Source organism: Klebsiella spallanzanii (genome assembly GCF_902158555.1).
Classification (GTDB): Bacteria; Pseudomonadota; Gammaproteobacteria; order Enterobacterales; family Enterobacteriaceae; genus Klebsiella; species Klebsiella spallanzanii.
The window spans coordinates 1-57,671 of sequence record NZ_CABGGS010000046.1; the positions used below are offsets into that span (position 1 = coordinate 1).

Here is a 57,671-nt window from a genome sequence, read left to right on the forward strand (position 1 = left end):
GTGGAGCGGCGGACAGTGTTCGGTGGATTTAAGTCAGGCAAAAACAAAGGAAACGCTATGTCGCTAAGTAAAAAACTGACGCTTTTTATTGGCTTAATGGCGCTGGGGACAACGTCGGCATGGGCTGCCTGTACGCGCGGCCCCGCACCAACCGTGCAATTGGATATGGCAATGGGCAGGGTGGTTGTAAACCCCGACTTACCCGTAGGAGCGGTCATTGCCACACAAAACTGGACCATGCCCGCAGGTTCCGGCATTAACTATCGATGCACCGGTACCACCGTTTTTAAAGCTAGCATTGTGGCTTCAGGCGTCACCGACCTGGGAAATAAAGTTTATTCTACCAATGTGCCGGGTATTGGTATGCGTTTTAGCCGCGGCGGTTCAACGGTCAATATTATCTATCCGGGGTCGTTTACGACAGGAGGCGGTAATTTTTCGCTTGAAGGGTCGCGTTTTACGCTGGAAATCATAAAGACCGCAGCGGTAACCGGCAGCGGCACCCTGGCGGCGGGTAAATATACCTCTTATGACTGGGAGAACGGTAATAACCCGATCCTGGTGACGCTCCTGAGCGCCAATGCGATAACCGTGGTTTCACCCTCGTGTACCATCCTGAGCGGCAAAAATATGAACGTTGATGTCGGTACCATCAAGCGCAGCGATCTCAACGGCGTGGGAACCACCGCCGGGGGTAAGGATTTTAATATTGAGCTACAGTGCAGCGGCGGGTTAAGCGAGTCGGGGTACGCCAATATTCAGACTTCTTTCTCCGGCACGTTGGCGACGGGGACGGCCTTGACTCGCGGGGCGTTGCTGAACGAAAAAGCAGGAACCTCGCTGGCGAAAGGCATTGGTATTCAGGTTTTGAGAGAAGGCACGCCGCTGGAATTTAACAAAAAATACAGCATCGGGAGCTTGCGCACGCAGGAAACCCGCTTTATCACCCTGCCTCTCCATGCGCGCTTCTATCAATATGCGCCGACTACCAGTACCGGTGAAGTGGAGTCGCACATGATCTTTAACCTGACGTACGATTAATGCGGGAGGCGGGTATGAGTGATTCAGCAAAGTATAAAAATAGCACACGACTCATTCAGTTGGCCTTGATGAGCGGGACGCTTATTGCCTCCTCGGCGTGGGGATTCGAGACGAATTACGATCGTGGGCGGGTTGATTTTGCCGGACGAGTGACCGACATCTCCTGTAGCGTGGCGCTTAACGGCGGCAATAATGCAGGGAGTGGAAGCGTCTGGCTGGCGCCGGTCAGCCTGGCAGAAGTACACGATCGCGGGGCGGGGGCATTTATGAAACCACAACCTTTCACGCTGGAACTCTCAAACTGCCAGCTTCGCCATGATGGCGGCGCGGCGGATAAAGATGAAGTTCGGATGGTGAGCGTACGCTGGATTGATGGGTTTATGGTCAATTCCGTCAGTAATGAAAACGCCGGTTATCTGGCTAATACGCGCGCGGACGGGGCCAGCCATATTTTCCTGGCCCTGTCGACTAACGACAATAATACGCTGGACAAGAGCAATAAAATTGTCCCGGCTGACCCGCAGCAAAACCGGGTGCCTCTGGTCGAAAAGGCGGTGGATGGCGGGATATTTACTTATTACATTGGCTACGTTACGCCAGCGCCGGAAAAAGCGACCAGCGGTCCGTTGACCAGCTGGGCGACCTGGGAGTTAGTTTATAATTGAGTGATTGATTGACTTTATTGCGCGAATGTTAATATTGATGCCGGAATGCTCCGGCATTTTTTTAAACCTTGATATCTTCTTTGACCAGTTGTTCAATACTGACTTCCTTCCAGTAGTGTCCCTGAATAGCAAACCATTCCATGCCCTGTAACCATTTCTTGTGCGCTTCACTTTCTACGCCTTCAATAATCACATTATGGTGGTTACGGGAAAGAAAGGTGATCAGCGCGTCCATCAATGGTCGGCCAGAATCTTTTTGCATTAAATGCCAGAAGAAGTCTTTATCGATTTTGACATAATCAAAATGGTAGCCTCGAATCGCGCTAATACCCGCATTACCTGAGCCAAAATCATCGAGCCAGAGCGTCGTACTTTGCGGATCGCTCCAGGTTGCAAGAGCATTGTTCAATAATTTATTCGAGTTTTCTGTTACCTCAAAGTGAACGCAGCCAATGTGATCAACGAGGTTTTTAATCTCTGGTCTTAGCAATATGTTGAGTATATGGTCATCAACATTGATTGTTGCAGAGATGCCGTTTTTATTAAACCACTGTTTATGTTTTTCAATAAGCGCCAGCTGCTCCATGAATATGCTCTCGCGCAATCCCGTATTGGCATAGCGGAAGAAGTTTTCTGGAGAGATAGACAGGCTATCGAAACGACTCAGGCACTCAACGGCGACGAGCGTACCTTTTGGGGAAAACATCTTTTGAAAGACATAACGAACGGATATATCGCTACGTGATAAATTATGGTTGGAAAACAGAGTCGCGTTCATTATCTCTCGTCAAAAATAAGGTCAGAGGTAAGGAGAGGATGATATTATTATAGGTGACCTTTCTGCCGATGGGAATGATTATTAAAGGCAGATTACCAATGAATTATCGACTTTTGATTGGTCACCCACATATTTTTGGCTTTAGCACCGATACATATTGACTATCCTTTTATTCATTATCCGTGAGTTATTCATCCCCAGTTTCTTCATAATATGTACCTTATGACTGTGTACCGTTTTGTGATCAATATCGAGGAGTAATGCGATTCTTTTATTGTTGTTACAGGCAATGATTAGCTCCAGAACCTGAAGTTCCCTGGCGGTTAGCTTACGCCGGGTACATAACCCCTGGCAGCCATCGGCGGTCAAAGGTCTGTTGATGATGGCTGAGAAATCTGATAAAGAAGATTTTTCAGTCAAAATCAATAAATTATCAATATCAAGCAGTTCCCGGAACAGTCTGGAGAGGTCACTTTTTACAATTAAAACCAGCAAAGCGCAGTGCGTAAGACGCTTGCGCAGGGTGTTAAGCAATGCGACCGTTGTGGCTGCTGAGATATCCTTATGGATGATATTGATAACAATGGTCGCGGTTGATGGCGCGCTGGTCCCCTTAACAATATCCTGAAAGTTAAGGGCGGTGATGTTTTTTTTGTTATCAATCATATAATCATGGATTGATTGCCCAATGATATTGTCATCGGTGTAAAGTAATATACTGTCCAATGTCTTCAGACTCTCTTTTTTCTCTTGGCTTCCATAATCAAGTCGAGCAGCACTTTCTCGATTCTCTTCTTGTTATCAAGATGGCGAAATTTAAATTGACAGGAAATCTGGTAGTAGCTATCTGATTTTTCGTTATCATCTAAAGTCACCATGACAACATTTTTTATAACTAAATCTACGGTGATTTCACCATATTCAGCGAGGGCCAGAATGGCATTCTTGAGGGTTGCGTTATGACTGAGGAATTTCAGATTGGGGCTTTTGGTCATCAGAGCACAACCGCCGTCCGAAATGTCTTTGATTTCGAATAGATAGTTTTCTCCGTTCTTATGCCGGCCGTGGCAGAAAAATTCGTGCTCGTGGCGTAGACGGAATCGCGGATCGCGCCGTCGTTGTACCACCTGGATACATTCAGGCAAGGTAAATGCGACCTTATTGCATTTGCCTTCACCATGAGCATAGTTTTTCTTTAGCGTTGAGCAAAACTCGATTTTCCCTGAATCGCTATGCAGAATAAATTTAACTTTATGCCCAGCGGGGATTTTGCTGGTAGTGGAGATATGGAATTCAGCAAAATCTACACGCGTGAGCTGGGTAATGGTGCCTTTGTTATTAACAAAAACTTCTATCTCCGCCTGCTTTCGCAGTTCCTCCCTGAAAATAGCAATAATTTCATACTTACTGGTCTTTATCGTTCCCTCTGTCATGTGAAATCCTTGTGAATTGTTATTGTGTATGGTTAATTTTTTATATAGCAATACAAACATTCTGATTGTGTTAATCAGATGTTTTTATGAGCATTTGATGTTGTTAGCTATCTTTGCAGCTAAATTGATTTGTATAAACTTTGAATGAGATATTGTTTTTCCTGTAATCAAGAGTTCAAAAAAATTTGGCGAGACAAAAACGACAGAAGCCTCCAATAAGGAGGCCAGTCGAAAGAGTATAAAACTATGCTTTGTATAGGGTTATCCGTCAGAGAATTATGCGGAAAGAGCCTAATTTGTAGGATGTATAGTGCCAGCGGCTTTGAGGTAATTCCAGGCAAATATTAAGGAGCAGGCTCCTGCAACATTTCATTTGCAGAAGCCCGGAAATCAGGATTGAGGCTGGAGGTTATCCAGAATGGCTAATGCGTCAGCCGGTAGGGTTAATTCTGCAGCGGCAAGGTTTTCGTGCAGATGCTGCAGCGAAGAGGTGCCTGGAATGAGCAGGATATTTGGTGAGCGCTGTAGCAGCCAGGCCAGCGCCACTTGCATTGGCGTAGCGTCTAGCGACGCGGCAACATCGTTAAGTTCCTGGGCCTGAAGCGGTGTAAAGCCGCCAAGCGGGAAAAACGGAACCCAGGCGATGTTCTGCGCCGCCAGGTCGTCAATCAGCGGGTCATCCTGACGATTCGCCACATTATATTGGTTCTGCACGCAGACGATGGGCGTGAGTTTTTGTGCATCCGCCACCTGTTTGGCGGTGACGTTACTTAGCCCGATATGGCGAATTAACCCGCGCTCTTTAAGCTCCAGCAGCGTGGTTAATGGCCCTTCCAGCGAACCTTCAACCGGGCCATGAGCGCTGAGCATACTGCGCAGATTCACCACCTCCAGAACGTCAAGGCCCAGATTGCGCAGGTTATCTTCTACCGCCTGGGTCAGTTCTGCGGGTGACATCGCAGGCAGCCAGTTACCCTTTTCATCACGCCGGGCGCTGACTTTCGTCACGATGCACAGTTCGTCGGAATAGGGATGCAGGGCTTTGCGGATGAGCTGGTTGGTGATGTGCGGGCCGTAAAAATCGGAGGTGTCGATATGATTAACTCCCGACTCGACGGCTTCTTGCAGTACGCGGATAGCCGTCTCAGGATCTTTTGGCGGGCCGAAGACGCCGGGCCCTGCAAGCTGCATCGCCCCGTATCCCAAACGATAAACCTGACGATCGCCTAACGTGGCGGTACCGGATAATTTTACGCTGGACATAGAAACTCCCCCTGATGGTGTGCAGGCTCTAAGTGTATGCCCGTCAGAAGGATTGGGGGGATAAGAATATTGGCAGAAAGTGCGGCGAAAGAGAGCCTTCGCCGCACGGGGGATCAACTGAAGAACATCACCGAAACGCACAGCAAACCGATGACCAGGGTAATAAAGTTGCCCACTGAGCGGTAAGGCTTTAGCGCTGGGATAAGGTAGGTCGACAGGGTCGGCATGATAAACAGAATCATCGCAATAAGCGGACCGCTGATGGCGTAAATCATTGAGATAGCGTTGGGATTGATAAAGCAGACCACAAAGGTCAGCGTCGACACCAGCAGAATCGACATCGCCCGGTTAAACGCGCGACTCTTGCGAATACCTGCCTGGGCGAGGGACGTTTTGACGATTTCGCTGGCCCCTTCAATCACCCCAAAATAAGTGCCAAGGAACGATTTTGACATCGCCACTACCGCCACAATAATCCCGGTAACCGATAGCCACGCCGGTGAACCCGGCATCATCGACAGTGCGGAAAGAATGGTAACCCCTTCGTTACGTGCGGTTTCAATATAGGTTGTCGGTATCGATAGCAGGCAGCTAAAAACGAAAAACAGTACGCTGGCGCAGATGAGGGTGTAGGCCACCTTCATGATTTTTTTGCATTTACCCATGGCCTGCTCGCCGTATTTCTCCTGCTGATCGATAGCAAAAGTCGAAATGATCGGCGTATGGCTAAAAGCGAAAACCATCACGGGAATGGAGATCCAGATTTGGTGGAACGTGTGCGAGGTCAGCTGCATTTGGCTGGTCAGATGCTCCGGCTGCCAACTGCCCATTAAATAGATGGAGAGGAACAGGAAGCAGGCGATCAGCGGGAAGACTAAAAAGCCCATCACTTTAATGGTGATGTGGCGACCCATTAAAAAGATCAGGTTTAGTACCAGTACTACGCCCAGGCTAAGCAGTGCCCGCACGCCAGCAGTGATGGGCACATGCCTGGATAACTGCTCGGCAAGTGAATTGGTAATGGCGACGGCATAAATCAGCACCACCACGAAAAAAGCGAGGAAATAGAGGCCGGTAATCAGATTACCAATCTTTTTACCATAATAGTGATTAACGGCGCCGGTGATCCCCGCGCTCGGGGCGATTTTGGCGGAAAGGATAAACTGGCTCAGCGCTTTATGCGGCCAGTAGGTGAGCGGCCAGGCGACCAGCGCGGTGATGAACAGGACGATGGCGCCAGCGGATCCCAGTTGGATCGGCAAAAATAACGTGCCAGCGCCTACAGCAGTGCCATATAAGGCGAAACTCCAAAGAGTCTCTTCTTTAGACCAAATTTTAGACATTTTGCGACTTTATCAACCAAAAAACTAACAAAAAGGAGTGCAATTTATCACATTAATGAATTTGCTGCGGCGATAGTTTCTGGCGGATAAATGAAGCGATAGATCGCCCGTTATTGGTCGGGCGATCCGCGAAAGCCTACTGGCGGGCGGCGATTCGCCGCTGGCGAACTTTGATCGCGCGCTCGCGCAGCGTATCCCACGCCCAGTTAAAGGCCATGGTGTAGGGCAGGAAGAACAGCATAAAGCCGATTTCCAGCATAAACGCCTGCATCAGTGAAACGCCAAGCACCAGCGCGACCATCGTCACGCCGATAACGATAAAGCCTGTTTCAAAGCCGATAGCGTGCAGCGCGCGGACCCGCAGGTTTCGTACGACCCGGGACACCGGCCACAGGCGGTCAAAGATCGCGTTATAGATAATGTTCCAGACCATCGCCAGCGTCGCGAGCAGAATGCTGAGTCCACCCATTTCGACCACCGACCGCTGCATCAACCATGCGGCGGTCGGGGCGAGGATCAGCGTGGCGAGACCTTCAAAGCTGATGGCGTGAATGATGCGTTCCGTCAGCGTTTTGCGCTGCGCGTTAAGCTGTTGCATGGCTTGTTACCTCCGGCCTTCAAAAGAAATTACCCGGCATTTTATGGATAAATATGATAAACAAAAGATAGTATCCATCGATAAAGTAGATAGTTTATGCGCTATTCTCCCGAAGCTCTCACTGCATTTGTCGAAACCGTGGCCTGCGGTTCTTTTTCTGCCGCGGCGCGGCGGCTGCGCAAAAGTCAGTCCACCATCAGCACCGCGATCGCCAACCTGGAAGCCGATCTTGGCGTGACGCTCTTCGATCGCAGCTCCCGGCAACCGACGCTCACGCCGCAGGGCGAACAGGTTCTGAGCTATGTGAAAGCGATTCTGGCAGCCAGCGACAGGCTGGATGAGCTGGCTATTTCGTTATCCGGCAAGACGGAAGCGCGGCTGACTTTTGTGCTCTCCGATACGCTGCATCCCGATGTGCTTGAAGATTTGCTGGCGCAGTTTGACCGCCGTTTTCCGCATACCGAATTTGAGTGCCTGATTGGCGAAGATGATGACGTTATCGACCTGTTGCAAAAGGAGCGGGCGCAGGTCGGGCTGATAGAAGCCAGGGATAGCTACCCGACGGACATCGGCAGTATCCGGCTGCCGATGCAAACCGAAATGGCCATCTTTGTTGCTCCCCGACACCCGCTGGCGACTCAGGGCAGGGTGACCCGGGATGAGCTACTCAGCTGGCGCGAGCTGCGCCTGAGCACCTATCTGGAAAATAGCGCAGAACCGGCGCGCGGACTGGTATGGTCAGCGCCTAACTATCTGCTGCTGTTCAGCATGGCGGCTCAGGGACTGGGATGGTGTATTTTGCCCAGCGCGCTGGTGCAGGAGTTTGCCGGTAGCGGCAGCCTGGTGGCGCTGGATATTGCCGGTTGGCCGCGGGTGATTTCCACTGATTTACTGTGGAATAAAAAAGCGCCGCCGGGAGAAGCGGGAAGCTGGCTACGCCAGCATCTACAAGGTCACGGGCGCTAAAATCGCCCATAATCTTTGTGATTTCCCTCACTTTTTTTAAACAATTGCGAAAATTTTTGATAACAATTCACTACTATGATGCTGTTTCTTTGCGCAGAGGCAGAGCAGGGGTAGAGGATGAAAGATGTCGTAATCGTCGGCGCGTTGCGAACGCCAATAGGCTGTTTTCAGGGTACGTTGTCGCGTCATTCGGCGGTGGAACTGGGCAGCGTAGTGGTGAAGGCTTTAATCGAGCGTAGCGGCGTTGACCCCCAAAGTATTGATGAGGTGATCCTCGGCCAGGTCCTGACCGCAGGAACCGGACAAAATCCGGCGCGTCAGTCGGCGATCCGCGGCGGGCTGCCCAATACCGTTTCTGCGATTACCATTAATGACGTCTGCGGCTCCGGGTTGAAAGCGCTGCACCTGGCGACTCAGGCTATCCAGTGCGGCGAAGCGGACGTGGTGATCGCCGGAGGTCAGGAGAATATGAGCCGCGCCCCGCACGTGCTTACCGATAGCCGGACCGGCGCGCAGTTGGGCAACAGTCAGCTTATTGATAGCCTGGTTCACGATGGTCTGTGGGATGCGTTCAATGATTATCATATGGGCGTGACGGCGGAGAACCTGGCCCGAGAGTATGGTATCAGCCGCGAGCTGCAGGATGCCTGGGCGCTCAGTTCGCAGCATAAAGCGCGGCGGGCGATTGATTCCGGCCGTTTTCGCGATGAGATAGTTCCGGTGAGCACTGAGCTTAACGGAATTCCTCGGCTGGTGGATACCGATGAACAGCCGCGAGTTGACGCCAGTGCTGAAGCGCTGGCCAGCTTGCTTCCGACCTTCGACCGACTGGGTTCGGTTACCGCAGGTAATGCCTCAAGCATTAATGATGGCGCAGCGGCGGTGATGATGATGAGCGAATCTAAGGCTCAAGAGTTGGGGCTGCCGGTTCTGGCGCGGATCCGCGCGTTTGCAAGCGTAGGCGTCGATCCGGCGCTGATGGGTATCGCACCGGTACACGCCACCCGTCGCTGTCTGGAAAGGGCGGGCTGGAGGCTGGACGAAGTCGATCTTATCGAAGCCAACGAAGCTTTTGCGGCCCAGGCCATTTCGGTGGGAAGGGTGCTGGAGTGGGATGAACGGCGGGTGAACGTGAATGGTGGTGCGATTGCGCTGGGCCACCCGATAGGTGCTTCCGGCTGTCGTATATTGGTTTCCCTGGTTCATGAGATGATTAAGCGCGATTCCCGTAAGGGACTGGCTACCTTATGTATCGGCGGCGGTCAGGGGGTGGCATTGGCGGTTGAACGCGAATAAGCCCTTTCTGATGTGATTTTTCTGAGCCTCCTTATGGAGGCTTTTTTGTTTTTTATCAGCAAGCTTTTTTCCTTCGCAAAATCCCTTCATAACGCTCTATTTTGTTGAGCTTTGTCACGTCTTTATGTGCCACCTTTTTTGAAACAAATAATTACGATCTCGATCACTAAAACATCATTGCCTAAAAAATAAAATGCAGTTTCATAAAAACGAAACGATATTTTAATTATAAGGGGTATTTTATGTTTGCAAGATCTCTGGCCCTTGCTGCACTCTGTGGCATGTCTTTCGCGGCTTCAGCAGTCACGGTGGATTTACGTCACGAATTCATTGATGGTGGGAAATCGGACAAGAGCAACGCTGACCGCGTTTCCGTCTCCCATCGTTTCGCTAACGGCTTTGGCTTCTCCGTTGAGGCTAAGTGGAAGTCGGGCGGTGAAAACACCAGCCAGCCTTATTCTGATTTCGTCGGTAATGGTCATGAAGAGACCATTAGCTGGCAGTGGAAGGCGGATAAAAACTTCTCAGTAACGCCCGGGTTTGCGATTGAAAGTAACGATAGCCGCTCAATCTATAAACCGAACCTGCGCGTACAGTACAGCTTCGATAACGGCTTCTACGTTGCTGCCCGCTATCGTTATGACTACACCCGTTATCCGGCGAATGCAGGCAAAGACGATGATAAGGTAAACCGTGGCGATGCGTGGGCCGGTTACGTCCTGGGCGACTGGCGTGCTGAGCTGAACTACGTTTATGCGCGCAGTACCGAAGGGGTTAAACGTAACGACAATAAACCGTACTCTCAGGAATACAACCTCAAGGTCGCGTATAAGCTGGATAAAAACTGGGCGCCGTACGGCGAACTCGGCAACGTCGGCGTCAACGACCGTAGCGACCGTCAGACCCGCTTCCGCGTGGGTGTTGCTTACTCATTCTAAAATAAAAAACGTCCTCATCGTTTTCCCCGGAGCAGTCAGCCGGGGTTTTCTGTTTGTATTAACCCATCTTCCCGGAGGCGGTGCTGCGCACCTGTCCGGGCTACATTACGTGCTAATGGGGTAGTCCGGGTAAGGCGTTTACGCCGCGACCCGGGGGAAAACGCCGGGCATAAAAAAGCCCTCCGAAAGGAGGGCAAGGCCAGTTACAGAAACACTAACTCAAACAGTGGCTAACGCTATGCCTTCAGCATCTCAGGATGCGATGGCAGCTTCGCAATATAAACGGCAGGTTTGCCGTCTTTATCGGAACTGAACAAAATGGCGCTATCGTCCGGCGTAAAGGACGGATGCGGGTGGGTCACCTGGCGACTATTGGCCACCGTTGCCCATGAGGTATCGTGACGCGCGATACGGAAATATGCCTGCTTCGCGACGTCAAAAGCGTACAGATACGGATCGTTATCAATGGTATAGCCACTGGTGTCTTTTACATCCACCGGGGTACCGGAACCATCGCCCACCAACATGGTGCCGTCGAAGTTACTCATCAGATGCGAACAGGCTGGCATCTGCATCACCGCTTCATTGACGCCGGTATCCGGATTGAAGCTATAAATTGTGCGGCCCTGCTGCCCCTTCAGATAAGAGACGTATACCAGCGCGGAGCCGTTTGGTACCCAGAATTCGTGGGTGCAGCTCTCGCCTTCGGCATGCTCTTTGACTTTGCGCACGTTGCTGCCGTCTTCATTCACCATCCACATCCGCGCATCCACCAGGTCGTGCGGACCTTCATGACAGAAAGCGACCGTGTTGTCATCGAAAGGACGATAAATCGGGTGGCCCAGCCATTTTTTCTCTTCGTGGATCACGCTGCTTTCGCCGGTTTGCAGATCGACGCGCAGCAGGCGGCAGTGAGGGCCTTTATGGAAGAAATCGTGGAAAATCTGCCAGTCATTGAGGGGCGTCCAGTCGCTTTTGGCGATCTCGATACCAACCAGTTTGGTGCAATCGCTGTTAGCGACCCAGGTACCGTAACCAACCCACTCATCGGCAACGCGATAAACTTCACGCTCTTGCAGGGTGGTGAGATTAACTTCCAGCAGCGTACGGTCATTCTTCACGTAATAGAGGGATTTATCATCCGGGGAAAGGAAACCGCCAAAAGTATTATCACCGGCACCTTCCGTTAGCTGAACCGCCTCGGCTTTCGCCAGATCCAGCAGATAGTAGTTCCAGTTGCCGTCGAACTCGCCGGCAAACAGCAAATGGCTGCCATCATTGAAAAAACACTTCTGATAGAAATAGTTACGATGACAGGTCACTTCCGGTGGGGTTAAGCGGGTGATCTCCGCGCCGGTGTCCGGATCGCGGCTGACTTCATAATTCAATTTAACCCGCATGCCTTTAGCCATGATGTACTCCTTTTCCTTCCCGATATGTCGCCAGCCTGCGTCGGCCAGCCTGTGGAAGTTGATTTAAAAGATAGGTGTTAATTTATCAAAACATCGTTTCATTATTTGTGATGGCGGGCGCAATTCGCAACAACTCCTTGCTCTGGATCGCATTTTTTTGTCGCCAGCCCGACAGTCGTGAAGGCGAGCTTTGTTTTTCTGCTGGCTTTTTCCAATTCATTGTCTTTTTTCAAAGACGGATTAACTTATTGTATTTAATTGTATTGTTGGCGTTTTTAGCGATCGTTTACGCAGAGCTTCGTGATCTGTTTTGCATTTTTAACATTTACTTATCTTAAAATTGAAACAACGTTTTAATAATAATTGAAAATGACTTTAGGTGGGGCTAATATGTGCTCACTGCAAAACGGAACTCTGTTTTATTTTTATGATGGGTAAATCCCAGCGAGTTCTTCAAACCATAAGGGTCTGCGCAAGCAGCAGGCTGAACTATCAGAACCTTGCCTGTGCCTGCACAGGCTCTGAAAGATTAAGGAACCAAGTATGATTCTCGATGCATTCTCCCTGCAGGGCAAAGTGGCCGTAGTGAGCGGTTGTGACACCGGTCTGGGCCAGGGTATGGCCGTTGGCCTGGCGGAAGCTGGTTGCGACATCGTGGGTATCAATATTGTTGAACCGTCGGAAACCATCGAGCGCGTAACGGCGCTGGGCCGTCGTTTTCTTAGCCTGACCGCCGATCTGCGCCAGATTGACGGCATTCCGCAGCTGCTGGAGCGTGCGGTGGCTGAATTCGGCCATATCGACATTCTGGTGAACAACGCTGGCCTGATTCGTCGTGAAGACGCGATTGAATTTAGCGAGAAAAACTGGGACGACGTGATGAACCTGAACATTAAGAGCGTGTTCTTTATGTCTCAGGCGGCGGCGAAGCACTTTATCGCTCAGGGCAACGGCGGCAAGATCATTAACATCGCGTCCATGCTCTCCTTCCAGGGCGGGATCCGCGTGCCGTCTTACACCGCGTCCAAAAGCGCGGTGATGGGCGTAACCCGTCTGCTGGCCAACGAGTGGGCGAAGCATGGTATCAACGTGAATGCGCTTGCGCCGGGCTATATGGCAACCAACAATACCCAGCAGCTGCGCGCCGACGAACAGCGCAGCAGCGAAATCCTCGACCGTATCCCGGCGGGACGTTGGGGTCTGCCGAGCGACCTGATGGGGCCGGTGGTATTCCTGGCTTCCAGCGCTTCTGACTACATCAATGGCTACACCGTGGCGGTTGATGGCGGCTGGCTGGCGCGCTAATTTTCGCCGCGTTATCAAAGAGTATGGACGATCCCCTCTCCCCTGTGTGGAGAGGGTGAGGGAAAAAAACGAACCCTCTTCACTTTCAAGCGCGTCTGTCAGCAATCTCACCCTGCTTCGGCAGGTTTTTTTATGCCTTAACAATAATTGTCCATATCATGAAATTAGAATAGTCCATATGGTTTATTTATTTTTCCGCTGAGTAGCTATGTGTGATGGGATATTTCGATAATGAGATGATTATTTTCTGTACTTTTGAAAGTTGAATGTCCATCACAAAATGATTGTTCGTAGCAAATTAATCCATATCTTTGGCTTGTCCTGCCTGACACCTTAGCCCGTCGATCCCGTACTTTCATCGTATGTCTTACTCTGTCTGGCAGGAAAAAAATGACTTCAATTAGTAACGACGCTGCAACAATGCCGCGTACGCAGCGCGATACCCGGCGCATGAATCAGTTTGTCTCGATTGCCGCAGCGGTGGCGGGATTATTATTTGGCCTCGATATTGGGGTGATTGCCGGGGCGCTGCCCTTTATTACCGATCATTTTGTGTTATCCAGCCGCCTGCAGGAGTGGGTGGTGAGCAGCATGATGCTGGGTGCCGCGATCGGCGCGTTATTTAACGGTTGGCTCTCGTTCCGTCTCGGGCGTAAATACAGTCTGATGGTTGGCGCCGTACTGTTTGTTGCTGGTTCTATCGGTTCCGCTTTTGCCGCCAGCGTTGAAATGCTGCTGGTGGCAAGGGTTATTCTCGGCGTTGCCGTGGGCATCGCCTCCTATACCGCACCGCTGTATCTGTCTGAAATGGCGAGTGAAAACGTGCGCGGCAAGATGATCAGTATGTATCAACTGATGGTGACGCTGGGGATCGTGATGGCGTTCCTCTCCGATACCGCGTTTAGCTACAGCGGCAACTGGCGGGCGATGCTGGGCGTGCTGGCATTACCGGCAGTGGTGCTGATTGTGCTGGTGGTCTTCCTGCCTAACAGCCCACGTTGGCTGGCGGAAAAAGGGCGTCACGTCGAGGCGGAAGAGGTACTGCGGATGCTGCGCGATACGTCAGAGAAAGCCCGCGATGAACTCAATGAGATCCGCGAAAGCCTGAAGCTGAAGCAGGGCGGCTGGGCGCTGTTTAAGGTCAACCGCAACGTGCGTAGGGCGGTATTCCTCGGCATGCTATTGCAGGCGATGCAGCAGTTTACCGGCATGAACATCATCATGTACTACGCGCCGCGCATTTTCAAAATGGCCGGTTTCACCACCACCGAGCAGCAGATGGTGGCAACCCTGGTGGTCGGCCTGACCTTTATGTTCGCCACCTTTATCGCCGTCTTTACCGTCGATAAGGCCGGGCGTAAACCGGCGCTGAAAATCGGTTTTAGCGTTATGGCTATCGGCACGCTGGTGCTGGGTTACTGCCTGATGCAGTTTGATAACGGCACCGCATCCAGCGGACTTTCCTGGCTGTCGGTGGGGATGACCATGATGTGCATCGCAGGCTATGCGATGAGCGCCGCGCCGGTGGTGTGGATCCTGTGTTCGGAAATTCAGCCGCTGAAATGCCGCGACTTCGGCATTACCTGTTCAACCACCACCAACTGGGTATCGAACATGATTATCGGCGCGACCTTCCTGACCCTGCTGGATGCGATTGGCGCGGCGGGAACCTTCTGGCTTTACACCGCGCTGAATGTCGCCTTTATCGGCGTGACGTTCTGGCTGATACCGGAAACCAAAAACGTCACCCTGGAGCATATCGAACGTAAGCTGATGTCCGGCGAGAAGCTGCGCAACATCGGTAATTAACTATAACGACTCGCGCGGCAGCCACGGGCTGGAAACCCGTACCGTCTCCCGATGGCTGTCGCCGTTAATAATATGCAGGGCGCTCAGGCGCCCGATTTCATAGTGCGGCAACTGTACCGTTGAAAGCGGCGGTAAAAACAGATCGCCAATCCCCACCATATTGTCGTAACCCACTACCGCCACATCCTGTGGGATGCGCAGCCCCTGCGCCAGCAACGTCTGGTAAACCATAAACGCGATGCGGTCATTGCCGCAAATGACTGAGTCAAACAGCGGTTTCTGCTGCCGGATATGCGCCAGCACGACAGCGGGAATATCGCGATAGTGCTCATCGCCGTACGCCATATAGCAGTGATCGAGCGTGTCAGGATCGATATTCGCCTCCCGACAGGCGCGCTCCAGCCCCTGACGGCGGCGAACGGTCGCCAGATGATTGGCCGGGAGGTGCAGACAAAGTGGGCGACGATAGCCAGCGGTCAGCAGTGCCTGTACCGCAGCGTACTGACCTTGCTCATCATCCGGGATATAGCTGGCGACCGGATCGTGCAGACTTTCACAGTTGGCCAGTACGCAGGGAAGGGTTAACAGCTTGGCCGGAAGCGGTACCTGCCGCAGGCCCATGGTGGTGTAGATAATCCCGTCCGGGCGGTGGGAAAGCAGCAAATCGACAATGGTTTCCGGGCTATCATCGGAAAACATGTTAACCACAAAGCTGTTCCAGCCGTGTGCCCGAGCGGTTTCTTCGATAGACAGCGTGATCTCCACCGAGAAGGGCGTAGTGACGGTATCCAGCGCCAGCACCCCAATGGTATTTGGCGTGGCGTGAGCGCCGCGGATTTTTTTCGCTGACAGGTCGGGGACATAATTGGTCTGTTCAATCGCGGCCTGAACGCGAACCAGGGTCTCCGGTTTCAGCCTTTCCGGGTTATTCAGCGCCCGCGATACCGTCATCAACGACACATTCGCTAGCTTTGCCACATCTTTCAGGGATGCCATATTGAGTGCTCCACCCTCGCCGTCGGCAACGGGTTTTTACTAAGTTACTGATGTAAAAGGATCATACGATATTCTATCGTACACGTAGCGCGTGCGCAGGCGATGAATATTTGATCGCGATCGCACTCCTGTTATGTTAACGTTAACTTTTGTGATTAACATCATGAATCTCAGCAAAACGACATGAGTTCTGTTTTTTGTTAACGTTACCATATCAGCATTACTCCAACATGAGAATGTCATGATGAAAGCGCATCACTCTCACAGCTATCCGTTACTCAGTGCATTACTGTTTTTCTTTTTCGTAACCTGGTCCTCTTCCGGTTCGCTGCTTTCTATTTGGCTGCACCAGGAAGTAGGTTTGAAAGCGGGGGACACCGGCATTATTTACGCGGTGCTTTCCGTCTCCGCGCTGTTTGCCCAGGTTTGCTATGGCTTTATCCAGGACAAACTAGGGCTGCGTAAAAATTTGCTCTGGTACATCACCGTACTGCTGATCCTCTCCGGCCCGGCCTATATGCTGTTTGGCTACTTGCTGAAAATTAACGTATTACTCGGCAGTATTTTCGGTGGAATTTATATCGGCTTAACCTTCAACGGCGGTATCGGCGTACTGGAGTCCTACACCGAGCGCGTGGCGCGCCAGAGCCAGTTTGAATTCGGCAGGGCGCGGATGTGGGGATCGCTGGGTTGGGCTGTGGCGACGTTCTTCGCCGGTTTGTTGTTTAACATTAACCCGCACTTAAACTTCGCGGTGGCCAGCTGCTCCGGACTGGTCTTTTTTATGCTACTGGCGCGGCTGCGGGTCTCTTCCGCGCCGCATGCCATGCAGGAAGCGGTATCGGGCGGTAAAGTCACGCTGGAGGATGCTCTGCGTCTGCTGACCCTGCCGCGCTTTTGGGCGCTGGTTTTCTTCGTCATCGGCACCTGTATCTATGGCGTTTACGACCAGCAATTCCCGGTCTACTTCTCTTCCCAGTTCCCGACCTTGCAGGAAGGCAACGAGATGTACGGCTACCTGAACTCGTTCCAGGTGTTTCTTGAAGCCGCCGGTATGTTCTGCGCGCCGTGGCTGGTTAACCGCGTCGGCGCGAAAAACGGCCTGATCTTCGCCGGGATGGTGATGGCGATGCGTATGGTCGCTTCCGGGCTGGTGGAAGGGCCGCTGCTCATCTCTATTACCAAACTGCTGCATGCGGTTGAACTGCCGGTATTGCTGGTCTCTATCTTTAAATACAACAGCTTAAACTTCGACAAGCGTCTTTCGTCCACGCTGTACCTGGTTGGCTTTGCCTGCACCAGCTCGGTTATCGCTACGGTGCTGTCGCCGCTGGCGGGCTACAGCTATGAGAAGTATGGCTTCGCCCAGTCCTATCTGATTATGGGGCTACTGGTTTTCTGTACCACCTTTATCTCTATCTTCTTGTTGCGTTCCAGTAAGTCCTCTTCGGACCCGCTGGTGCCGCAAACTTCCGCTATCTGAATCAAAAGAGTAATGAATATGACGTATTCAATTTCCCGGGCTGAGCAAGAACTGCAAGCTAAACATGAAGAGCTGAACCTGCGCTGGTATCCACGCTATCACCTGGCCGCTCGCGCGGGCTGGATCAACGACCCGAATGGTCTGGTGTGGTTTGACGGCTGGTATCACGCGTTTTATCAACATCACCCGTACTCAACCCAGTGGGGGCCGATGCACTGGGGGCATGCGCGCAGTAAAGATCTGGTGCATTGGGAACACCTGCCGGTAGCGCTGGCCCCAGAAGGGCCCGAGGATAAAGACGGCTGCTTCTCCGGTTCCGCGGTGGTGGATGGTGATACGCTGGCGCTGATTTACACCGGGCATAAATTCCACGGCGATCCCAGCGACGAAGCCAACCTTTACCAGGTGCAGTGTCTGGCAACCAGCCGCGACGGCATTCATTTTGAGCGCCAGGGGATCGTCGTGGACACTCCGCCGGGTATGCACCATTTCCGCGACCCGAAAGTGTGGCGAGAAGGGGATTGCTGGTACATGATCGTCGGCGCTCGCGATGGCGATACCGGTCAGGTTCGGCTGTATCGTTCAAGCGACCTGCGCCAGTGGCAGGATGCGGGCGTTCTTGATGAGGCGGAAAAAGAGATGGGCTACATGTGGGAATGCCCGGACTTCTTCGCCCTCAACGGTAAGCATGTTCTGATGTTCTCTCCGCAGGGGCTGGCGGCAAAAGGCTATCAGAATCGTAACCTGTTCCAGAGTGGCTATCTGCTCGGCGACTGGCGACCGGGGCAGGCGTTTGTGCGCGAGGGGGCGTTTGTTGAAATGGATCACGGGCACGATTTTTATGCCCCGCAGAGCTTTCTCACCCCTGATGGCCGCCGCATCGTCATTGGCTGGCTGGATATGTGGGAATCGCCACAGCCGGAGCAGCGGGATGGCTGGTCAGGTATGCTTTCGCTACCGCGCGAGTTGAGCCTGAGCGAGGATAACCGCCTGCAGATGCGTCCGGCTAAAGAGGTGGAGAGCATGCGCGGCGCCTGGTTCCCGTGGCCGGTGACGACCCTGAAAAACCAGCAGACCACGATGGTGGAAAACTGCGAGGCGATGGAAGTGATCCTGCACTGGGATTGCGCCAGCAGCAGCGCCGAGCAGTATGGTATGAGCTTTGGCGATGGTCTGCGTGTATACGTGGATGCGCAGATGCAGCGCCTGGTGCTGGAGCGTCATTATCCGCAGTATGGCCTGTGCGGCACCCGCAGCGTTCCGTTGACTACCGAGGCAGACCTGAAACTAAGGGTATTCTTCGATAGCTCTTCCGTAGAAGTGTTTGTTAATGATGGCGAGGCTTGCCTCAGCAGCCGTATATATCCGGATGCAGACAATCGTGAATTATCTTTATTTGCCTGGAGCGGTTCGGCGTTTTTAACTGAAGCAGGAGCCTGGCAGCTAGAATAATCATTCTTTTATTGTTGTTAATAACCCGTCCTTGACGATGGGCGGGTTATTATTGTCATCATCGTCGCGTTTTGCCTATAAATAAAAACTTAATTTAATAAAAGGGTTTGCCGATGAATAAAATCTGGGTCGGGTGTTTTCTGACGTCTTTATTTACCCCTCTGGCTAATGCGCAGTCGTCGTTATCCCTTGAGGAACGGCTGGCGCAAATGGAACAACGGCTAAAGGCGACCGAACAGCGGGCGGCCAGCGCGGAGGCGGAAATCCGTGCGCTGAAAGGCCAGGAGGCGCCAGCGGCGATGGTCAATGCCGCACCAGCCAAACCCACTTTGCAGCTTAATGATTATGGCGAATTAAAATTCTATGGCGACGTTGAGTTTAATATGGATGGAGCCAGCCGAACCGGTAGCTTAACGTCAGTGAAAACCAGCGCCAATAAAAACTGGGCGCCGGGAGATAAAGAACGCTGGGATATTAACGGGCGTATTCTTTTGGGTTTTGATGGCATGCGTAAAGGCGCTAACGGTAAGTATGCTGGGTTTAGCGTCCAGCCGCTGGCAGATATGAATGGTAAAATGAATCTTGATGACGCGGCATTTTTCTTCGGTCAGGAGGATGACTGGAAAATTAAAATTGGCCGCTTTGAAGCTTACGATATGTTCCCGCTTAATCAGGATACCTTTATTGAGTATTCCGGCAACACCGCCAACGATCTGTATAGCGACGGCTACGGCTATATTTACATGATGAAAGAAGGGCGCGGGCGCAGCAGCAGCGGCGGCAACTTCCTGCTCAGTAAAAACCTTGATAACTGGTATTTTGAGGTCAATACGCTGGTGGAGGACGGCAGTTCGCTGTTTGTGGATCAGAGCTATCACGGCAACGCGCTGGATAACCGTAAAAACGTGGTTTACGTGCGCCCTGTCGCGGCCTGGCAATCTGGTCCATGGTCGGTGGCTGCGGCGATGGAGAGCAACCTTGTGAATAACGCCTACGGTTATCAGAACCAGTATGGTCGCTGGGTCGATCAGTCCAGTCGTACCGGATATGGTATGACGATGAGCTGGAATACGCTGAAAACCGATGCCGAAAACGGGGCGGTGGTGAATGTGAGTACTGCGTATCTGGATGCGGCGGATGAAAAAGATTTCAGCGCCGGGATCAATGCGTTATGGCACCGCGTAGAGCTGGGCTATATCTATGCACATAATAAAATCGACCAGTTTAATATGTCCGGTGTGAGCGCAGAGTGTGATGGCGATTGCGCGATTCTGGCTCCAGGACGCTACGACATCCATACCATTCATACTTCGTGGCAACTGCCGAATATTATGGATATGCCGAACTTTAATATTTATCTCGGAGCCTATGCGTCGTGGCTGGATTCGTCAGCAGCGAAAACCGGCAATACCGACGAGCGCTACGGCGCGCGGGTGCGGTTTAAATATTTCTTCTGACCGGTTTTCCCGGGTTGCGGCGTAACGCCTTACCGGGCTACCCCATCACCAGCTTGCGGTGGACCCGTAGCCCGGGCAGGCGCTTTGCGCCGCCCCCGGATCAGAATGCAGAGTAGCTGAATGTCACGGAGGCGATGCTGCGCATCTGTCCGGGCTACCGGCCCACCGCCGGGGGCGTTACCGAGCGACTACACCTCCGCCAGATACAGCGCGGGCATGCCTTCTTTATCGGAGGTAAACAGCACCCAACGGTTATCCGGTGAAAAAGATGGATGCGGATGCGTGACCTGGCGATCGCCATCGATCACTTTCCACGTCGAGTCGTGGCGGCACACGGCGGTCTGTTTATCGGCGGCAATATCAAACACCCAGATAAACGGATCGTTCAGGCTAATGTCGCCGGTGTTATGCGGCGCGCCGTCGCCGACGACCAGAGAACCGTCGTGGTTGCTCATCAGGTGTGAACACGGGGGAATTGCCATCAGCTGGCGATTTTTCAGCGTTGCCGGGTCGGCGCTATACAGATAACGATGCGGATCGTTTTCCTGATGCGCGACATAATAAAGCGCGGAGCCGTCCGGCACCCAGAACTCGTGCGTAAAGCTCTCTCCCGGCTGGTGCTGGCGAACCTTGCGCATATGGCTGCCGTCTGCGTTGATAAGCCACATTCTGGCATCGATAGCATCGCGCGGGCCTTCGTGGCAAAACGCAACGGTGTTGTTATCAAACGGGCGGTAAATCGGATGCCCAAGCCAGCGTTTTTCCTGCAATACCACCCGCTGTTCACCGCTGCGCAGGTCGATATTAATTAGCCGACATTCCGGCTCGGTGAAGTAAAAGGCGCGGAACTTGCCCCAGTCGGTCAGCGGCTGCCAGTCGCTTTTTTTAATTTCAATTCCCACCAGTTGGCTGCAATCGCTATTGGCAACCCAGGTACCGTAAGCCACCCATTGGTCATCGACCTGATAAACGACCTGTTCCTCCAGCGTCGCCAAATCTACGCGGCGCAGCTGCTGGTTGTTTTTCACATACCACAGCGTCTGGTCATCGTCAGAAAGGAAACCGCCAAAGGTATTATCGCCCGGCCCGTCGGTGAGCTGGGTGGCCTGCTGCGCGGCGATATCGAGCAAATAGTAGTTCCAGTGGCCCTCAAACGCGCCGCCGAAAATAAGTTTGCTGCCATCCCGGGTAAAGCATTTTTGATAGAAGTAGTTACGGTGGCAGATAACATGCGGTGGCGTCATCCGGATCACCTGGTGACCGGTTTCGCTGTCTTGCGTATGCAGAAAGCTCAGCGGGATGATTTTGCCTTTCATTCTTCACTCCTTGCTAAAAAAATACCCCGCAGCCGGAGCTGCGGGGTAGGTATTGATAACGAGCAGTTAGCGCATCGCGCGGCGCAGGATACGGTCAGACTGACGCTGGAAGTCAATTGCCGTCTCTTCTACGGTTTTCTGTCCGTAATCGATGTACTGCAGAGAAGTGCCGAACTGGGCGACGATCTGCGGGTCATCAAAGTATGGCGACACGGAGAGTTTTGCCGGCAGGGACTGGGCCAGACGCAGGCCGGATACCGCCGGATCGTCTTCTTTGATCGCGCCGTTTTCGGTCAGATATTGCACCGCCACTTTGCTCAGCGGCACGCCGCGCTCCAGGCCCAGCGTCTCAACCCCTTCTTTGCTGTTCAGCAGGAAGTTGATGACCTTCGCCGCCGCTTCCGGGTTTTTAGTGGATTTACCAATGGAGAGCATCTGCGCAGGTTTAAAGAACAGACCCGCATCGGTAGCGCCCGGCAGCATCGGATAGCTGCCCAGATCCAGCTTCGCTGGCGGCTTCAGGTTGTCGGAGTATTTGTTAATGGTAGAGTTCCACATATAGGTCCCCGCCCACTCGCCCTGAATCCACGGCTTCATTTCGTACATGTTGCTCTTACCAAATGATGCATAGTATTTGGTGTCCGGCATTACGTGGCTGTCGATCAGCTTTTTATACATCTGGAAGAACTCAACCCACTGCTCTTTGCTGTAGGAGAACTTCTTGGTTTTTTCGTCGATAGCCGGCTGGTTGTACTTCTGAATCATATATGAATTCAGCAGCGCCAGGGTGTCCTGGTGCTCCAGCACCACCGGGTAATACTGTTTACCCAGCTTGCTCTCGAAGGTTTTACCCGCCGCCATCAGCTCGTCCCAGGTTTTCGGGTACTCAACGCCTGCTTTTTTCCAGGTTTCATCGTTGAAGTAGAACACGCGCGCGGTGACGGAAATGGGAATACCGTTAAGCTTGCCGTCCACCGTGGTGGTTTGCAGCTCTTTGGCATCAAACTGGCTCAGGTCGATAACGTCCTTCATTTTGTTCAGATCGTAGAAGCCTTCGCCATTTTTCGAGAAGATCGGCAGCCAGTTCCAGTTGGTCTGCATCACGTCCGGCTCGGTGCCGCCTGCGATTTGTGTGGTCAGGCGTGAAAGGTGACCGTCCCAGCCGGTATATTCCGCTTTCACGTTAATATCCGGGTTTTGCTTATGGAACTCTTCCAGCGCCTTCAGGGTTACCTGGTGGCGGCCGTTGCCGCCCCACCATGACATACGCAGGTCGACATCCTTCGCCATTGACGGTAACGCGGTAAGGCCCAGAGTTGCGGAGATTGCGGCGCTTAAAAGCACTTTTTTCATTTTAATACTCCAGTGTTCACAGAGAGATGTTCTGTTCAGTTTTGGCGTCAAAGATATGACACTTGTTGAGATCGAATTTGAAATGCACCTTGCGATGAAGCCCTTTCTCAATCATGGGTTTCGCTTCATCTGACGGAACGCGGGCAGTCAGTTCATAATCGGCGACCTTCAGGTAGACGAAGAATTCATGTCCCATGTTTTCCACGCGTACCATTTCGCCGGTACATGAACCTTCAGCAAAAGGTTCATCGGAGATAGAGACGAACTCCGGACGCACGCCAAAGAACACCTGCTGGTTCTTATGGGTATCGACCTTACTTTGCAGCTTATCGTTGAGCGGTAGCAGCCCATCGCCAACGGTCAGGTGCAGGCGGCCCGCTTGCTCAACCAGCTGGCTGGGACGAATATTCATCTCCGGTGCGCCGATAAAGCCGGCCACAAACATATTTTTCGGCTTGTGATAGAGGTTGTCCGGAGTATCAACCTGCATGATATGGCCCAGCTTCATCACGCAAATGCGGTCGCCCATGGTCATCGCTTCGGTCTGATCGTGGGTAACGTAAACGGTGGTCGCCGGTTTGCCGGATTTCTTCAGCTGCTTGTGCAGATCCGAAATACGGATACGCATTGAGGCGCGCAGCTTGGCGTCAAGGTTAGAGAGCGGTTCATCGAACAGGAACACGTCCGGTTTCTTCACAATCGCGCGGCCAACCGCCACGCGCTGCGCCTGGCCGCCGGAAAGCTGGCGCGGCAGACGGTCCAGCAGCTCTTCCAGTTCGAGGATTTTTGCCGCTTCGTTCACCTGGGCTTCAATCTGATCTTTTGGCAGCTTGCTCAGCTTGAGACCGAAGGCGAGGTTTTCGCGCACCGTCATATGCGGATAGAGCGCGTAGTTCTGGAATACCATCGCGATACCGCGCGCTTTTGGCGCGAGATTATTCACGATTTTCTCCCCGATACGCACTTCGCCGCCGCTGATGGTTTCCAGACCGGCCAGCATACGCAGGGTAGTGGATTTAGCGCAGCCCGATGGTCCAACGATGACCATAAACTCGCCGTCAGCGATTTTCAGATCGATACCATGTACCGCTTTGAAGCCGTTGGAGTAGACCTTTTCCAGTTTGTTGAAAATAACTTCAGCCATGATATTTCCCTCTTAACCTTTAATTCCGCTGCTGGTAACGCCCTGTACAAAGTAGCGTTGTGCCAGGAAGAACACGATGATGGACGGCAGAATGGAGATGCTCGCCATTGCCAGAATTTCGTTCCACGGAGCGCCTTCCGTGACGTCGATGGACATTTTCAGCGCCAGCGCGATCGGATACTTATCAACGCTGTAGACGTAAATCAGCGGGCCGATAAAGTCGTTCATGGACCACATAAACTGGAACAGCGCCACCGAGATAATCGCCGGTTTCAGAATCGGTACGACGACGTACCACAGCACCTGAATGGAGTTACAGCCGTCAATCTGCGCCGCTTCTTCCATATCGCGCGGAACGCCGCGCAGGAACTGAATCAGCATAAAGACGAAGAACCCTTGAGTGGCGAAGGCCAGCGGCAGGTACAGCGGCAGATAGCTGTTCAGCATGCCCATTTCACGGAACATCAGGTACTGCGGTATCAGCAGTACGGTGCTCGGCAGGAGCATGGTGGTGATAAGCGTGGCGAACCAGAACTTCTTCCACGGGATCTCGAAGCGGGCAAAGCCGTACGCTACGATGGTGGAGGAGATAATGGTCAGCAGCACTTTCGGGATCACATACTTGAAGGTATTCAGCATGTAGTGACCGAAGTTGTACTCGGTACCGGTTTTCCAGCCGTTGATAAAGCCGTCCCAGGTCGCGTGGGCAGGCCACAGGCTCAGGGTGGTGAAGATCTCGTGGTTCGGTTTGAACGACGCCGAGAACATCCAGACCAGCGGGTAGAGCATCAGCAGGCCGACGAACAGCAGGATCACATAGCGAATCGAGCGGCTAATTTTTTCACGACGCAGAGTCCGCGCGACTTCACGTTCGGCGATGTCCCTTGCTTCAGAGATTTGTTGGATATCAGCCATTTTTGCCTCCCTTATCGGCGGAGTAGAACACCCAATATTTCGAAGACTTAAACGCAATAGCGGCAAAGACCGCGACGACCAGGAACAGCACCCACGCCAGCGCCGCGCCGTAACCCATATCGAAGTACTTAAATGCGGTGTCGTAGATGTAGAGTGAGAACAGATAGGTGGAGTAGGTTGGGCCGCCGCCGGTAATAACGTACGGGCCGGTAAACTCCTGGAATGCCTGGGTGGTCTGCATGATGAAGTTGAAGAAAATCACCGGTGTGATCAGCGGCACCGTGACCTTCATAAACATCTGCCATTTTGAAGCGCCATCGATCATCGCCGCTTCATATTGTGATTGTGGAACGTTCTGCAGCGCCGCGAGGAAGATAACCATCGCTGAACCGAACTGCCAGACGCGCAGCAGAGTGACGGACATCAGCGCCAGAGAAGGCTCGCCGAGCCAGTTGACCGGGTCAAAGCCGAGCACGCCGATAAAGCTGTTCAGCAGGCCATCGATAGCAAACAGCGCACGCCATAGAACGGCAATCGCCACGGAGCTACCGAGAATGGACGGGATATAGTAGGCGGTACGGAAAAAACCGATGCCGCGCAGTTTAAAGTTGAGGACGAAAGCAATCCCCAGCGCGAAAGCCAGTTTTAATGGGATGGTTAAAAAGACATACGCGAACGTCACGCCCATGGATTTCCAGAAGAGGCCATCTTCGGTCAGCATGTAGCGATAGTTTTCGATGCCGTTAAACACCGGTGGACTCATCAAATCGTACTCAGTGAAACTGAGGAAGAAAGATGAAACAAAGGGAAAGGCGGTAAAGACTATCAACCCAATGATATAGGGTGATATCCATGCCAATCCCAGCATTTTGTTTTCATTCATACATACCTACCTGGCTTACGAGTTTGTAATACGGATTCGGGGTTACTGCCTTTCCCGCGGCCAGCGCTGCCGGAAAGTTAATGCGTTCCTGGTATGTCAGTGGTGAAACCTTCCTTGTTAATTTTTTGTTTATTTAGATCTTTTTGCTCTAATCATCCCTGTAGAGCATGTGTTTTTTGATTTTGTCTTACCCGACGTCCTGATTTTGTAAAACGCCGTTTTAATTTTATTTTATTGCGATTTATTACGGAGTCATTCAGTTGATCGCGGAAATGTGATCAAAGTCGAAACGATGTTTCAAAAAGGTGCTGGAGCGCGCATTTTGCAGTATTGATGGGCCAGGAAAAAAGGATGAGAGGCCAGCGTAATGAGGCTAATCAGGCGGGATTAATTGCTCTGCTAATCATTGCGACAAGACATACTTTATGACAATTATTTTTAGCGGAGAAGTTCAGAAAATGGTGGGCATGCACGGCATGCCCTGAGATGAGAAATTACTTTTGCAGAAAATCCTGGCGGATGGGAGTAAAGGTATCAAGCAGCGTTCCCGGCTTCAGACAGATGCAACCGTGCATAATTTCCGGCTTCTTGTAGAGCGTATCGCCTGCGCTGACGACGTGCTTTTCATCGCCGATGGTGAACTCAAATTCACCGGATAGCACATAGGTGAGCTGCTCGTGAGGATGGTTATGCATTGGCCCGATGGCACCTGCTTCGAAGTTCACTTCGACCGCCATCATTTTGCCATCGTGCGCAAGGATGCGACGGGTTACGCCATTGCCCAAATCTTCAAGGGTGGTCTCTTTATGAAAAATAAACATCCGGTCGTCCTGTGGTTAAATGAAACAATGTTTCACTTAATTTATCCCACAATCTTATAAAAGGAAACGATCGTCAGGAGAAGGTGGAAAGTTGATCACAAGTTTGGTTCACTGAAGGACTTCACATAAGGAGCGAATGATGAAAACGATTGGCCTGTTGGGTGGGATGAGCTGGGAATCGACGATTCCCTACTATCGCCTGATTAACGAAGGTATCAAAGCGCGCTTGGGCGGTCTGCACTCCGCCAGCCTGCTGCTGCACAGCGTGGATTTTCATGAAATCGAGGCCTGCCAGTCCTTGGGGGATTGGGACCGTGCGGGCGAGATCCTGGCACAGGCGGCTTTCGGGCTACAGCAAGCAGGGGCCGAAGGCATCGTGCTGTGTACTAACACCATGCATAAGGTCGCCGAAGCCATTGAAACGCGCTGCGAGGTGCCGTTTCTGCATATTGCCGATGCCACCGGGCGGGCGATTACCGCAAAAGGCCAACGCCGTGTCGCCCTGCTGGGAACGCGCTATACCATGGAGCAGGATTTTTATCGCGGCCGCTTACAGCAGCAGTTCGCCATCGACACGCTGATTCCTGAAGCTGAAGACCGTGAACGTATCAACCAGATTATCTTTGATGAACTGTGCCTGGGCACCTTCAGCGCAGAATCACGTGACTACTATCTGCAGGTCATTGACGCGCTGGCGGAGCAGGGGGCTGAAGGCGTGATTTTCGGTTGTACCGAAATCGGTCTGCTGGTACCCGCAGAAAGCAGCCCGCTGCCAGTGTTTGATACCGCGGCGATTCACGCGGCGGACGCGGTTGAGTTTATGCTTTCGTAAGTACCGCTTCGAGCGGAGTCAGGATGCGCGGCAGGCTGTTTTGCAGATGCAGAGCGAAAGCATCGACCAGCGCGGAACCGGGGCGGTGGAGGGGGCGAACCAGGCTAATGGTAAACGGCACCTCAACGCTAAAGCGCCGAACCACCACGCCATTTCCGGCGTAATCGAGCGCGGTAAGCGGGTTAACTACCGAGATACCGACCCCGGCGCGCACCATGGCGCAAATTGAGGAGGCGCTGTGCGTCTCCACCACCATCCGCCGTTTGACCTGATGTTCGAGAAACAGGGCGTCGAGCAGCTGGCGATAGCTGTCGGTGCGCGACAGGCTAATGTAGTTTTCCCCGTGAAAATCCGCAGGCGTTAGCGCTTGTTTAGCGGCTAACGGGTGGCCCTGCGGCAGCACGCACACTTCATTCAGGGTCAGCAGCGGCGTACGCTCGGTTCCGGCGGGAGCGTGTAGTGTTTCGGTTAACCCCAGATCGTGACGCTGAGCCGAAAGCCACTCTTCCAGTAGCGGTGATTCCTGAGGGACGATTTGCAGGCTAACGTCCGGGTAGCGCGTTAAAAACGGCTCCAGCAGCAGCGGCAAAAAAGATTGCGAGAATACCGGCAGACAGGCGACCGACAGCTCGCCCTGGCGAAATTCGCGCAGGCTTTCGGCGGCGCTAACGATTCTGTCGAGGCCGTACCACGAGCGCTGAACCTCTTCAAACAGGCGTAATCCCTGAACCGTTGGCTGTAGACGACCGCGAGCGCGGGCAAATAGCTTTAATCCCAGTACTTTTTCAAAACGCGCCAGCTCGCGACTGACGGTGGGCTGCGAAGTATGTAGCATTTGCGCAGCCTCGGTCAGATTGCCGGTGGTCATCACAGCATGGAAAATTTCAATATGGCGCAGGTTGACGGCGGGCATGGGCGATCCTCACATGGTTCGGGCTATATCATTTTTGCATAGACTGGCAATAAAACGATATTTTTTATTCCCTACGGGCTGTGGCGTAATCGTAAAAAAACACAAATAACGCACACACAGCACCGGAGTTCTTTATGCCGCACTCGCTTTACGCTACTGATACCGATCTGAGCGCAGAAAATCTGCTGCGCTTGCCTGCCGAATTCGGCTGCCCGGTTTGGGTTTATGACGCGCAGATAATCCGCCGCCAGATTGCCCAACTGAGTCAGTTCGACGTGGTACGTTTTGCCCAGAAGGCCTGCTCCAATATCCATATTCTGCGCCTGATGCGCGAGCAGGGGGTAAAGGTGGACTCGGTGTCGTTGGGCGAGATCGAGCGTGCGCTGGCCGCCGGGTACGATCCGCATCAGCACCCGGAAGATATCGTGTTTACCGCTGACCTGATCGATGACGCGACGCTGGCGCGGGTGAAAGAATTGCAGATCCCGGTCAACGCCGGTTCTATCGATATGCTAAGCCAACTGGGTGAAGTTTCACCGGGCCACCGCGTCTGGCTGCGCGTCAATCCGGGCTTCGGTCATGGCCATAGTCAAAAAACCAATACCGGCGGTGAAAACAGCAAGCACGGTATCTGGCACAGCCACTTAACGGCGGCGCTGGAAGTGATGCGCCGCTACCAGCTACAGCTGGTGGGCATTCATATGCATATTGGTTCCGGGGTCGACTATGGCCACCTGGAACAGGTTTGCGGCGCGATGGTGCGTCAGGTTATTGAGTTTGGTCAGGATCTGCAGGCGATCTCCGCTGGCGGCGGCCTGTCGATCCCTTACCACGAGGATGAAGAGGCGATCGATACCGATCACTATTTTGGTCTGTGGAATGCGGCGCGCGAGCAGGTCGCCAAACATCTGGGCCATCCGGTCGCGCTTGAAATCGAGCCGGGTCGCTTTCTGGTGGCGGAATCCGGGGTGCTGGTTTCTCAGGTGCGCAGCGTGAAAGAGATGGGCAGCCGTCACTTTGTGCTGATTGATGCCGGTTTTAATGATTTGATGCGTCCGGCGATGTACGGCAGCTATCACCATATTACTGCCCTCGCGGCAGATGGTCGCAACCTGAGCGCGGCGGCTGAAATTGAAACCGTGGTGGCCGGGCCGCTGTGCGAATCGGGCGATGTCTTTACTCAGCAGGAAGGGGGGAAGGTAGAAACTCGCCTGCTGCCTGCGGTGGTGCCGGGCGATTATCTGGTGCTGCACGATACCGGCGCTTACGGCGCGTCGATGTCTTCAAACTACAACAGCCGTCCGCTGTTGCCGGAAGTATTGTTCGATAACGGTAAAGCGCGTTTGATCCGCCGTCGCCAGACGATTGAAGAGCTGCTGGCGCTTGAGCTGCTGTGAGTTGATGTGAAGGCGTTTTGCCGATAGTGTCCGCGTTTCTGTCGGGTGGCGGCTAGCGCCTTACCCGACCTACGCGAAGTTTTGAACATTGTGCCTGCGTTTCTGCCGCCACCGGGCGATTCCAGCTAATTATTTGTAATACGGCCCCGTTGTCACCGATTCGCGCAGCACCAGCGTACCGGTAAACGGCGGGATCGTCTCAATTGGCTGATCGTTTGCCAGCTTGATGGCCTGATCGATAGCGGTGGTAATCATGTTATCGATCGGCAGATAGACCGTGGATAGCCCCGGTTCCAGCCATTTAGCGCTCGGCGCGTCATCAAAGCCAAACAGCGAAATATCCTGCGGGATCCGCAGCCCCGCCTGATGCAGCGCTTTCGAAGCGCCCAGCGCCATATCATCGTTACAGGAAAACAGCGCGCTAAAGGTCGTTTTCTCTTCCAGCAGTTCACGGCACAGCTCATAGCCGCGGGTCATGGTGGAGTCACCGTACTTCACTTTGGCCGGATCCCATTTGATACCGTGTTTTTTCAGCGCATTACGATAACCTTCCAGGCGAGCCTTACCCGTCGGCGTGTGCATCGGCACGGTAATACAGGCGATATCGCGGTGACCCTGGGTAATCAGATATTCTACCGCCTGAAACGCCGCATCCTGCTGTTCGAAGAACACGCAGATCTCTCGCGCCTGGCTAACGTCACGGTTAATCACCACCAGCGGCATGTCGATGGACTCAATCAGCGACATGATTTTCTTTTCGCTCATATGGCGGGTGTAGAGCACGATGGCGTCGCACTGGCGGTCAGCTAACATTTGCACCGCCTCTTCTTCACGCTCCGGCGCATCGTGACCGTCGGTAACGATCAGCTGTTTACCCCAGGCTTCCGTTTGTCGGGAGGCCTGCTGTAACAAACGGCCAAAATAGAAGCCATCAAAGGTGGAGACCACCAGACCGATGCTGTTGCTCGTGCGGTTCGCCAGCGAGCGGGCGAGAAAGTTAGGCCGATAGCCCAGCTCTTCCATCGCCTTAAAAACCTGTTGGCGGGTGCTCTCTTTCACCTGACCCGTGCCGTTCAACACGCGGGAAACCGTCGCTTTAGAGACGCCTGCGCGAATTGAGACATCCAGCATTGTAGCCATTCATCCGATTCCTGATATCACGTGGTAACGCGTAGTTTATCACAGACATTCAGGGGGATATGGCTTCATGGCGGCGCAAAAAACTATCGCGATCACGCTTTTACAGGAATTGATCCTCTGAAAAATGAAATGGCAAATGCGGTATGCCAATTTAAATCTGTCTGGAATGCCAATAAGCGGGTTGCGAGCTTAATCACAGAACTTTTTCTCATCAGTGATTATTTTTTGGTATGCCAATAGGTGTTTGGCTGTACACCTGGTGCGCTATAAGCCCTTAAACCTGAGGTATCCTCTATGGCATTGCAGGACAAACTGATCGACTCACTGGGGAGTTTCGCCACGAAATTCAACAGCTACCGCTACATCATGGCGATAAAATCCGCTTTTATTACCCTGATGCCGGTGATCATCGTTGGCGCCTTTTCGGTGCTGATCTCCAATATGGTGCTGGATCCTAAAAACGGACTCGCCAGCTTTCAGTCACTCTCTTTTCTGGCGGCGCTTAAACCTATTACCAGCGCGATCAACTACGCGACGCTTAACTTTCTCAATATTGGCGCCGTCTTTCTTATCGGCATCGAGCTTGGGCGAATTAACGGCATCAAGAGCCTGTTCCCCGGCCTGCTGGCGGTGATCTGTTTTATCTGCGTGACGCCGACCACCGTCGAGATGATGGTCGACGGGCAAATGCATGAAGTGAAAGATGTGCTGCTGCGCCAGTTCTCCGATACCCGCAGCCTGTTCCTCGGCATGTTTATCGCCATTCTGTCGGTGGAGATCTACTGCTGGCTGGAAGGGCGAAAAGGACTGAAGATCAAGATGCCGGACACCGTACCGCCCAACGTATCGGCATCATTTTCCGCGCTGATCCCGTCAATTATCACCACCACGGTGATTGCCACCTTTGGCTTTATTTTTCATCAGGCCACCGGTATGTACCTCTATGATGCGGTCTATCAGGTGGTGCAGCAGCCGCTGGAGCGCGTCGTACAAAGCCTGCCTGGGATCTTGCTGCTGATGTTTGTCGCGCAGCTGTTCTGGGTTATCGGCATTCACGGCAACCAGATGATCAAACCGATCCGCGAGCCGCTGCTGCTGGGGGCGATCACCGTCAATATGAGCGCCTTTGAGCAGGGCAAAGAGGTGCCAAATATCATCACCATGCCGTTCTGGGATGTCTATATGAGCATTGGTGGATCGGGGCTGACGATTGGCCTGCTGATTGCGGTGATGATCGCCACCAAACGCAAAGAGATGAAAGAGATCGCCAAACTGTCGATTGGACCAGGGCTGTTTAACATCAACGAGCCGGTCATTTTCGGTATGCCGATCATGCTCAACCCGATCCTGGCGATCCCCTTTATTATCACTCCGCTGGTGACCGGCAGCATCGGCTACTTTGCGACGGCCGCCGGTTTTGCTGGTAAAGCGGTGGTGATGGTGCCGTGGACCACGCCGCCGTTGATAAACGCCTGGCTCTCTACGGCGGGCTCGATGGGCGCGGTGATTACTCAGCTTATTTGCATCGTAACCGCAGTGCTTATCTACCTGCCGTTCGTCAAAATTGCTTCGCGCCGTGCAGAGAATGCTCAGCGTCAGGCGGAAAACGCGCAAGCCAGCCAAAACGCATGAGGGCATAATGAGCACAGTAAAGATGACGATTCCCCACGACTTTATCCTTGGCGCTGCCGCTTCGGCGTGGCAAACCGAAGGCTGGAGCGGCAAGAAAGAGGGGCAGGATTCCTGGCCCGATCTCTGGTACAAGAACGACCGTCACGTCTGGCATAACGGCTACGGCCCGGCGGTGGCGACTGATTTTATCAACCGCTTTCGTGAAGATGTGCAGTTGATGAAGCTGGCGGGCCTCACCCACTATCGTACGTCGATCAACTGGTCGCGTTTTCTCACCGACTATGAAAATGTCACCGTTGATGAAGCGTATGCGGCGTACTACGACCAGTTGTTTGATGAGCTGCTGGCGAACGGCATTGAGCCGATGATCTGCCTTGAGCACTATGAACTCCCGGGCTATTTGCTGGAGCAGTACGGCGGCTGGGCGTCGAAAAAGGTGGTTGAGCTGTTTGTGCAGTATGCGGAGAAGGTTTTTGCCCGTTACCACCACAAGGTGACGCGCTGGTTTACCTTCAATGAGCCGATTGTGGTGCAGACCCGGGTTTACCTGGACGCGCTGCGCTGGCCCTACGAACAGAACACCGGCACCTGGATGCAGTGGAATCACCACAAAGTGCTGGCGACGGCGAAAGTGGTCAGGCTATTTCGCGAGAAGGGCTATCGCGGCACGGTAGGTTGTATTCTCAACCCGGAGGTCACTTATCCGCGTTCCAGTGCGCCCCATGACGTGCGCGCCGCCGAAATCTACGATCTGTTTTATAACCGGGTATTCCTTGATCCGCTGGTTCACGGCGAATACCCGCCGGAGCTGTTTACCCTGCTCGAACAGCATGATGTTGCCTGGGGTTATTGCGCGGAAGAATTAGCGATTATCCGTGAAAACACCGTCGATGAGTTGGGGATTAACCTCTACTACCCGCATCGTGTTAAGGCCCCATCGCGCGCCTGGCACCCGCAGACGCCGTTCCATCCTGCTTACTATTATGAACCTTTTGAGCTACCGGGACGGCGGATGAATAACTCTCGCGGCTGGGAGATTTATCCGCAAATCGTTTTTGATATGGCGATGCGCATCAAACAGGATTATCGCAACATCCCGTGGTTTGTGGCGGAAAGTGGTATGGGCGTGGAGAACGAAGGGCAGTTTCGCAATAGTGAAGGCACTATCGTTGACGACTACCGTATTCGTTTTATTCGCGAGCATCTGTGGCAAACCCTGCGCGCGCGGGAAGCAGGGGCTAACTGCCACGGCTATATGCTGTGGGCGTTTACCGACAACGTTTCGCCAATGAACGCCTTTAAAAATCGCTACGGGTTGATTGAAATCGATCTGCAAAACAACCGTGCGCGGCGGCCTAAGGCTTCCGCCAGCTGGTTCCGTAAGCTTGGCGAAAGTCGCGAACTGACGCTGGATATTGACGATGAGTGGCGCTAGCCGGGCGGAAATTTTGCTAAGATAGCGGCCGATATTGACTCGCAGGCTCATAACGCACAGGTGATATTGTGGAGAAGGCTATCATTCCGCCGGAAAAGAAACCCTACCAGGAAATTGGTGATGATTTACGCGCACAGATTGCGCAGGGGCGCTATCCCATCGGGTCGCGCCTGCCGCCGGAACGCAATATCGCCGAGACCTACGGTGTGAGCCGGACCATCGTGCGTGAAGCGCTGCTGATGCTGGAGCTGCAGGGGACTGTCGATATTCGCCAGGGATCCGGGGTGTACGTTATGCGCATCCCGCACGAGGACGATAGTGAGGAAGAGCAGATGCTGAGCAGCGACGTTGGGCCGTTCGAAATTCTGCAGGCCCGCCAGTTGCTGGAGAGCAATATCGCCGCCTTTGCCGCAAAAATGGCTACCCGCGCCGATATTGATAATCTGAAGCGTATTATTGAACAGGAGCAGCGGGCTATTGCCGCCAACGATACCAGCCAGGATAACGCCCGGTTGTTTCACCTGGTGCTGGCCGGGGCAACGCAAAATCAGATGCTGCTGGCGACGGTCGAGCGCATCTGGCTGCAGATGGACAGCAGCCCGCTGTGGCAGCAGTTCAACGTGCATATTGCCAGTCGGGCGTATCGTCTGAAGTGGCTCGGCGACCGGCAAACGCTCCTCGCCGCCCTGCGCCGCCGCGACGTAATGGGGGCCTGGCAGGCGATGTGGCAGCATCTCGAAAATGTGAAAAACAGCCTGCTGGAGCTGTCCGATGAAGACGCGCCGGACTTTGACGGCTATCTATTTGAATCAGTTCCTATTTTTCAGGGGAAGCTGGTGTGATTATTCAGCCGCTCTACGCCGCGCCGCAGCACGCTTCAAAGGTGACAGAATGGCTATGGCAGGCGTTTGGCGGCGACGCGTTACCGCAGGCGTTCTTCGCCAGTATTGTTGAACATAGCCAGACGGCGGGGGCGCTTCCGGTGACCTTCATTGCCGTTGAGAATGAAACGCTGCTGGGAACCGTTGGCCTGTGGCGCTGCGATTTAATCAGCCGTCAGGACTTGTATCCGTGGATGGCGGCGCTCTACGTTGCGCCAGAAGCGCGGGGGAAGGGGTTGGCAGGAAAACTACAGCAGCACGTTATCGAATATGCCCGGACGCTAGGTTATTGCGAGCTGTTTCTCTACTCCGCTTGTCGCGATTTTTATGAGCGTTACGGCTGGCAGTATATCGGCGAAGGCCTGGATTACCCGGCCACCGCCGTCAGTTTATACCGCTACGATTTATCGCCATCGAGGGGGGCGATCACCGAGTGACGGCGGACCAGCGTCGGGCTGAAAAGGTGGGTTATTTCGGGCGCAGGGCGGTGTTCCGCCAGCGCTAACGCCAGCTCGGCGGCCTGAGTCGCCATGGTCACAATCGGATAGCGTACGGTGGTCAGGCGCGGGCGCACGTAGCGTGAAATCAGCACATCATCAAAGCCGATCAGCGAAATCTCGCGCGGCACATCAATACCGTTATCGTTTAGTACGCCCATCGCACCGGCGGCCATTGAGTCGTTATAGCAGGCAACAGCGGTAAAGTTTCTTCCGCGCCCGAGTAGCTCGGTCATCGCCTGTTCCCCGCCGCTCTCATCGGGCTCGGCAAAGGTTACCAGCCGATCGTTGCATGGCAGATTGCTCTCTTTTAACGCTGCGTAATAACCCTGCAGGCGGTCTTCGGCATCGGAAATAACGTGGTTTGAGCAGAGATAGCCAATACGCGTGTGCCCTTGCTGAATCAGATGGCGAGTCGCCAGCCATGCGCCGTAGCGGTCATCCAGCGCCACGCAGCGCTGCTCGAAGCCCGGCAGGATGCGGTTAATCAATACCATGCCGGGGATTTGCTTCATCAGCGAGGCCAGTTCGTCATCGGGGATGATTTTTGCGTGGACCACCAGAGCGGCGCAGCGGTGGCGAATCAGCTGTTCAATCGCCTGACGCTCTTTATGAATGCTGTGATAACCGTTGCCGATCAGCAAAAAATTGCCAGTATTGTAGGCTACCTGCTCGACGGCTTTGACCATTGCACCGAAGAACGGGTCAGAGACATCGCCCACCACCAGGCCGACGGTTTCCGTTGATTGTTGCGCCAGCGCGCGGGCGTTGGCGTTGGGATGATAATTTAGCGCTTCCATCGCCTCACCCACCGACTGGCGCGAGGCTTCGCTGGCTTTCGGGGAATTGTTAATAACGCGAGAAACGGTAGCGACGGAAACTCCTGCGAGTCGGGCTACATCCTTAATTGTCGCCATACCATGCCTTTTTTAGGGTAAGCGTTTACATACTGTTTATGTTACGGGAAAGTGCGGCAGATTCAAGGTCGGGCGACCTTGGGTTGACGCAATTGTGATACAGATTAGCCTTGTGGGTGAAATAGTTACCCACAGGCAACCCGTGAATGATTCCGGGAATGGATAATTCACACCTTTGCTTACACTTTGCGATTAGCTGTTGCGAATGTTCGCTGGTTTACCCATTCAATGCATTGATATTCTGGCTATCCCAGAGGTATTGATAGGTGGAGTCGACTTCAGGTTGACCACTCTAATTACACCAGCCTGCGCAGATGCGCAGGTTTTTTTTTGCCCATCGTTAGCCATTGTTACAGTTACCGAAAATAGCAATAACTGGTTGCACTTAGGCTCATTCCCTTGCGTTTTATGGCTGGTAGCGGCGGGTGAAAAAACGAGACAATCAGGATCCCAGAGGTATTGATTGGTGAGTTTCTTAAGTACGCTCTTCGTACTGATTATCTTGCACCGACCTGCGCGGATGCGCAGGTTTTTTTTGCTCTGAATTCCGCCCTCCATACTGCATTTCCCGCGCCTTCTCGTGTAACCTGCTTTGACTGATTAACCGGTCAAACGGAGTTGTTATGCTTTTGGGATTTTTTAGACTGCTTTTCAAAGGATTGTACCGGGTAAAGCTAACCGGTGACACGCAGGCACTGTACCAGCAAAAGGTACTGATTACGCCAAACCATGTCTCATTTATTGATGGCGTACTGCTGGCGCTCTTCTTGCCGGTGCGTCCTGTCTTTGCGGTGTACTCCTCGATTACCGATCGCTGGTTTATGCGCGCGCTAAAGCCGATTATTGATTTTGTCCCGCTGGATCCAACCAAACCGATGTCGATTAAGCATCTGGTACGCCTGATTGAGCAGGGGCGTCCGGTAGTGATTTTCCCGGAAGGGCGAATTACGGTGAGCGGTTCGCTGATGAAAATTTATGACGGCGCGGCCTTTGTGGCGGCGAAGTCGCAGGCGACCATTGTACCGCTGCGAATCGAAGGCGCAGAACTCACGCCCTTTAGCCGCCTGAAGGGGCTGGTCAAGCGCCGCCTGTTCCCGCGTATTCAGCTGCATGTGCTGCCGCCGACGCTTCTGGCGATGCCGGATGCGCCGCGCGCCCGCGACCGGCGTAAAATTGCCGGTGAAATGCTGCATCAAATTATGATGGAAGCGCGGATGGCGGTACGTCCCCGTGAAACGCTGTATGAGGCGCTGCTGGCGGCCCAGAACCGCTTCGGCGCGGGCAAAAACTGCGTGGAAGATATCAATTTTCAGCCGGATACCTACCGTAAGCTGCTGACCAAAACCCTGTTTGTGGCGCGTATTCTGGAAAAATACAGCGCCCAGGGCGAGAAAATCGGCCTGATGCTGCCGAATGCCGGGATCAGCGCGGCGGTGATTTTTGGCGCGATTGCCCGCGGGCGGATCCCGGCGATGATGAACTATACCGCCGGGGTCAAAGGTCTGAGCAGCGCCATTACCGCCGCAGAAATCAAAACCATATTTACCTCTCGTACCTTCCTGGATAAAGGTAAACTCTGGCATCTGCCGGAGCAATTGACCCAGGTGCGCTGGGTGTTTCTCGAAGATTTAAAAGGCGACGTCACCGCTGCCGATAAGCTGTGGATCTTTGGTCATTTGCTGATGCCGAAGCTGGCGCAGGTTAAACAACAGCCGGAAGATGCGGCGATGATCCTGTTTACCTCTGGCTCGGAAGGCAACCCGAAAGGCGTAGTACATAGCCATAAAAGCCTGTTGGCTAACGTCGAGCAGATTAAAACCATCGCTGACTTTACCGCCAATGACCGCTTTATGTCGGCGCTGCCGCTGTTTCACTCCTTTGGTCTGACGGTCGGCCTGCTGACGCCATTGTTTACCGGTGCAGAAGTCTTTCTCTATCCCAGCCCGCTGCATTATCGCGTGGTGCCGGAGCTGGTGTATGACCGTAACTGTACCGTGCTGTTCGGTACTTCAACCTTCCTTGCCAACTACGCTCGCTTCGCCAATCCGTATGACTTTTATCGCTTGCGTTACGTTGTCGCCGGGGCGGAGAAGCTGCAGGAGAGTACAAAGCAAATCTGGCAGGACAAGTTTGGTCTGCGCATTCTTGAAGGCTACGGCGTCACCGAATGCGCGCCGGTGGTCTCCATTAACGTCCCCATGGCGGCGAAAGTGGGCACCGTTGGCCGCATTCTGCCGGGGATGGACGCTCGTCTGCTGGCAATGCCCGGAATTGAAGAAGGGGGCCGCTTGCAGCTGAAAGGGCCGAATATCATGAACGGCTATCTGCGAGTGGAAAATCCCGGCGTACTGGAAGCGCCATCGGCTGAAAATCAGCACGGTGAAGTGGGAATCGGCTGGTATGACACCGGGGATATTGTCACCTTTGACGAGCAGGGCTATGTGCGGATTCAGGGCCGCGCGAAGCGTTTTGCCAAAATCGCCGGTGAGATGGTGTCACTGGAGATGGTTGAGCAGGTGGCGCTGGCGGTTTCCCCGGACAAAATGCACGCCACGGCCATTAAACAGGATGCCAGCAAAGGTGAGGCGCTGGTGCTGTTTACTACCGATAATGAACTGAATCGTGAAAAACTGCTGCGCTATGCCCGTGAGCATGGCGTACCGGAGCTGGCGGTACCGCGCGACATTCGCTGGCTGAAGCAGCTCCCTCTGCTGGGCAGCGGCAAGCCGGATTTTGTCACCCTTAAAGGCATGGTTGAACAGACGGAATATTCGCATGAGTGAGTCAGTACACACTAACAATTCGCTGTACTCGAAAGGGATGATGGCGGTTATTTGCGCCCAATTTCTTTCGGCATTTGGCGATAACGCGCTGCTGTTCGCCACTCTGGCGCTGATGAAGCAGCTGTTTTACCCGGAGTGGAGTCAGCCGGTATTGCAGATGCTGTTTGTGGGCGCTTACATTCTTTTCGCGCCATTTGTCGGGCAGTTTGCCGATAGCTTCGCTAAAGGGCGGGTGATGATGGTCGCTAATGGGCTGAAGCTTATCGGCGCAGGCTGCATCTGCTTCGGCGTGAACCCGTTTATTGGCTACACGTTAGTGGGCATTGGCGCAGCCGCCTATTCTCCAGCCAAATACGGTATCCTCGGCGAGCTGACGACCGGTGATAAGTTAGTGAAAGCTAACGGCTTGATGGAGTCTTCAACCATTGCGGCGATACTGCTTGGCTCAATGGCTGGCGGTGTTCTGGCTGATTGGCATGTTGTTGCGGCGCTCAGCGTCTGCGCGGTGGTGTATGCCGGAGCGGTGGTAGCCAACCTGTGGATCCCGAAGCTGCCCGCGGCGCGTCCGGGGCAGTCATGGCGCTTTAAGCCGATGACTCACAGTTTCTTTAGCGCCTGCACCACGCTCTGGCGTAACGGTGAGACCCGCTTTTCGTTAGTCGGTACGAGCCTGTTCTGGGGAGCGGGCGTGACGCTGCGTTTTCTGTTGGTGCTGTGGGTGCCGGTGGCGCTGGGCATTACCAGTAACGCCATGCCGACCTATCTTAACGCCATGGTGGCGGTGGGGATTGTGTTGGGAGCCGGCGCGGCGGCGAAGCTGGTCACGCTGGAAACGGTGTCCCGCTGTATGCCAGCCGGGATATTGATTGGCGTGGCGGTTATCTTTTTCGCCATCCAGCAGGCGCTGCTGCCGGCGTTTGCTCTGCTGCTGCTGCTCGGCGCGTTCGGTGGTTTCTTTATCGTACCGTTGAATGCGCTGCTCCAGGAGCGAGGGAAGCATACGGTTGGCGCGGGTAACGCTATCGCGGTGCAGAATCTCGGCGAGAACGTGGCGATGCTGCTGATGCTGGGCCTCTATTCGCTAGCGGTGAGCATCGGTATTCCGGTGGTTGGTGTAGGGATTGGCTTTGGCGCGGTGTTTGCTCTGGCGATCGCCGCCCTGTGGATTTGGGGACGGCGCAAATAATCTCCCGGAGGCGGCGCGTTGCGCCTGTCCGGGCTACAAAACCGCACGAACGTGTAGCCCGGGTAAGGCGTTTACGCCGCGACCCGGGCTTTCCTGTCTTACGGTGCCGGGTAGGTATAAACCTGATGCACCGCTTCAATCTCCGCTAATACCTCTTCGCTCAGCTCCAGGTGCAGGCTCTCAACGTTAGTCTTGAGTTGCTCCATGGTCGTTGCCCCGAGAAGGGTGCTGGCGACAAACGGCTGACGGCGCACGAAGGCCAGCGCCATCTGAGCCGGGTCAATATTGTGACGCTTAGCGATATCGACATAGGCTGCCACCGCTTTCTGCGTCTGCTCTCCGCTATAGCGAGTAAAGCGGCTGAACAGCGTATTGCGCGCCCCTGCTGGCTTCGCGCCGTTGAGGTATTTCCCGGTCAGCGTACCGAACGCCAGACAGGAATAGGCCAGCAGCTCCACGCCCTCGTATTGGCTCACTTCCGCCAGACCCACTTCATAGCTGCGGTTTACCAGACTGTATGGGTTCTGGATAGTGACAATGCGCGGCAGATCGTGCTTGTCCGCCAGATGGAGATAGCGCATCACGCCAAACGCCGTTTCGTTAGAAACGCCGATATAGCGAATCTTCCCGGCGCGCTGGAACTCAGCGAGTGCTTCCAGGGTATCCAACAGCGTAACAACCGGCGCGGAATCGGCCCAGGCGTAGCCCAGCTTACCGAAACAGTTGGTTGGCCGCTGCGGCCAGTGGACCTGATAGAGGTCGAGATAATCGGTCTGCAGGCGCTTCAGGCTGTCATGCAGCGCCTCGCGGATATTTTTACGATCCAGCTTGTGGTTGGGACGGATGCTACTGTCGTTGTTGCGGGCAGGGCCGCTCACTTTGGAGGCGATAACTAGCTTCTCGCGATTGCCGCGCTTAGCCAGCCAGTTACCGACGTAGGTTTCCGTCAGGCCTTGGGTTTCCGGGCGCGGCGGGACAGGATACATTTCAGCGACATCAATCAGGTTAATGCCCTGACTCACAGCGTAATCGAGCTGCTCGTGCGCGTCTGCCTCGCTATTCTGCTCACCAAACGTCATTGTGCCCAGCCCCAGCGTGCTGATTTCAAGAGAACTGTGTGGGATACGGTGATACTGCATAGCCGGCTTCCTTTTTTTATCAACAAGGTCAGGCTTTCCCCGACAAAGGAATATAAAAATGGCAGAGGGGGAGAAAAAGGGGAAGTAAAAAGATCAAAAAAGCCGGGCCGGCGGAATCTGGCCTGATTTATCCTGGCGGATATATCGGGTTTATCCCGACTCTTTTCTTAATGCTGAAGAATGATGAAAAGCGGCCTGACTATGCGATAAATGACTAATCGCCACCAGGCGCAAAGACTTAACGCTTAATAATCTGGGAAACGTCGTCACGGTTAATCTGCATTTTATTACCCTGCTGATCTTCGTAACTGATAAGACCGGTGTCGTCGTCTATTGCAGGTTTGCCATCGGTCAGAATCATGCGACCGTCTTTAGTTGCCATAACGTAATCGCTGCTGCAACCGGAAACCGAGAACGCCAGTCCTACGGCGGAAATTAATACTGCCCATTTTTTCATCGTTATCACCCCTATTATGGCCGCACCTCGTACCAGTATATTAATAGCCTGATTTGTGAGACATAAAAAGCAGTTAAGTCTTAAAAAAGGATTGCAGCCCGTTTCAGGGCTGCATTTTAGCGGGCTACAGCGGATTTTTTTTATTTCGCAGCAGGTTGAGGCTCTCAACCGCAATGGAAAAGAACATGGCGAAATAGATGTAGCCTTTCGGTACGTGCACGTCGAAACTTTCAAGCATCAGCGTGAAGCCGACGAGGATCAAAAACGACAGCGCCAGCATTTTCACCGAAGGATGGCGATCAACAAAATCGCCTATCGAACGGGCGGCAACCATCATCACCAGCACAGCGATAACCACTGCCGCCATCATAATGAACAGATGATCTGATAGCCCGACGGCGGTGATCACCGAATCGAGGCTGAAAATGATATCCAGCAGCATAATCTGCACGATAGCGCCCATAAATGAATGAACGTTAGTTTTCAGCCCTTCTTCTTCCCCTTCAATGGATTCGTGAATCTCTTTACTTGCTTTCCAGATCAGAAACAGTCCGCCGAGCAGTAAGATCAGATCGCGAAAAGAGATCTCCTGACCAAGCACGGTAAACAATGGATTGGTGAGTTTAACGACCCACGCAATTGACGCCAGCAGCGCCAGACGCATGATCATCGCACCCATTAGCCCGATGCGGCGGGCGTGCGCCCGTTGCGCAGTGGGCAGTTTCGCCACAACCAGAGAGAGGAAAATAATATTATCGATCCCGAGCACTATCTCCAGCAGCGTCAGCGTACCAAGCGCCAGCCAGGCGTTAGGATCGGTTACCCATGCAAATAACATCGTTCAAAGTCCTGCAAAATAGAAAGAAGCAATTATATGCAAGCGTCATGGCAGAACAAAAAATTAATCATCTCCAGGCCGTTATTTCGAGGAGAGAAGGAAATGGCGGGCCAGCAGGGCGGCGGTAAAGTTTTTCTTCAGATAGAAACCACGCGGTAAGGTGAGAATCGGTTCGCCGTGGGCGCCTACGGCTTCGGTTAGCGCTTTACTGTTTGCCGCTTTCGGACGCAGTTGCAGCACCTCGCCGTGGCGGGCTGTGATGCGCTCAACTTGCCCAAGAACGATCAGGTCCATTAGCTCTTCCCAATCCATGCGTAGCTGGCGATCTTCTTCTTCGCTGGGGCTCCATAGCAGCGGCGCGCCCACGCGGCGATCGGCAAGTGGAATCGTTCGCTCTCCTTCTACCGGTACCCACAGCACGCGCTTGAGCTTATGGCGCACATGGCTGCTCTCCCAGGTGACGCCACTGTTACCGGTCAGAGGCGCGACGCAGACGAAAGTGGTCTCCAGCGGGCGACCTGAAGAATCAACAGGGATAGTTTTTAGCTCGACGCCAAGGGCGGCGAAATCCTGTTCGGGCTTGCTGCCTGCGCTGGCGCCGAGCCAGATTTCCAGCAGGATGCCGATCCAGCCTTTATCACGTTTTAAATCACGTGGAATTGGGATTCCAGCAAGCGCGGCCAATTCACCCAGCGAATAGCCCGCCAGCTGCTGCGCCTGAGCCAGAAGTTGCTCCTGACTTTGCGGTGGCGATAAGAGCGGCGCGACGGTCGACATAGTGTAAAACCTCTGGCTAAAAAATGAGCGGTAATTTCATCCGTTGTGGATAGAGTTTACCTTTTCTTGGGTAAGTATGACAATTTGATGATTCGTATGGGTTTTTTTGCAGTTTTTTGCCGCCGTAAAAAGAGTCATCCCGGGTTTTCCAGAACTGGTCACCGACAATGAACAGGATCTTACACCATGTTATCCACAGAAAAATGGGATAACTGGGGAAAAGCCCCACTACTGTTTTCATTTACAGCCTTGACGTGAGAGGAAAATCGAGTTTTTAGACAAAATATGCCCAGTGCGCTTGCGTAATCTGTGGATAAAACCAACATTGCTCGATCTTTCATCAGTTCCAGGATCGCATATGTGACGATCGTCACGTTACGCTGTGAATTATGAAATTTTAACATGCTAACTTAATGAAAATTAGGTCATTATTATCGTGTGTCATTACTACGTTGTTCGGATTACTCCGGGTTTTCCCTGGTTAATTCCGTACTTCTTCACAACTCTATCCACAGAAAAAGTGAATAAAATCGTCCGGAGAGGGCTTTCGCTGTTTATAACTCCGGGTATTACTGTGAGTTATTCAAATGTTATTCGATCTCATCGCGCTCACAGAGTGGTTTACCGTTTCCAGCGAGTGTGAAACAATCATTCACATTGAAGCTTATTTTGAGGTAGTCCGGTGATTGATGACGATGGCTACCGCCCAAATGTCGGTATTGTAATCTGTAATCGCCAGGGCCAGGTTATGTGGGCCAGGCGCTATGGTCAGCACTCGTGGCAGTTCCCGCAAGGGGGCATTAACCCAGGAGAATCAGCAGAGCAGGCGATGTATCGGGAATTGTTCGAAGAAGTTGGGTTAAGCCGCAAAGATGTGCGGATCCTGGCTTCAACCCGTAACTGGTTGCGTTACAAATTGCCTAAACGTTTGGTGCGTTGGGACACAAAGCCGGTATGTATCGGCCAGAAACAGAAGTGGTTTCTCCTGCAATTGATCGGCAGTGATGCGGACGTCAATATGCAAACCAGCAGTACACCTGAGTTTGATGGCTGGCGATGGGTAAGCTATTGGTACCCGGTGCGTCAGGTGGTGTCGTTTAAGCGCGACGTATACCGCAGGGTGATGAAAGAGTTTGCCAGCGTCACTATGGCTCTGACAGAAAGCACACCTAAGCCGCAAAGCGCGCCTGCATATCGACGTAAAAGAGGTTAAGCCACGCACATTATGCTCACTCGGTTGCGAGAAATAGTCGAGAAGGTCGCGAGTGCGCCGCGTTTAAACGAGGCGCTGGATATCCTGGTAACCGATGTCTGCGCCGCGATGGAGACGGAAGTCTGTTCGGTTTATCTGGCTGACAATGACCGACGCTGTTATTACCTGATGGCGACTCGCGGGTTGAAAAAGCCCCGCGGGCGTATCGTTGCGCTCGCTTTTGATGAAGGACTGGTCGGCCTGGTTGGTCGCCTGGCGGAGCCCATTAACCTCGCCGATGCGCAAAAGCACCCCAGTTTTAAATATATTCCCGCAGTAAAAGAGGGTCGCTTTCGCGCCTTCCTCGGTGTACCGATTATCCAGCGGCGTCAGCTGCTCGGTGTGCTGGTGGTGCAGCAGCGTGAGCTGCGTCAGTTTGATGAAAGCGAGGAGTCTTTCCTTGTCACCCTGGCCACGCAAATCGCCGGCATTCTTTCTCAATCCCAACTAAATGCGCTGTTTGGTCAATACCGCCAGACCCGCATCCGCGCGCTGCCCGCTTCATCAGGCGTCGCGATAGCCGAAGGCTGGATGGACGTCAGCCTGCCGCTGATGGAGCAGGTTTATGAAGCTTCCACGCTTGATACTGCTTCTGAGCGGGAAAGGTTGACCGGCGCGCTGGAAGAGGCGGCCAACGAGTTTCGTCGCTACAGCAAGCGCTACTCTGCCGGAGCGCAGAAAGAGACGGCGGCAATCTTTGACCTCTATTCACACCTGCTTTCCGACGCGCGCCTGCGCCGCGAGCTGTTTGCCGAAGTGGATAAAGGCGCGGTGGCTGAATGGGCGGTGAAGAAGATCATCGAGAAGTTTGCTGAGCAGTTTGCCGCGCTTAGCGACGGCTATCTGAAAGAGCGCGCGGGCGATTTGCGCACGCTGGGTCAGCGGCTGCTTTTCCATCTCGATGACAGTATTCAGGGTCCAAATACCTGGCCGGAGCGCATCGTGCTGGTAGCGGACGAGCTGTCGGCCACGACTCTGGCTGAGGTCCCTCAGGATCGTTTAGCGGGCGTGGTGGTCCGCGATGGTGCGGCTAACTCGCACGCTGCGATTATGGTCCGTGCGCTGGGTATTCCGACGGTAATGGGGGCGGATATTCAGCCTTCTCTGCTGCACGGTCATACCCTGATCGTCGACGGCTATCGCGGCGAGCTGCTGGTGGACCCTGAGCCGGTACTGTTGCAAGAGTATCAGCGCCTGATCAGCGAAGAAAACGAGCTTAGCCGCCTGGCGGAGGACGATCTTGAACGCGCTTCCGAGCTGAAAAGCGGTGAGCGGGTAAAAGTGATGCTCAACGCGGGGCTAAGCCCTGAGCACGAAGAAAAACTGGGCAATTTTGTCGACGGCATTGGCCTGTACCGTACCGAAATCCCCTTTATGCTGCAAAGCGGCTTCCCCTCTGAAGAGGAGCAGGTCGCCCAGTATCAGGGCATGCTGCAGATGTTCAACGACAAATCGGTGACCCTGCGTACGCTGGATATCGGTGCGGATAAACAGCTGCCGTATATGCCAATCAGCGAAGAGAACCCGTGTCTTGGCTGGCGCGGTATTCGGATCACGCTCGATCAGCCGGAGATCTTCCTGGTGCAGGTCCGCGCGATGCTGCGTGCCAACGCGGCGACCGGAAACCTCAGTATCCTGCTGCCGATGGTGACCAGTCTGGATGAAGTAGATGAAGCCCGACGCCTTATCGACCGTGCCAGCCGTGAAGTGGAAGAGATGATCGGTTATGCCATCCCACGCCCGCGTCTTGGCGTGATGCTGGAAGTGCCGTCGATGGTCTTTATGCTGCCGCAGCTGGCTAACCGCGTCGATTTTATCTCCGTTGGCACCAACGACCTGACGCAATACATTTTAGCCGTGGATCGGAACAATACCCGCGTCGCCAGTATGTATGACAGTCTGCATCCGGGTGTCCTCAGGGCGCTGGCAATGATTGCCCGCGACGCCGAGCGTTTTGGTATCGACCTGCGCCTTTGCGGGGAGATGGCGGGCGATCCGATGTGTGTCACGATCCTGATAGGCCTGGGTTATCGCCATCTGTCGATGAACGGCCGCTCGGTGGCGAGGGTGAAATATCTGCTGCGCCGCATTGATATCAATGAAGCTCAGGAGCTTTCCCACCGCAGTCTGGAAGCGCAGATGACCGCCGAAGTACGCCATCAGGTTGCGGCTTTCATGGAGCGACGCGGCCTCGGCGGCCTGATCCGCGGCGGCCGTTAGCGGTTGTTATTGAACGGGCTACAAGTTTGGTAGCCCGGACAGGCGCAACGCGCCGCCTCCGGGAAATGCATCAACGCTCATTCGCATTCGTATACATATCTTTTACATGTCCGACGCGGATCGCTCCTGGCGCTTATGCTATCATTCGCAGCCTTTGGAGCGTCCGTTTCTGGCGGACGCGAACGATCCCCGCTGTCCACTTTCGGCGGAATAACAAGTCTTTATGGTGACAGATGAATAGTGGCTACCTGCATTTTCCGGAGTTTGATCCGGTAATATTTTCCATTGGACCGGTCTCCCTCCACTGGTACGGCCTGATGTACCTGGTCGGGTTTGTTTTTGCGATGTGGTTGGCCACCCGTCGGGCCAATCGTCCAGGCAGCGGCTGGACAAAAAACGAAGTTGAAAACCTGCTGTACGCCGGATTTCTCGGCGTCTTCCTCGGCGGGCGTCTCGGCTATGTCTTTTTCTACAATCTGCCGGTCTTCCTTGACGATCCGCTCTATCTGTTCCGCGTCTGGGACGGCGGCATGTCCTTCCACGGTGGTCTGATCGGCGTGATTCTGGTGATGATCATCTTTGCTAAACGCACCAAGCGCACCTTTTTCCAGGTATCCGACTTTATTGCACCGCTGATTCCGTTTGGTCTCGGTGCCGGGCGTCTGGGCAACTTTATCAACGGTGAACTATGGGGCCGCGTCGATCCGAGCTTCCACTATACGATGATTTTCCCTGGCTCTCGTGCGGAAGATATGGCGCTGCTGCCGTCGCATCCCGAGTGGCAATCGCTATTTGACACCTACGGCGCGCTGCCGCGTCATGCCTCGCAGCTGTATGAACTGGCGCTGGAAGGCGTGGTGCTGTTCCTGATCCTGAACCTGTTTATCCGCAAACCGCGTCCGGCGGGTTCGGTTTCCGGTTTGTTCCTGATTGGCTATGGACTGTTCCGTATCATCGTGGAATTCTTCCGCCAGCCTGATGCGCAGTTTACCGGCGGCTGGGTACAGTACATCAGTATGGGGCAGATTCTTTCGATTCCGATGGTGCTTGCGGGTATCATAATGATGGTCTGGGCGTACCGTTGTCGTCCGCAGCAACAAAACTCTTGAGGAACCATGAAACAGTATCTTGATTTGATGCAGAAAGTGCTCGACGAGGGCACGCAAAAAAATGACCGCACCGGTACCGGCACCGTCTCTATTTTCGGCCACCAGATGCGTTTTAACCTGCAGGAAGGATTCCCGTTGGTGACGACCAAGCGCTGTCATTTACGCTCCATCATCCATGAACTGCTGTGGTTCCTGCAGGGTGACACCAACGTAGCGTATTTGCACGAAAACAACGTGACCATCTGGGACGAGTGGGCGGATGAAAACGGCGATCTGGGGCCGGTCTACGGCAAGCAGTGGCGTTCCTGGCCCGCGCCGGATGGTCGTCATATCGACCAGATCACTACCGTGATGGAACAGCTGAAAAACGACCCGGACTCACGCCGTATCATCGTCTCGGCCTGGAACGTCGGTGAGCTGAATAAAATGGCGCTGGCCCCGTGCCACGCGTTCTTCCAGTTCTACGTGGCGGACGGCAAGCTTTCCTGCCAGCTCTATCAGCGTTCTTGTGATGTGTTCCTCGGCCTGCCGTTCAATATCGCCAGCTACGCGCTGCTGGTGCATATGGTGGCGCAGCAGTGCGAACTCGAAGTAGGCGATTTTGTCTGGACCGGCGGCGATACGCACCTGTACAGCAACCACATGGAGCAGACGCACCTGCAGCTGAGCCGTGAACCTCGTGCGCTGCCGAAGCTGATCATCAAACGTAAACCGGCGTCGATATTTGACTACCGCTTTGAAGACTTCGAAATCGAAGGCTACGACCCGCACCCTGGAATTAAAGCGCCAGTGGCGATTTAATCTGTAAGTGATGATGCAAAACCGGTGCCTGCGAGCGCCGGTTTTTTTATGCGCCAACTACGCTAAACGCTAGCTATTAAACCGCCGCCAAAGCGCATTTTTGCGAGCCGGTTTCCCGCAGATTTGTAACCCATTGCAACGCCTTAAATCCTCTCCGACGCGCGACGCAAACCAGCATTTTACCGTTCGTATCAAACATCACCGCCAGGCATACTCGGCCCATGAACAGAGAACTTGGCTATACCCTGATAGAAACCCTGGTCACGATGACGCTGGTCGTGATTCTGAGCGCCAGCGGGCTTTATGGCTGGCAGAGCTGGCAACAGCAGCAGCGCCTGTGGCAAACCGCCTGCCAGGTCCGCGACTATCTGGTGTTGTTACGCGATGACGCCAACTGGCACAACCGTGATCGGGTATTAAACGTCGGTCAGAGCGTGGAGGGATGGTGCCTGAGCGCCGGCGATGCGATGACTGATTGTAGCATCAGGAACGCTTTTACCCTGCAGCCGATGTGGCCGGAGGTTTCGCTCAGCACAATGACGCCGGGGCTGGGTTTTTACGGCCTGCGCAATACCGCCTGGGCCGGGCATATCCGGCTGCAAAGCGCGGCGGGCGGCTGGAATATTATTGTCTCTAACTGGGGGCGAATCCGCCTCTGCCGCAGCGAGGAGACGGCATCATGCCTGTAAAATGCAGCGGTTTTTCACTACCAGAAACGTTAATCGCGATGGCTATCAGCTCCGTGTTATTACTCGGAAGCGCGCGTTTTCTTCCGGCGCTGCAGTGGGCTGCGCTTCGCCAGACCCGGCAGCAGTCCCTGGAAAATGAGCTCTGGCAGCGAATCTATACCGTGGCGAAGCATTTGCAGCGCGCCGGTTATTGTCGTGGTCAATGTAGCGGAGCGGCGCTCTATATCGCAGGCAGCGGTGATTGCCTGCTTGTTCGCTGGGATAGCAACAGCGATGGGGTCTGGAATACTTCTCCGCCGTCTGAATCCGACACCACGGGGTTTCGGCTGCGCGACGGCGCGCTGGAAACCCTGCGAGGGGCCACTGACTGTAGTGGAAAAGGCTGGGAGAAAATGACCAACCCGGCGGCGATTAAGGTCACTACGTTTCAGGTTACCCGGCAGAATAAAGCGGAGTTCTCACCTGAATTCTCGATAACGCTGGCGGCGCAATCCGCTGCCGATCTGCAAATTCACGCGCGGGCGGAATACAGCGTAACGGGATATAACCTGTGAATCGCCAGCGCGGTCTCTCTTCGCTGTTAATGGTGCTCCTGCTTCTGGCGCTCGGCAGTTTGCTGCTTCAAGGGCTGAACCAGCAGCAGCGCTCTTTGTTTGCGCAGACGGCCAGTGAGACGCAGGCGCTTCGCGATACTGCTGGCGCACACTCCGCGCTGCAGTGGGGAAAGGGACTCTCCTGGCCGCCAGAGGATGCGGTGAGCTGTCAGCAGGATGAGTCGCTCGGCTGGCGCGCCTGCCTGCGTCTCTTCAGCGACGACTCAGTATTGCTGATTGGCGGCAGCGGCACTATGCAGCTGTGGCAATCCGGCACGGTGGAACAAAACAGCCTGCGCTTTTCTCCCCATGGCTGGAGCGATTTCTGCCCGCTAAAGGAGGTCAGCTTATGTCGGATGCCCTGAGGCGACAGCGCGGGTTCAGCCTGCCGGAAACTCTGTTGGCTTTGGTGCTGCTGATCATGACCATTACCGCGCTGGCAGGCTATCAGCGCGGGCTGGCCAACGGCTTCATGCAGCTTAATCAATATCGTCAGCTGTGGCGTGATGCGTGGCGGTTTAGTCAGTTGCATCCGCCAGCGGTTGCTGACAATCGCCAGGTATCCCGCATGCAGACATCAGTGCAAAGATGTGTCAGCATCACGGTAACGATCACCATGCCCGCAGCCAGGCGGGCGCAGATGACCCGGCTGCATTGCCCGGTCAGTCAGTAGCCAGGAGCGAATATGTTAAGGGTGTACCACTCAAACCGTCTGGATGTCCTTGAAGCGTTGATGGAATTTATCGTCGAGCGCCAGCGGCTGGACGACCCCTTCATGCCTGAAATGGTGCTGGTGCAAAGTACCGGGATGGCGCAATGGCTACAGATGACGCTGGCAAAGCGATTCGGGATTGCGGCCAATATTGATTTCCCGCTTCCCGCCAGTTTTATCTGGGACATGTTCGTACGAGTGCTGAAAGACATTCCCGGTGAAAGCGCGTTCAGCAAACAAAGCATGAGCTGGAAGCTGATGACCCTGCTGCCGCAGCGTCTTGACGATGAGGCCTTCACGCTGCTGCGCCACTATCTGAACGATGACAGTGACAAGCGTAAACTGTTTCAGCTGGCGACAAGGGTAGCGGATCTCTATGACCAGTATTTGGTTTATCGCCCTGAATGGCTAATGCGCTGGGAGGCTGACGGACGCGTTGACGGCCTTGGTGAAGCGCAGGAGTGGCAGGCGCCTTTGTGGAAAGCGCTGGTGGAGTACACTGCAGAACTGGGGCAGCCGCTGTGGCATCGCGCCAATTTATATCAACGTTTTATCAGCGCGCTTGAAGCAGCTGAAGAGCCGCCCGCCGGGCTGCCGTCGCGGGTATTTATTTGCGGGATTTCGGCGCTGCCGCCGGTGTACCTGCAGGCGCTACAGGCGCTGGGTAAACATGTTGATGTTTACGTCCTTTTCACTAACCCGTGTCGCTACTACTGGGGTGACATCAAAGATCCGGGATTTCTGGCAAAACTGATGTCCCGCCAGCGCCGCCACCACCGTGAAACGACCCGAGAGTTGCCGTTGTTTCGTGATGCTGAGCAGGCTCCGGGCTTGTTTAACGACGCCGGGGAGCAGGACGTTGGTAACCCGCTTCTGGCTTCCTGGGGCAAGCTGGGGCGAGATTATATTTATCTGCTGGCGGGCCTTGAGCGCTATGAAGAACTGGATGCCTTTGTCGATATTGCGCCGGATAACCTGCTGCATAATCTTCAGGCGGATATTCTCGAATTGCGCAATGAGGCGGTGGCCGGGCGCAGTGCCGAAGAGTTCGCCAACAGCCGCAGCAAACGGGCGCTCGCTGTGGATGACCGCAGCCTGACGATTCATGTTTGCCACAGCCCGCAGCGCGAAGTCGAGGTGCTGCACGACCGGCTGCTGGCGATGCTTGAAGAGAACCCCGAACTGACGCCGCGCGATATTATCGTTATGGTGGCGGATATCGATAGCTACAGTCCCTATATCCAGGCCGTCTTCGGCAGCGCCAGCGGTGAACGCTGGCTGCCGTGGGCGATTTCCGACCGCCGCGCACGTGAATCCCACCCTGCATTACAGGCATTTATCACGCTTCTTTCGCTTCCCGATAGCCGCTTTGCCAGCGAAGATGTTCTGGCGCTGCTGGATGTTCCGGTACTGGCCGCGCGGTTTAACATTGACGAAGAAGGGCTGCGCTATCTGCGCCAGTGGGTTAACGAATCTGGCGTACGCTGGGGAATGGATGACGACAACGTGCGCGAACTCGACCTCCCGGCAACCGGCCAGCACACCTGGCGCTTTGGCCTGACGCGGATGCTATTGGGCTACGCTATGGACAGCAGCGAAGGGGAGTGGCGCTCGGTGCTGCCGTATGATGAGTCGAGCGGGCTCATCGCCGAGCTGGTGGGCAATCTGGCATCGCTGCTGATGCAGCTTAATCTCTGGCGTCGCGGGCTGGCTCAGGATCGCCCGTTAGCCGAGTGGCTGCCGGTATGCCGTGACCTGCTTAACGACTTTTTCCTTCCGGACAGCGAAACGGAAGCGGCCCTGACGCTGATTGAACAACAGTGGCAGGCGGTGATTGACGGCGGCGTAGAAGCGCAATATGGCGAAGCGGTTCCGCTGTCGCTACTCCGCGATGAGCTGGCTCAGCGGCTCGATCAGCAGCGAATCAGCCAGCGCTTCCTCGCAGGGCCGGTAAATATTTGCACCCTGATGCCTATGCGTTCAATTCCTTTCAAAGTGGTCTGTCTGCTGGGGATGAACGACGGTGTTTATCCTCGCACCCTCGCGCCGCTGGGCTTTGACCTGATGAGCCAGAAGCCGCAGCGCGGCGACCGCAGCCGTCGCGATGATGACCGCTATCTGTTCCTCGAAGCGCTGATGTCGGCCGAGCAGAAGCTGTATATCAGCTATATTGGCCGTTCAATTCAGGATAACAGCGAGCGCTATCCCTCCGTTCTTGTTCAGGAGCTGGCGGACTATATCGGCCAGAGCCACTGCCTGGCGGGCGATGAAGCACTGGATTGCGATGCCAGTGAGCGTCGCGTCAAAGAACACATCACTCATCTGCATACCCGAATGCCCTTTGATGCCGCAAATTTTCTGACCGACGAAGATCAAAGCTATGCCCGGGAATGGCTGGCCGCAGCCAGCCAGCAGGGTGAGGCGCACGGCGACTTTATCCAGCCTTTACCGGCACCTGAAATTGATCACTTACCGTTAGAACAGCTGTTGCGTTTCTGGCAGCACCCTGTTCGCGCTTTCTTTCAGCAGCGGCTGCGGGTGAATTTCCGCTCAGAGGAGAGTGAGATCCCTGATGACGAACCTTTTACCCTCGAAGGGCTGAGCCGCTATCAGCTCAACCAGCAGTTGCTCAATACGCTGATTGAACAGCATGATGCCTCGGCGATGTATCGTCGTTTCCGCGCCGCCGGGGAATTACCTTACGGCGCTTTCGGCGAACTGGCCTGGGAGAGCCAGCGGCAGGAGATGCAAAATCTGGCCGAACGGGTGATAGCCTGTCGCCAGCCGGGGCAAAGTATGGAAATCGATCTGCAATGTAACGGAGTCAACATTACGGGCTGGCTACAGCAGGTACAATCCGACGGTTTGCTGCGCTGGCGACCATCGTTACTGAGCGTGACGCAAGGAATGCAACTTTGGCTGGAGCATCTTGTCTATTGTGCTAGCGGCGGTAATGGCGAAAGTCGACTGTTTGTGCGCAAAGAAGGAGAGTGGCGCTTTCCCCCGCTGGCGCAGGAACAGGCTCAGGAATATCTGAATGAGCTTGTTGAGGGCTACCTGCAAGGGATGTCAAAACCTCTGCTGCTGCTACCAGAAAGCGGTGGCGCATGGCTAAAAGTCTGTTATGACGCTGAAAAGGATGTCATGTTAATGGACGAAGAAACGCAGCAAAAAGCGCGCAGTAAATTTCTTCAGGCTTATGAAGGCAACATGGTGGTCAGCGGCGAAGGTGCCGATGTCTGGTACCAGCGCCTGTGGCGTACTCTGGAGCCGGAATACTTTGAAGAGATCGTTGCGCAAACGCAGCGCTATTTGCTGCCGGTATTTCGTTTCCATCAGTCCGAATAACATTGTAATAGTATAAAAATTGCGCAATGGATGGCAGTTCATTTATGATGCGCAGCGAATCACGGACTGATGTTTTATAAAGGCTGCATATTGTGCAGCGCCAGGTTTGTTAATGATGAGGTCCGTGAATGCCCCGCAGTTTATGGTTCAAGGTTATTGTTGTACTGGCCGCCCTTTGGGCGCCGTTAAGTCAGGCAGACACCGGATGGCAACCGATTCAGGAAACCATCCGTAAAAGCGAAAAAGATACCCGCCAGTATCAGGCGATTCGCCTCGATAACGGCATGGTGGTGTTGCTGGTTTCCGATCCGCAGGCAGTGAAATCGCTGTCGGCGCTGGTTGTTCCCGTGGGTTCGCTGCAGGATCCCGTCGAGCATCAGGGGCTGGCCCACTTCCTGGAACATATGACGCTGATGGGCTCGAAAAAGTATCCCCAGCCTGACAGCCTCGCCGAGTTCCTCAAGATGCACGGCGGCAGCCACAACGCCAGTACCGCGCCGTATCGCACCGCGTTCTATCTTGAAGTAGAAAACGATGCGCTCAACGGCGCAGTGGATCGCCTGGCTGACGCGATTGCCGCACCGTTGCTGGATAAAAAATATGCCGACCGCGAGCGTAATGCGGTTAATGCCGAGCTAACGATGGCGCGGACCCGCGATGGTATGCGCATGGCGCAGGTTAGTGCAGAAACCATTAACCCGGCGCACCCCGGATCGCAATTTTCGGGCGGTAACCTTGAAACGCTAAGCGACAAGCCCGGTAAACCGGTTCTTGACGCGCTGCACGCTTTCCGCGATAGCTGGTATTCCGCCAACCTGATGAAAGCGGTGATCTACAGCAATAAACCTTTGCCGGAGCTGGCGAGCATCGCCGCAGCTACCTATGGTCGCGTGCCGAACCACGATATCAGCAAACCGGAAATCACCGTCCCGGTAGTGACCGATGCGCAAAAGGGCATCATCATTCATTACGTCCCGGCGATGCCGCGCAAAGTGCTGCGCGTGGAATTCCGCATTGATAACAATAGCGACCAGTTCCGCAGTAAAACCGACGAGCTGGTGACCTATATGATCGGCAACCGTAGCCCGGGCACGCTTTCTGACTGGCTGCAAAAACAAGGGCTGGTTGAAGGCATTCGGGCGGACTCTGACCCGGTCGTTAACGGTAATAGTGGGGTGCTGGCTATCTCTGCCACCCTTACGGACAAAGGGCTGGCGCACCGTGATGAAGTCACTGCGGCCATTTTCAGCTACCTCAATCTGCTGCGCAGTCAGGGGATCGATAAACGCTATTTTGACGAACTGGCCCATGTGCTGGCGCTCGACTTCCGCTACCCGTCCATCAACCGTAATATGGATTACGTCGAATGGCTGGCCGACACCATGATCCGCGTGCCGGTTGAGCATACGCTGGATGTCGTCAATATCGCCGATCGCTACGATCCGCAGGCGATCAAAGACCGTCTGGCGATGATGACGCCGCAAAATGCCCGTATCTGGTATATCAGTCCGAAGGAACCGCATAACAAGACGGCCTACTTTGTTAACGCGCCCTATCAGGTAGATAAAATCGGCGAGCAAACTTTCGCCGACTGGCAGCAGAAATCCAGCGCTATCGATCTCAAGCTGCCGGTGCTGAACCCCTATATTCCAGACGATTTCACCTTAATCAAAAGCGACAAGGCCTATTCGCATCCGCAGTTGATTGTTGATGAACCGACGCTGCGGGTGATTTATGCGCCGAGCCAGTACTTCGCCAGTGAACCCAAAGCGGATATTTCGCTGGTTCTGCGTAACCCGCAGGGCATGGACAGCGCCCGCCGTCAGGTGATGTTTGCCCTCAATGATTATCTGGCGGGTATCGCGCTCGATCAGCTCAGCAACCAGGCAGCGGTTGGGGGCATCAGCTTCTCTACCGGTGCAAATAACGGGCTGATGGTTAACGCTAACGGCTACACGCAGCATCTGCCGGAGCTGTTTAACGCCCTGCTGGACGGTTACTTCAGCTACACGCCTACCGAAGAACAGTTGGATCAGGCCAAATCCTGGTATGCTCAGATGATGGATTCGGCGGATAAAGGCAAAGCCTACGATCAGGCGATTATGCCGATTCAGATGGTTTCTCAGGTGCCGTACTTCCAGCGCGAAGAGCGTCGTGCGCTGCTGCCGTCAATTACGCTCAAAGAGGTGCTGGAGTACCGCGATAATCTCAAAGCGAAAGGGCGTCCGGAGCTTTTGGTGATTGGTAATCTCACCGCCGATCAATCAACTGCCATGGCGCGGCAGATTCAAAAACAGCTGGGCGCAGACGGTAACGAATGGTGTCGTAACAAAGACGTGCTGGTAAACAGCAAACAGCTGGCGATTTTTGAAAAAGCGGGTAACAGCACCGATTCCGCGCTGGCTGCGGTCTTCGCACCGCCGAACGTGGACGAATATACCAGCTCTGCTGCGAGTTCTCTTCTCGGGCAAATTGTGCAGCCGTGGTTCTATAACCAATTGCGTACCGAAGAACAGCTGGGCTATGCGGTCTTTGCTTTCTCGATGAACGTTGGTCGCCAGTGGGGAATGGGCTTCCTGCTGCAAAGCAGCGATAAGCAGCCTGAATTCCTCTGGCAACGCTTCCAGGCCTTCTTTCCGACGGCGGAAGCCAAACTGCGGGCAATGAAGCCGGAGGAGTTTGCGCAAATTCAGCAGGCGGTTATCAGCCAGATGCAGCAAGCGCCGCAAACCCTGAGCGATGAAGCGTCGAAGCTGAGCAAAGATTTCGATCGCGGTAATATGCGCTTCGATTCACGTGATAAAGTAGTGGCTCAGATTAAACTGCTGACGCCGCAAAAACTTGCCGACTTCTTCCATCAGACGGTGGTGGATCCGCAAGGCATGGCGATACTGTCACAGATTTCCGGCAGCCAGAACGGCAAGGTTGAATACGCTCATCCGCAGGATGGCAAAGTCTGGGAAAACGTCAGCGCATTGCAGAAATCCTTACCCCTGATGCGAGAGAATGAATGACCGATACCGCCGAGTCTCTTGACCCCCTGCGCTTGCCCCTGACGGGCGAGCGTCTGATAGAAGCCTCTGCGGGCACCGGAAAAACCTTTACTATCGCCGCGCTCTATCTGCGGCTGCTGCTGGGGCTGGGCGGTGAATTCGCCTTCCCCCGGCAGGTCAGCGTAGAAGAGCTGCTGGTGGTGACCTTTACCGAGGCGGCGACCGAAGAGCTGCGCGGGCGTATTCGTAGCAATATCCACGAGCTGCGCATCGCCTGTCTGCGCGACAGCACCGACAATCCTCTCTACGCCGGGCTACTGGCGGAAATTACCGATAAAAACCAGGCGGCGCAAACGCTGCTGCTCGCTGAACGCCAGATGGATGAGGCCGCGGTGTTTACCATTCACGGTTTCTGCCAACGGATGCTGAGCCTCAACGCTTTTGAATCCGGCATGCTGTTTGA

General features: G+C 54.0%; 50 protein-coding genes and 1 pseudogene (1 of these 51 running past the window's edge). 29 read left to right on the plus strand and 22 right to left on the minus strand.

All coding sequences use genetic code 11. The features are described from left to right. Positions 1 to 57 precede the first annotated feature (57 nt). Together FN082_RS26495 and FN082_RS26500 are read left to right on the plus strand one after the other, a co-directional pair. Positions 58 to 1,041 carry a fimbrial protein gene (locus FN082_RS26495; protein ID WP_047358721.1) on the plus strand — a complete coding sequence of 328 codons (984 nt, stop codon included), beginning with the start codon at positions 58 to 60 and terminating at the stop codon, positions 1,039 to 1,041. 14 nt (positions 1,042 to 1,055) lie between these two features. Then, positions 1,056 to 1,706 (plus strand): fimbrial protein, encoded by a 651-nt coding sequence (locus FN082_RS26500; protein ID WP_048998670.1) that lies wholly within the window; start codon positions 1,056 to 1,058, stop codon positions 1,704 to 1,706. A 61-nt stretch (positions 1,707 to 1,767) separates the two neighbouring features. On the opposite strand, the gene mrkJ is transcribed toward FN082_RS26500, so the two are convergent. The 6 genes from mrkJ to FN082_RS26530 form a co-directional block, all read right to left on the minus strand. After that, positions 1,768 to 2,484, minus strand: coding sequence for a cyclic-di-GMP phosphodiesterase MrkJ (mrkJ, locus tag FN082_RS26505; protein WP_049594234.1), 717 nt, complete (start codon positions 2,482 to 2,484; stop codon positions 1,768 to 1,770). 141 nt (positions 2,485 to 2,625) lie between these two features. Beyond that, positions 2,626 to 3,210 (minus strand): helix-turn-helix transcriptional regulator, encoded by a 585-nt coding sequence (locus FN082_RS26510; RefSeq protein ID WP_142982664.1) that lies wholly within the window; start codon positions 3,208 to 3,210, stop codon positions 2,626 to 2,628. Between the two features lie 5 nt (positions 3,211 to 3,215). Further along, positions 3,216 to 3,917 (minus strand): flagellar brake protein, encoded by a 702-nt coding sequence (locus tag FN082_RS26515; protein WP_139540191.1) that lies wholly within the window; start codon positions 3,915 to 3,917, stop codon positions 3,216 to 3,218. Positions 3,918 to 4,307: 390 nt separating this feature from the next. Further along, complete coding sequence (locus FN082_RS26520; protein ID WP_139540190.1) at positions 4,308 to 5,180, minus strand: aldo/keto reductase family oxidoreductase; 873 nt, start codon at positions 5,178 to 5,180, stop codon at positions 4,308 to 4,310. 113 nt (positions 5,181 to 5,293) lie between these two features. Then, the gene (locus FN082_RS26525) at positions 5,294 to 6,523 is read right to left on the minus strand and encodes an amino acid permease (RefSeq protein ID WP_139540189.1); all 1,230 of its coding nucleotides are present in this window, start codon (positions 6,521 to 6,523) and stop codon (positions 5,294 to 5,296) included. A 136-nt stretch (positions 6,524 to 6,659) separates the two neighbouring features. Further along, a complete protein-coding gene (locus FN082_RS26530; RefSeq protein WP_139540188.1) occupies positions 6,660 to 7,121 on the minus strand; it encodes a multidrug/biocide efflux PACE transporter in 462 nt (153 codons plus the stop codon). Between the two features lie 96 nt (positions 7,122 to 7,217). On the opposite strand from FN082_RS26530, the gene FN082_RS26535 reads away from it, so the two are divergent. The 3 genes from FN082_RS26535 to FN082_RS26545 all read left to right on the plus strand — a co-directional run bounded on the left by FN082_RS26535 (position 7,218) and on the right by FN082_RS26545 (position 10,321). After that, the gene (locus tag FN082_RS26535) at positions 7,218 to 8,087 is read left to right on the plus strand and encodes a LysR family transcriptional regulator (protein WP_139540187.1); all 870 of its coding nucleotides are present in this window, start codon (positions 7,218 to 7,220) and stop codon (positions 8,085 to 8,087) included. Between the two features lie 117 nt (positions 8,088 to 8,204). Continuing rightward, a complete protein-coding gene (locus tag FN082_RS26540; protein ID WP_139540186.1) occupies positions 8,205 to 9,383 on the plus strand; it encodes an acetyl-CoA C-acetyltransferase in 1,179 nt (392 codons plus the stop codon). A 242-nt stretch (positions 9,384 to 9,625) separates the two neighbouring features. Continuing rightward, positions 9,626 to 10,321, plus strand: a complete 696-nt coding sequence (locus FN082_RS26545) for a porin (RefSeq protein ID WP_112213984.1) — start codon at positions 9,626 to 9,628, stop codon at positions 10,319 to 10,321. A gap of 236 nt (positions 10,322 to 10,557) precedes the next feature. Here the strand turns inward: FN082_RS26545 and FN082_RS26550 are convergent, their stop codons facing one another. Beyond that, a complete protein-coding gene (locus tag FN082_RS26550) occupies positions 10,558 to 11,733 on the minus strand; it encodes an oligogalacturonate lyase family protein (RefSeq protein WP_139540185.1) in 1,176 nt (391 codons plus the stop codon). A 543-nt stretch (positions 11,734 to 12,276) separates the two neighbouring features. Here FN082_RS26550 and kduD point away from each other — a divergent pair. Both kduD and araE read left to right on the plus strand, forming a co-directional pair. After that, positions 12,277 to 13,038: a 2-dehydro-3-deoxy-D-gluconate 5-dehydrogenase KduD gene (gene kduD / locus FN082_RS26555; RefSeq protein ID WP_139540184.1), complete on the plus strand. Its 762-nt coding sequence runs from the start codon at positions 12,277 to 12,279 to the stop codon at positions 13,036 to 13,038. A gap of 390 nt (positions 13,039 to 13,428) precedes the next feature. Continuing rightward, complete coding sequence (araE, locus tag FN082_RS26560) at positions 13,429 to 14,847, plus strand: arabinose-proton symporter AraE (protein WP_142982665.1); 1,419 nt, start codon at positions 13,429 to 13,431, stop codon at positions 14,845 to 14,847. Here araE and FN082_RS26565 read toward each other — a convergent pair whose 3' ends face one another. After that, positions 14,848 to 15,843, minus strand: coding sequence for a LacI family DNA-binding transcriptional regulator (locus FN082_RS26565; RefSeq protein ID WP_142982666.1), 996 nt, complete (start codon positions 15,841 to 15,843; stop codon positions 14,848 to 14,850). Positions 15,844 to 16,084: 241 nt separating this feature from the next. On the opposite strand from FN082_RS26565, the gene FN082_RS26570 reads away from it, so the two are divergent. The 3 genes from FN082_RS26570 (at position 16,085) to FN082_RS26580 (ending at position 20,235) form a co-directional block, all read left to right on the plus strand. Further along, complete coding sequence (locus FN082_RS26570; RefSeq protein WP_139540181.1) at positions 16,085 to 17,326, plus strand: MFS transporter; 1,242 nt, start codon at positions 16,085 to 16,087, stop codon at positions 17,324 to 17,326. Between the two features lie 18 nt (positions 17,327 to 17,344). Next, the gene (locus tag FN082_RS26575; RefSeq protein ID WP_185932169.1) at positions 17,345 to 18,778 is read left to right on the plus strand and encodes a glycoside hydrolase family 32 protein; all 1,434 of its coding nucleotides are present in this window, start codon (positions 17,345 to 17,347) and stop codon (positions 18,776 to 18,778) included. Positions 18,779 to 18,891: 113 nt separating this feature from the next. Next, on the plus strand, positions 18,892 to 20,235 hold the full coding sequence (locus FN082_RS26580; protein ID WP_142463301.1) for a carbohydrate porin: 1,344 nt from the start codon (positions 18,892 to 18,894) through the stop codon (positions 20,233 to 20,235). A 188-nt stretch (positions 20,236 to 20,423) separates the two neighbouring features. Here the strand turns inward: FN082_RS26580 and FN082_RS26585 are convergent, their stop codons facing one another. From FN082_RS26585 to FN082_RS26610, 6 genes are all read right to left on the minus strand, one after another. Continuing rightward, complete coding sequence (locus FN082_RS26585) at positions 20,424 to 21,551, minus strand: oligogalacturonate lyase family protein (RefSeq protein WP_142982668.1); 1,128 nt, start codon at positions 21,549 to 21,551, stop codon at positions 20,424 to 20,426. A gap of 66 nt (positions 21,552 to 21,617) precedes the next feature. Then, entirely contained in the window at positions 21,618 to 22,904 is a 1,287-nt protein-coding gene (locus FN082_RS26590) for an ABC transporter substrate-binding protein (protein WP_139540177.1), read from the minus strand. A gap of 16 nt (positions 22,905 to 22,920) precedes the next feature. Next, on the minus strand, positions 22,921 to 24,048 hold the full coding sequence (locus tag FN082_RS26595; RefSeq protein ID WP_139540176.1) for an ABC transporter ATP-binding protein: 1,128 nt from the start codon (positions 24,046 to 24,048) through the stop codon (positions 22,921 to 22,923). Positions 24,049 to 24,060: 12 nt separating this feature from the next. Next, positions 24,061 to 24,963, minus strand: a complete 903-nt coding sequence (locus tag FN082_RS26600) for a carbohydrate ABC transporter permease (RefSeq protein ID WP_139540175.1) — start codon at positions 24,961 to 24,963, stop codon at positions 24,061 to 24,063. After that, positions 24,956 to 25,846, minus strand: coding sequence for a carbohydrate ABC transporter permease (locus tag FN082_RS26605; RefSeq protein ID WP_004115132.1), 891 nt, complete (start codon positions 25,844 to 25,846; stop codon positions 24,956 to 24,958). The genes FN082_RS26600 and FN082_RS26605 overlap by 8 nt, the downstream gene beginning before the upstream one ends. Positions 25,847 to 26,340: 494 nt before the next feature. Continuing rightward, complete coding sequence (locus tag FN082_RS26610) at positions 26,341 to 26,667, minus strand: cupin domain-containing protein (RefSeq protein WP_139540174.1); 327 nt, start codon at positions 26,665 to 26,667, stop codon at positions 26,341 to 26,343. A gap of 139 nt (positions 26,668 to 26,806) precedes the next feature. On the opposite strand from FN082_RS26610, the gene FN082_RS26615 reads away from it, so the two are divergent. Continuing rightward, positions 26,807 to 27,499: an aspartate/glutamate racemase gene (locus tag FN082_RS26615; protein WP_142982775.1), complete on the plus strand. Its 693-nt coding sequence runs from the start codon at positions 26,807 to 26,809 to the stop codon at positions 27,497 to 27,499. Here the strand turns inward: FN082_RS26615 and FN082_RS26620 are convergent. After that, positions 27,486 to 28,412: a LysR family transcriptional regulator gene (locus FN082_RS26620; RefSeq protein ID WP_139540173.1), complete on the minus strand. Its 927-nt coding sequence runs from the start codon at positions 28,410 to 28,412 to the stop codon at positions 27,486 to 27,488. The genes FN082_RS26615 and FN082_RS26620 overlap by 14 nt on opposite strands. 134 nt (positions 28,413 to 28,546) lie before the next feature. On the opposite strand from FN082_RS26620, the gene lysA reads away from it, so the two are divergent. Continuing rightward, entirely contained in the window at positions 28,547 to 29,809 is a 1,263-nt protein-coding gene (gene lysA / locus FN082_RS26625) for a diaminopimelate decarboxylase (protein ID WP_142982669.1), read from the plus strand. A gap of 129 nt (positions 29,810 to 29,938) precedes the next feature. Here the strand turns inward: lysA and FN082_RS26630 are convergent, their stop codons facing one another. Next, complete coding sequence (locus tag FN082_RS26630; RefSeq protein WP_180349639.1) at positions 29,939 to 30,940, minus strand: LacI family DNA-binding transcriptional regulator; 1,002 nt, start codon at positions 30,938 to 30,940, stop codon at positions 29,939 to 29,941. 303 nt (positions 30,941 to 31,243) lie between these two features. Between FN082_RS26630 and FN082_RS26635 the strand changes: the two genes are divergently transcribed. The 4 genes from FN082_RS26635 to FN082_RS26650 all read left to right on the plus strand — a co-directional run bounded on the left by FN082_RS26635 (position 31,244) and on the right by FN082_RS26650 (position 35,334). Continuing rightward, a complete protein-coding gene (locus tag FN082_RS26635; RefSeq protein WP_139540170.1) occupies positions 31,244 to 32,581 on the plus strand; it encodes a PTS sugar transporter subunit IIC in 1,338 nt (445 codons plus the stop codon). A gap of 7 nt (positions 32,582 to 32,588) precedes the next feature. After that, the gene (locus FN082_RS26640; RefSeq protein ID WP_142982670.1) at positions 32,589 to 34,016 is read left to right on the plus strand and encodes a glycoside hydrolase family 1 protein; all 1,428 of its coding nucleotides are present in this window, start codon (positions 32,589 to 32,591) and stop codon (positions 34,014 to 34,016) included. 68 nt (positions 34,017 to 34,084) lie between these two features. Next, complete coding sequence (locus FN082_RS26645; protein ID WP_004105268.1) at positions 34,085 to 34,858, plus strand: GntR family transcriptional regulator; 774 nt, start codon at positions 34,085 to 34,087, stop codon at positions 34,856 to 34,858. After that, positions 34,855 to 35,334 carry a GNAT family N-acetyltransferase gene (locus FN082_RS26650; protein ID WP_139540168.1) on the plus strand — a complete coding sequence of 160 codons (480 nt, stop codon included), beginning with the start codon at positions 34,855 to 34,857 and terminating at the stop codon, positions 35,332 to 35,334. The genes FN082_RS26645 and FN082_RS26650 overlap by 4 nt, the downstream gene beginning before the upstream one ends. Here the strand turns inward: FN082_RS26650 and galR are convergent. Then, positions 35,295 to 36,311, minus strand: a complete 1,017-nt coding sequence (gene galR, locus FN082_RS26655) for an HTH-type transcriptional regulator GalR (protein WP_139540167.1) — start codon at positions 36,309 to 36,311, stop codon at positions 35,295 to 35,297. The genes FN082_RS26650 and galR overlap by 40 nt on opposite strands. A 623-nt stretch (positions 36,312 to 36,934) precedes the next feature. Here galR and aas point away from each other — a divergent pair. Both aas and lplT read left to right on the plus strand, forming a co-directional pair. Next, positions 36,935 to 39,094, plus strand: a complete 2,160-nt coding sequence (gene aas / locus FN082_RS26660) for a bifunctional acyl-ACP--phospholipid O-acyltransferase/long-chain-fatty-acid--ACP ligase (RefSeq protein ID WP_142982671.1) — start codon at positions 36,935 to 36,937, stop codon at positions 39,092 to 39,094. Beyond that, entirely contained in the window at positions 39,087 to 40,280 is a 1,194-nt protein-coding gene (gene lplT, locus FN082_RS26665) for a lysophospholipid transporter LplT (protein WP_139540165.1), read from the plus strand. The genes aas and lplT overlap by 8 nt, the downstream gene beginning before the upstream one ends. 98 nt (positions 40,281 to 40,378) lie before the next feature. Here lplT and FN082_RS26670 read toward each other — a convergent pair whose 3' ends face one another. From FN082_RS26670 to FN082_RS30525, 5 genes and pseudogenes are all read right to left on the minus strand, one after another. Next, the gene (locus tag FN082_RS26670) at positions 40,379 to 41,419 is read right to left on the minus strand and encodes an NADP(H)-dependent aldo-keto reductase (RefSeq protein WP_139540164.1); all 1,041 of its coding nucleotides are present in this window, start codon (positions 41,417 to 41,419) and stop codon (positions 40,379 to 40,381) included. Between the two features lie 238 nt (positions 41,420 to 41,657). Beyond that, positions 41,658 to 41,876, minus strand: coding sequence for a YgdI/YgdR family lipoprotein (locus tag FN082_RS26675; protein WP_004105255.1), 219 nt, complete (start codon positions 41,874 to 41,876; stop codon positions 41,658 to 41,660). Between the two features lie 124 nt (positions 41,877 to 42,000). After that, positions 42,001 to 42,714 (minus strand): TerC family protein, encoded by a 714-nt coding sequence (locus tag FN082_RS26680; protein ID WP_004105253.1) that lies wholly within the window; start codon positions 42,712 to 42,714, stop codon positions 42,001 to 42,003. 81 nt (positions 42,715 to 42,795) lie between these two features. Then, on the minus strand, positions 42,796 to 43,491 hold the full coding sequence (gene mutH, locus FN082_RS26685; protein WP_139540163.1) for a DNA mismatch repair endonuclease MutH: 696 nt from the start codon (positions 43,489 to 43,491) through the stop codon (positions 42,796 to 42,798). 88 nt (positions 43,492 to 43,579) lie between these two features. Further along, a pseudogene (locus FN082_RS30525) lies at positions 43,580 to 43,720 on the minus strand (hypothetical protein); the annotation flags it as partial. 453 nt (positions 43,721 to 44,173) lie between these two features. Between FN082_RS30525 and rppH the strand changes: the two are divergent. From rppH to recB, 11 genes are all read left to right on the plus strand, one after another. Then, on the plus strand, positions 44,174 to 44,704 hold the full coding sequence (gene rppH, locus FN082_RS26705; protein ID WP_139540162.1) for an RNA pyrophosphohydrolase: 531 nt from the start codon (positions 44,174 to 44,176) through the stop codon (positions 44,702 to 44,704). A 12-nt stretch (positions 44,705 to 44,716) separates the two neighbouring features. Continuing rightward, positions 44,717 to 46,963: a phosphoenolpyruvate--protein phosphotransferase gene (gene ptsP / locus FN082_RS26710; protein WP_139540161.1), complete on the plus strand. Its 2,247-nt coding sequence runs from the start codon at positions 44,717 to 44,719 to the stop codon at positions 46,961 to 46,963. Between the two features lie 233 nt (positions 46,964 to 47,196). Then, positions 47,197 to 48,072, plus strand: coding sequence for a prolipoprotein diacylglyceryl transferase (gene lgt / locus FN082_RS26715; RefSeq protein ID WP_139540160.1), 876 nt, complete (start codon positions 47,197 to 47,199; stop codon positions 48,070 to 48,072). 6 nt (positions 48,073 to 48,078) lie between these two features. After that, on the plus strand, positions 48,079 to 48,873 hold the full coding sequence (thyA, locus tag FN082_RS26720; RefSeq protein WP_139540159.1) for a thymidylate synthase: 795 nt from the start codon (positions 48,079 to 48,081) through the stop codon (positions 48,871 to 48,873). Between the two features lie 221 nt (positions 48,874 to 49,094). Further along, the gene (locus FN082_RS26725; protein WP_139540158.1) at positions 49,095 to 49,562 is read left to right on the plus strand and encodes a prepilin peptidase-dependent protein; all 468 of its coding nucleotides are present in this window, start codon (positions 49,095 to 49,097) and stop codon (positions 49,560 to 49,562) included. Then, a complete protein-coding gene (locus FN082_RS26730) occupies positions 49,553 to 50,116 on the plus strand; it encodes a prepilin peptidase-dependent protein (protein WP_139540157.1) in 564 nt (187 codons plus the stop codon). Before FN082_RS26725 ends, FN082_RS26730 begins: the two co-directional genes overlap by 10 nt. Then, entirely contained in the window at positions 50,113 to 50,520 is a 408-nt protein-coding gene (locus tag FN082_RS26735) for a DUF2509 family protein (RefSeq protein ID WP_139540156.1), read from the plus strand. The genes FN082_RS26730 and FN082_RS26735 overlap by 4 nt, the downstream gene beginning before the upstream one ends. Next, the gene (locus FN082_RS26740) at positions 50,505 to 50,828 is read left to right on the plus strand and encodes a prepilin-type N-terminal cleavage/methylation domain-containing protein (protein WP_139540155.1); all 324 of its coding nucleotides are present in this window, start codon (positions 50,505 to 50,507) and stop codon (positions 50,826 to 50,828) included. The genes FN082_RS26735 and FN082_RS26740 overlap by 16 nt, the downstream gene beginning before the upstream one ends. A gap of 12 nt (positions 50,829 to 50,840) precedes the next feature. Next, positions 50,841 to 54,215: an exodeoxyribonuclease V subunit gamma gene (gene recC, locus FN082_RS26745; protein ID WP_142982673.1), complete on the plus strand. Its 3,375-nt coding sequence runs from the start codon at positions 50,841 to 50,843 to the stop codon at positions 54,213 to 54,215. Positions 54,216 to 54,343: 128 nt separating this feature from the next. Next, on the plus strand, positions 54,344 to 57,229 hold the full coding sequence (gene ptrA, locus FN082_RS26750) for a pitrilysin (protein ID WP_139540153.1): 2,886 nt from the start codon (positions 54,344 to 54,346) through the stop codon (positions 57,227 to 57,229). Further along, positions 57,226 to 57,671 carry the 5' end (the start) of an exodeoxyribonuclease V subunit beta gene (gene recB / locus FN082_RS26755; RefSeq protein WP_142982674.1) on the plus strand. 3,100 nt of this gene lie beyond the right edge of the window, so the window shows 446 of its 3,546 coding nt (coding positions 1-446); its start codon is at positions 57,226 to 57,228; its stop codon lies off the right edge, out of view. Before ptrA ends, recB begins: the two co-directional genes overlap by 4 nt.

Coding starts and splice junctions, on each gene's coding strand:
- FN082_RS26495 (WP_047358721.1), top strand. CDS start 58: ATGTCGCTAAGTAAAAAACTGACGCTTTTTATTGGCTTAATGGCGCTG.
- FN082_RS26500 (WP_048998670.1), top strand. CDS start 1,056: ATGAGTGATTCAGCAAAGTATAAAAATAGCACACGACTCATTCAGTTG.
- mrkJ (WP_049594234.1), bottom strand. CDS start 2,484: ATGAACGCGACTCTGTTTTCCAACCATAATTTATCACGTAGCGATATA.
- FN082_RS26515 (WP_139540191.1), bottom strand. CDS start 3,917: ATGACAGAGGGAACGATAAAGACCAGTAAGTATGAAATTATTGCTATT.
- FN082_RS26520 (WP_139540190.1), bottom strand. CDS start 5,180: ATGTCCAGCGTAAAATTATCCGGTACCGCCACGTTAGGCGATCGTCAG.
- FN082_RS26525 (WP_139540189.1), bottom strand. CDS start 6,523: ATGTCTAAAATTTGGTCTAAAGAAGAGACTCTTTGGAGTTTCGCCTTA.
- FN082_RS26530 (WP_139540188.1), bottom strand. CDS start 7,121: ATGCAACAGCTTAACGCGCAGCGCAAAACGCTGACGGAACGCATCATT.
- FN082_RS26535 (WP_139540187.1), top strand. CDS start 7,218: ATGCGCTATTCTCCCGAAGCTCTCACTGCATTTGTCGAAACCGTGGCC.
- FN082_RS26540 (WP_139540186.1), top strand. CDS start 8,205: ATGAAAGATGTCGTAATCGTCGGCGCGTTGCGAACGCCAATAGGCTGT.
- FN082_RS26545 (WP_112213984.1), top strand. CDS start 9,626: ATGTTTGCAAGATCTCTGGCCCTTGCTGCACTCTGTGGCATGTCTTTC.
- FN082_RS26550 (WP_139540185.1), bottom strand. CDS start 11,733: ATGGCTAAAGGCATGCGGGTTAAATTGAATTATGAAGTCAGCCGCGAT.
- kduD (WP_139540184.1), top strand. CDS start 12,277: ATGATTCTCGATGCATTCTCCCTGCAGGGCAAAGTGGCCGTAGTGAGC.
- araE (WP_142982665.1), top strand. CDS start 13,429: ATGACTTCAATTAGTAACGACGCTGCAACAATGCCGCGTACGCAGCGC.
- FN082_RS26565 (WP_142982666.1), bottom strand. CDS start 15,843: ATGGCATCCCTGAAAGATGTGGCAAAGCTAGCGAATGTGTCGTTGATG.
- FN082_RS26570 (WP_139540181.1), top strand. CDS start 16,085: ATGATGAAAGCGCATCACTCTCACAGCTATCCGTTACTCAGTGCATTA.
- FN082_RS26575 (WP_185932169.1), top strand. CDS start 17,345: ATGACGTATTCAATTTCCCGGGCTGAGCAAGAACTGCAAGCTAAACAT.
- FN082_RS26580 (WP_142463301.1), top strand. CDS start 18,892: ATGAATAAAATCTGGGTCGGGTGTTTTCTGACGTCTTTATTTACCCCT.
- FN082_RS26585 (WP_142982668.1), bottom strand. CDS start 21,551: ATGAAAGGCAAAATCATCCCGCTGAGCTTTCTGCATACGCAAGACAGC.
- FN082_RS26590 (WP_139540177.1), bottom strand. CDS start 22,904: ATGAAAAAAGTGCTTTTAAGCGCCGCAATCTCCGCAACTCTGGGCCTT.
- FN082_RS26595 (WP_139540176.1), bottom strand. CDS start 24,048: ATGGCTGAAGTTATTTTCAACAAACTGGAAAAGGTCTACTCCAACGGC.
- FN082_RS26600 (WP_139540175.1), bottom strand. CDS start 24,963: ATGGCTGATATCCAACAAATCTCTGAAGCAAGGGACATCGCCGAACGT.
- FN082_RS26605 (WP_004115132.1), bottom strand. CDS start 25,846: ATGAATGAAAACAAAATGCTGGGATTGGCATGGATATCACCCTATATC.
- FN082_RS26610 (WP_139540174.1), bottom strand. CDS start 26,667: ATGTTTATTTTTCATAAAGAGACCACCCTTGAAGATTTGGGCAATGGC.
- FN082_RS26615 (WP_142982775.1), top strand. CDS start 26,807: ATGAAAACGATTGGCCTGTTGGGTGGGATGAGCTGGGAATCGACGATT.
- FN082_RS26620 (WP_139540173.1), bottom strand. CDS start 28,412: ATGCCCGCCGTCAACCTGCGCCATATTGAAATTTTCCATGCTGTGATG.
- lysA (WP_142982669.1), top strand. CDS start 28,547: ATGCCGCACTCGCTTTACGCTACTGATACCGATCTGAGCGCAGAAAAT.
- FN082_RS26630 (WP_180349639.1), bottom strand. CDS start 30,940: ATGCTGGATGTCTCAATTCGCGCAGGCGTCTCTAAAGCGACGGTTTCC.
- FN082_RS26635 (WP_139540170.1), top strand. CDS start 31,244: ATGGCATTGCAGGACAAACTGATCGACTCACTGGGGAGTTTCGCCACG.
- FN082_RS26640 (WP_142982670.1), top strand. CDS start 32,589: ATGAGCACAGTAAAGATGACGATTCCCCACGACTTTATCCTTGGCGCT.
- galR (WP_139540167.1), bottom strand. CDS start 36,311: ATGGCGACAATTAAGGATGTAGCCCGACTCGCAGGAGTTTCCGTCGCT.
- aas (WP_142982671.1), top strand. CDS start 36,935: ATGCTTTTGGGATTTTTTAGACTGCTTTTCAAAGGATTGTACCGGGTA.
- lplT (WP_139540165.1), top strand. CDS start 39,087: ATGAGTGAGTCAGTACACACTAACAATTCGCTGTACTCGAAAGGGATG.
- FN082_RS26670 (WP_139540164.1), bottom strand. CDS start 41,419: ATGCAGTATCACCGTATCCCACACAGTTCTCTTGAAATCAGCACGCTG.
- FN082_RS26675 (WP_004105255.1), bottom strand. CDS start 41,876: ATGAAAAAATGGGCAGTATTAATTTCCGCCGTAGGACTGGCGTTCTCG.
- FN082_RS26680 (WP_004105253.1), bottom strand. CDS start 42,714: ATGTTATTTGCATGGGTAACCGATCCTAACGCCTGGCTGGCGCTTGGT.
- mutH (WP_139540163.1), bottom strand. CDS start 43,491: ATGTCGACCGTCGCGCCGCTCTTATCGCCACCGCAAAGTCAGGAGCAA.
- ptsP (WP_139540161.1), top strand. CDS start 44,717: ATGCTCACTCGGTTGCGAGAAATAGTCGAGAAGGTCGCGAGTGCGCCG.
- lgt (WP_139540160.1), top strand. CDS start 47,197: ATGAATAGTGGCTACCTGCATTTTCCGGAGTTTGATCCGGTAATATTT.
- thyA (WP_139540159.1), top strand. CDS start 48,079: ATGAAACAGTATCTTGATTTGATGCAGAAAGTGCTCGACGAGGGCACG.
- FN082_RS26725 (WP_139540158.1), top strand. CDS start 49,095: ATGAACAGAGAACTTGGCTATACCCTGATAGAAACCCTGGTCACGATG.
- FN082_RS26730 (WP_139540157.1), top strand. CDS start 49,553: ATGCCTGTAAAATGCAGCGGTTTTTCACTACCAGAAACGTTAATCGCG.
- FN082_RS26740 (WP_139540155.1), top strand. CDS start 50,505: ATGTCGGATGCCCTGAGGCGACAGCGCGGGTTCAGCCTGCCGGAAACT.
- recC (WP_142982673.1), top strand. CDS start 50,841: ATGTTAAGGGTGTACCACTCAAACCGTCTGGATGTCCTTGAAGCGTTG.
- ptrA (WP_139540153.1), top strand. CDS start 54,344: ATGCCCCGCAGTTTATGGTTCAAGGTTATTGTTGTACTGGCCGCCCTT.